Raw genomic sequence first — 45,474 nt, forward strand, 5'->3', positions numbered from 1 at the left:
CACGACGACTCTTCGAGACCCTCGACCGCGAGGGGATCGTGACGTCGAGGCCGATCGCTGGTGGCGACACGCGTGCGTACGGGCTCGCGCCGAGCAGCATCATCATCGCGCCGGTCGTCAGCGCGGGCACCGGGCAGACGCTCGTGTGCGACACGTGCGAGACCGAGACGCCGTCCGCGCGCACGACGGTGGACCAACTCGCCGGCGGGCCGTGCACCATGGCGCGGTGCCCTGGCACGCTGCTGCGGAAGGACGCTGCGCCGGAGAACTTCTACCGTGACCAGTACGACAACGGGAAGATGCGCCGTGTCGTCGCCCGCGAACACACGAGCCTGCTCGAGGACAAGCTCCGGCTGGACTACGAGACCCAGTTCAAGAACAGCGACGCGCAGCCGGACGCTCCGAACGTCCTCGTTGCGACCCCGACGCTCGAGATGGGCATCGACATCGGTGACCTGTCGACGGTCTTCCTCGCGGGACTCCCCCGGACGGTGTCGTCCTACCTGCAGCGTGTCGGACGGGCCGGACGTCTGACGGGGAACGCCCTCATCCTCGCGTTCGTCCTCGGACGAGGAGACCAACTGCCGAAGATCGGTGATCCGTCCTTGGTGATCAACGGGGCGGTCCGTCCGCCGGCGACCTACCTGACCGCGGTCGAGATCCTGCGGCGGCAGTACACCGCGTTCGTCATTGATCAACTCGCTGCCGCCGGTGCGATCCCGGAGGTCCAGTACGCGCCGAAGGTCTTGGGCGATTCCGCTGCGGGCTCGTTCCTCGACCTGGTCGTCAGGCATGCGGAAGAACACGCGGAGGAGCATCTCGCTCGCTTCACCGGCGCGTTCGGATCGTTGAACGAGGACGTGGTCAGAGGCCTGTCCGACTGGGCTCGGCCGGAGGGTGCAGCCGACCGGTCGAGCCAGCTCGCGCGGACGCTGCTCGACGCGAGCCTGCACTGGAACCAGGAAATCGAGCGGATCCGGATCCGGATCGGGACGATCGAAGAGTCGCTTCCGGAACTCAAGCGTCTAGCCGAGCTGACGAATGAGAGCGAGGACGTGTCCGCCGCCAGGGCAGCTGAAGCCTCGTTGCGCCTCGCGAGGAAACAGGCGGGGCAACGGCGGACCGAGTTCTGGGTCGCGGCCCTCGAGCGGTACGGCGTGCTCCCGAACTACACGCTGCTCGACGACCGCGTGCAGCTCGATGTCGGTCTCACGTGGATCGACCCCGAGTCCGGTGAGTTCGCCGAGGAACAACGGAGCTACGAGCGAGGGCGCAGCCGAGCGATCAGTGAGTTCGCACCGGGCGCGCACTTCTACGCGCAGGGTCTCGACGTGACGATCGACGCCGTCGATCTCGGGACCGACGGTGAGCAGGTTCGGACCATGGCGTTCTGCCCCGAGTGCGGCTTCGCCCGCGACCTCGACGAGGGTCCTGCACCGACCTGTCCACGGTGCTCGAGCACCGCCATCGCAGACGTCGACCAGCGACTTCGCGTCGTCGAGATCGAGCACGTCTCGGCCGAGGTCCGCCGTGACGAGTCGAGCATCAGCGACGTCAACGAGGAACGTGACCGCGTCCGCTTCACCGTCCAACTCGCCGCAGACCTCGACGACGCTGACGTGTCTGCACAGTGGTACGTCGACGCGGTCGGGTTCGGGTGCAAGTTCGCGCGCTCGATGACGCTGCGCTGGGTGAACCTCGGTCGTGCCGGGCTCGGCGCAAGTCGCTTCGTCGCCGGATCGGAGCACGCCGCTCCGCTGTTCCGCGTCTGCAAGGGCTGCGGAAAGCTCGACCGGGAAGGCGACACGAACAACGCATGGGAACACCGTGCGTGGTGTCGGTTCCGGAAGGACCGCGCCGAGCACACGGACACCATCGCCCTCACGCGGACGCTCACGACACAGGCCATCGTGCTGCGTGTACCGCCGTCCATGACCGTCGGCGACGCATTGTCGATGCCGAGCCTGTCCGCTGCGATCCAGCTCGGTCTGCGAGAGGTCATCGGCGGTGACCCCGACCACCTCCAGCTCGCGACCATCGTCGAGCCCGTTCCTGGCGAGGACGTGAACAACCTCGCACTGCTCATCCACGACACCGTGCCCGGTGGGACCGGCTACCTCGCCGACCTCGCGGACCCCGCGCGCATCCGCGAGGTGTTCGAAGAGGCCCTCGCAGCCCTGGAGCGGTGCGATTGTGCGACCGACCCGGTGCGAGCGGCGTGCGACAAGTGCCTGCTGCCGTTCGCCCCCGGGGGCGATGTGGGAAGCGTGTCGCGCACCAGCGCACTCCACAACCTCCAGGTGCTGCTGCAGTACCGCGACGGGAGCGCGTCGGACTGGTCAACGACCGAGGTCGACCCGGGTGTCCAAGACCCGGAGTCGCACCTCGAGCAGTGGTTCCGGAAGGTGTTCAAGGAGCGCGTGACAGCGCTCGGCGCCAGCCTCAAGGAGATCCCCGGCGAGTGGGGGTCGACGATCCAGGTCACACTCCCTGGACAACACCGGACGTGGTCGTTGCGGCCGCAACAACTCGTCGGCGGCACTCGGCCGGACTTCGTGCTCGAGGCATCGGGGGCTCATGTCCCTCCGATTGCGATCTACACGGACGGTTTCGCGTACCACGCGTCGCCGGCGAACCTGCGGCTCGCGGACGACGCGACGAAGCGCCAGGGCCTGCGCGATCTCGGCTACCGCGTCCTCGCGCTGACGTGGGACGACCTGCGCCGTCTGCGGGACGACGAAGCGGAGCCTGATTTGGGCATCTACGATTCGTCGATGTCCTTGAAGTTCGCCGGGCCGTTCCAGCTGACCCCGGCGGACGTCAAGATGCTCGACGAGAACCCGATCACGACCCTGATGGGCTGGATCCAGAGCCCTGAAGATGCGGCAGCACGGACCGAGCGCCTCGCCGATGCGCTCCCTATGCTCGCGATCCCCAGGGGCAAGATGGTCGCCGAGAGCGGGTCGATCGTCGAGCAGGCGATCGCACTCGCGCTCGCCAGCAGCGGACCGGTCACGGCTGGTCCGACGTCCTGGGCGCTCCGGTCCGCACACCTCGCGATGCTCGCGCGTCGCCCGGTCGGCGTGCAGGGAGCGACGCCGCCCGAGACAGCGCTCGTACTCGACGACGGCCCGGAAGCGTTGACCGCTCCAGGTTTCCGGGAAGCTTGGCATCGATGGCTCCGACTGTCGAACCTGCTCGGAGCCCGCTTGGTCGAGCCGGTGACCATCACGACGGCCAGCTCCAGCACTGGCATCGCCGTTGCTCCGACGGTGCCGGTACGCGAGGAGTCCCGCGCGGATCTCACGACGGAGTGGCAGGAGCTGATCGCGTTGGCCGAGCCGGGAGAGGCGTCGATCCTCCGACAGCTCGCGGAAGTCGGCGGTGTCGTTCCCGTCCTCGGCCACGAGACGAACGGCGGCATTCCCGTCCCGATCGCATGGCCAGAGGAACGCATCGCGCTCGACGCACTGTTGAGCGAAGCAGACCGGGACGAACTCCTCGGTGACGGATGGTCGCTCGTCTCGCCCTCGGACGACCCTGCTCTCCTCCGAATCCCGCGCAACCGGAAGGACTCCTGACATGCCGTTGCTCGTCATGGCGAGCATGCAGCAGAAGCTCGAGAAGGTCGTACAGCTCAAGCTGTTCGCCTTCATGGCCAAACTGCAGGCCGACGACGCCCTGCCCGGCCTGCACATCGAGCCGATGGTCAACGCTGCTGACGCGCGCGCCCGCACCGGCCGTGTCGACCAGGGGCTGCGGGCGGTGCTCTACAAGATCGAGGTGCCGTCCGGGCCGACGACCTACGTCTGCGCGGGTGTGTACGAGCACGACGAGGCCATCAAGATCGCGAAGTCGCAGGTGCTCCGGGTCAACCCGGTCAACGGCGTCACGGAGCTGATCGCCGCGCCTGCGCCAGCGGCACCTGCTCCTCAGGCGGCTCAGTGGATTCCCGAGTCGCCGACTCCGCAGAAGCCGTTCCTCGACCAGTTCGGATACACGGCTGAAGAACTGACGAGCTCGCTCGGCTTCGACTTCGAGACAGCCGAACGACTCCTCGCGTTCGACGCCGAGGACGAACTCCTGGCCTTCGCGGAGTCGTTGCCGAATCAGTGGCAGCAGAACGCAGCGCTCGGTCTCGCGGTCGGTGAGTCGATCGAGGGGATCAAGACCTCCCTTGGACTCGGCGACACGGAGCCGGACACAGCTGCTCCGGCGACGATGGACCGCCCCGCAGAGGTGACGCACAGCGGCTCTCCGGAGGGAACCGAGGCTTCGGAGCTGCTCGAATCACTCAAGCGCCCCGCGTCGCAGATGCAGTTCACGTTCGTCGAAGATAATGAGGAACTTCGCCGAGTCATCGAGGGCGGTGACTTCGGAGCATGGCGCGTGTTCCTGCATCCTGAGCAGCGCGCGTACGCGACACGCACCTACAAGGGTCCGTTTCGCCTGACCGGAGGCGCCGGTACGGGCAAGACCGTGGTCCTGCTGCACCGAGCTCGAGAACTCGCGGTGGACTCGGACGCCCGGATCGTCCTCACGACGTTCACCAGGACTCTCGCGAGCATGCTCGACCGAGACCTCCGACGTCTCGATCCCGCACTCCGTCGCGCAGCGCAGCTCGGCGAGCCCGGCGTCCTCACCGCGGGGATCGATCAGCTTGCGCACGCCGTTCGGGACTCCGCAGATCCGGCCGGCTGGGAACACGCATCGATCGACGCCATCGGGTGGGATGCCGAGCGTTCCACTTCCCTGGTCTCGAACGGCACTGGCTGGGACGAGGCAGTGTTCGACGCCAAGCCCGACCTTCCCGGTGAGCTGCGGTCGCCCGCTTTCCTGGAGAGCGAGTACCTTCAGGTCATCCTGCCCAACGGTGTGACGTCACGCTCGGACTACTTCGCCGCACGACGTCCTGGCCGCGGGGTGGCACTCGACCGGGCGAAGCGCGCGCAGGTGTGGTCGGTCGTCGAGCAGTTCCGGCGCAACGCACGCACCCACCGTCGGCTGTCCTGGGCGGAGCTCTCGTCGGTCGCGGCCGCGTACCTCGATGTCCACCCCGAGGAGCGCCCCGCAGACCATGTCCTCGTCGATGAAGCGCAGGACCTGACCCCGAGCCACTGGAGGATGCTCCGCGCGCTCGTCGGCGAGCACGGCAGCGACCTGTTCATCGCCGAGGACTCGCACCAGCGCATCTACGGGCAGCGGGTCGTGCTGTCGCGTCTCGGCATCAAGATCGTGGGCAGGTCACGGCGTCTGACCCTCAATTACCGCACGACGCAACAGAACCTGCGGTACGCCCTCGGCGTGCTCGAAGGTGGCAACTTCACCGACAGCGAAGGAAGCCCGCAGGACGAGCAGGGGTATCGGTCCGCGCGGCTCGGGCCCGAGGTGCGGGTCCGTGGACATCAGACGCCCTCGGCGCAGTACGACGCGCTGGCGCAACAGCTCGAGGACTGGACAGCTGGGTCCGGCGACGTGGAGTCGATCGCAGTGCTCGTCCGGACGAAGAGCGCGACCGAGACTGTGGTGCAACAACTCGCCACGCGGGAGGTGCCAGCTACGGAGAAGTCCGCACGCGGCAAGGTCAGGGTGATGACGATGCACAGCGCCAAGGGCCTCGAGTTCTCCCGGGTCGTCCTGTTCGACGTGTCGGAAGGGGTCGTCCCGAACAAGCTGGCGCTGCAGCACGCCGCGCCCGAGGATCTGGCCGACGCCGAGCTTCGCGAGCGCTCACTGCTCTACGTCGCCGCCAGCCGTGCTCGCGACGAGCTCGTCGTCAGTTGGCAGGGAGCACCGTCTCCGCTCCTCGCGCGGTGAGGGGCACGTCGCCGTGAAGGATGAAGCAGCGCTCACACGAATGGTGACCGCACTCGTACCGACGATGTCGCGGAGCCTGGCCGAGCAGTTCAACGTGTTCCGCGTGATGCACCACGGCACGCACGAGAAGCAGCTGTCGAACGTGTTCGCCTGGCTCCTGAGGGAGGAAGCCACGCATCATCTCGGGGACGCGTTCCAACGCATCCTGCTCACCCGCGTCAACACGGTCCTGGCTCTGGGCGAGCGTCTGCCGCTCGCTGGGTTCCGCGTGCTGCAGGAGGTCGACACCACGGTCGCGGCGGAGTCCGGCAAGGACATCGCCGACATCGTCCTGCTGCGCGACGACACGGCTGTCATGATCGAGAACTTCGAGACGTCGGATGGCCACGGACACGACTACAAGAGCTACCTTGCCTACGGCAGCGCGAACGGTCGACGGAGCGTCGTCGTGATGCTCTGTGCCCGTCGTGAACGTCAGCGCCTGTCGATGGGCTGGGAGGACGCCGTCGTCGTCACCTACGCCGAGGTACTCGACGACCTCCGGGCGCACCTCGATGCTGATCGCAGGTGGCGTAGCGCGAACCCCCGCCAGGACGTGTTCATCAACGAGCTCATCGACCAATTCGTGGAGGGACCGCAGGCCATGACGGTGCAGGAACAGTTGGAGTTCATCAAGACGATGTGCGAGACCGGCGAGTCCGCTCGGTACGGACGACGCCCAGTCGCGTCAGTCGCGGAGGACTTCGCGGCGCAGATCGCCCTGCACGCTCAGCGGCAGTTCGAGGACAGTCGTGGCACCCTCGGCTCGGTGAAACGCACCTTGCGCCAGCACGCGGAGCGTGTGATCCGTCCCCAGGTGAACGAGCTCCTCGGTGCTGGGACGATCCACTCCGTGTCGGCGAACTTCCAAGGGCAGTGGGAGTGGTGTTCGACACTCGTGACACCGGGGAATGAGCCGAACATCTTCCTGGAGTTCGGGCCGACCGCAGTGACGGAGAACGAGCGAGCCCCTGAGCCAGTGAGCGAGCCCGACTACTCGAGAGTGTTCGTCACGCGGCAGGCAGGAGTGGGGATCGACCGGATCGTGCAAACGGACTTGACCCTCGAAGAGGTCCTCGCTGGGCTCAGTCCAGATGACGACCGCCTTGTCCTCGCTGTCCTAGCGATGATCAGACGGACCGAGCGGTAGGCGGAGCGGGGGTGCGCTCTGCCTACTGAACCATTGCGGGAGATTGCGCCTCTCCTTCGCCAGGTCAGCTTGACTCGTTGGACCAGTGCGACGGGAACCAGGCACCCGGACGCACCGTGCAGACGTAAACGGGTTCTCCGTCGACCAACGTGGCCATTGTGCCGGCACTGTCGACTTTAAACCGTCCACCATTGGGACGGACGCTCCGCATGGTGTCCCGAAGGGGCTTTGTCGCGGCCTCGCCGATGTAGCTTGCGAGGGTACGACGGCTGTACAACGGAAGGATGTTGCCTTCGGTGTCGAGTTGGTAGGCTCCTCCGGTTTCCCATGCAGCGCGTGCTCGGGTGGTGGCGTCGTGCTCAACTCCTTGCACTGCGTGGACCTCGGCGCCAGTGGCGTCGTGGTCGGACGCGACGCTGCTCCCGCCGACCGAATCTGTCGAATCATCTGCGCCGTCGGCGTGCGCGCCGAGCCAAGCACTCACGATGTCCGCTGAGATCCTCCCGCGTTCCCCGACGGCGAAGCCGTTCGCTCTCGCCCAGCGGCGGAGCGCGGGGACGGGCGCGGGAAGCAGAGGCGTGAAACGTACCGCGCGCTCGGAGCTTCGCTGTCGATCGGCAGTCGGGATCGCCGCCGATAGCAGAACTTCATCCACACCCCTGACCGGGGCCACCTCGGGTACCGCCTCCTCGCCATCACTCCGTACTGGAGTCGGCGCCACACCGTCCGTGGTGGGTTGCTCGGGTGCAGCGGCGGTCCCATTGAGAGCGGTGTACGAAGAGCTGCCCTCCTGAACCGAGAGCGATTCGGCCAAATCGTCTGAGTGCATGACGGCGGGGTCAGCCTGAGCTCGAAGCAGTTCAAGGCGCTCGGTCTCTACTTGGACCTGACGAAGGCGCGCCAGGTCCGCTGCCTCTGCTGCTCGCTCCTTCATCATTCCGAGACGAGCCCAGAGGGGCTTCATCGCCTCTTCGGGGTCCAGGTAGTACTTCGAGGCACGGACGCGCCAGAACGACCAACCCATCCGCTCGAGTACGCGTTGGCGCCGTACGTCGTCGTCCCACTTGTCGGGCCCGTGGAACGAATCCCCGTCGCACTCGACCGCGAGACGCTCGCCCGGTGCGACACGCACGACGAAGTCGAGGCGGTAGCTCCCGACGCGATGCTGCGGTTGCACGTCGAGACCTCGATCCAGCATCTGCTTCAACACGTCGCGCTCGAACTTCGATTCGGTCAGCTCGTACAGACCCGCTGTTTGGTCGCGGCGCTCGTAGCTCTGGGCGTACTCGATCATCGCCCTGCGGTGGTCCTCGTGGTGGAGCGTGGCTGCGTCCATGCTGTGGAAGATCCACAACTGATCCTGCGCTCGCGATGCTGCGACGTTCGCCCATTGCGCGTAACGCACCGTTGTCGCCGCGAACGACGAATCGTGCGCGACCATCGAGACGAACATGACGTTGCGCTCGTCACCCTGGAACAGCGGTGGGTTTCCGACCCTCATCTGACGGCGTTCGAACTCCTCATCGCCGATCGCCTCTCGGATCATGTCTTGCAGGATCTGCGATTGTGGGCCGCTCATCATCGTCACAACCCCGAACGTGAGGCCCTCGTAGGACGGATCCTTGACACATTGAGCGACCTGCGCCGCGATCGCCCTTGCCTCGTCGGTGTTGACACGGCTCGAACCTCGTTGCACCGAGATCGCATCTGCCACGTGCACGACCTTCAGCGGGTCGCCGATCTGCGGCACTCGCACTTCCCGCAAGGGAAGAATCGCTCCATTGTAGTAGCGATTCGAGAATTCGATGATCTCGGGCACACAGCGGAAGTGTTCCCTGAGCGCGATCGTCGAAGGGAACGCGCGGCCCGAGATCGAGTAGAGCGAATCGTCGAGAGTGAGCAGCTTTGCTTCGGGAATGCTCTTCAGATGCTGGTCCTGCAGCGCTGCGATGCGCTCCGTAGGGGTCCCCACTCGCTCGGGGGTGGTCTGTCGGTCATCCCCGACGACGACTGTCTTCTTACCGAGCGCGAGGACCCCGAGCGACAGGAGGTCGCACTGCGATGACTCGTCCACCACGACGACGTCGAAGAGGTCGGAAAGCCGAGGGTCGAAGTTCTCCATCACGCGGTAGATGGGCATGATCCAGATCGGAACAGCGCCCATGGCCGCGGGGAGTGCCTCGCGTGCGGCTGCCTGGAAACGCGGCGCGTTCTTGCCGGTGCCCTTCCCGACACGCTTCACAGCCGAGAGCCAGGTCTCGAGCGCTCGTCGTTTGCGGTCTTGGAAGTTCTTCTTCAATTCGACGCGGGCTGACCGACTTGCGAGGTCGACGATCGATTGACGCAGCTCAGTCGCGTCAGCGTGGGACTGTCGCATCAACGACTCGGTGTCGGTCGCGGCGTGCAGCGAAGTCAACCATGTGCGAGCACGTGCCCGTTCCCACGCCAAGGCAGCCTGCTCGACGTCACCGACAACGGCCGGCGCTGCGCGCGTCTCGAGTATGGACCGCCCCCAGGCGATCGCACCAGCGCGTACGAGGCGATCGGCCAGTTCCTCTGTCCGGAGCACGCGCGAGCGGACCACGAGCAGGCGGCGTGTTTCGTCGACAGCTTTTTCCCATTTGTCAGACGCCGCAAACTCGAGGCCATCCAGGAGTTCGCCCCACAGCGGCGAGGGATGGTCTGATCCACGTTCACTCCGAATTCGAGATTCGAGCGCAGCAAGTTCGGCAGTCAGCTCTCGTTCTTCCAGCCGCGCGCCCGCTCGCTGCAGCACCTCCGCCGCGGTCGAGAAGAACTCGGAGGAGCCGCCAGCTGACCCCACATGTCCTAGGAAGTGCTCGACCCGGTCCGTGAGAAGTGGGTAGGTCTCGGACCACCATCTCCCGACAGAGTCGACGCGACCGGCCAGGTGGTCAGAATTGAACAGGAAGGAATCGTCGAGCGGCGGCACAGGGATCCGCAATGGTGCGTACGCCTGCGTCATCCTGACATGGGCCTCGCGGAGAGCAACCCGAAGTGCGATCTGAGCGCGGACGAGATCGAGTTGCGCCGAGGTCGTCACTGGGAATGAATCGACGGTGGTTTGTGCCGCGAAGTCCTTGAGCTCCTTCGACGCGAACATCGACAGCTTCTTGCCAGCGGCTAGCCGCTCGGCCCAAGCACTCACAATGGCGAATTGGGCGGCGGGATCGCCGTCGGGTACCGCCACGACGTGTCCAACCATGCGCCTCGAAACATCGCGAGCTTCGCCGATCTTCTGCTTCACGCCGGGCTGGTGTTCCGCGACCCAGAGGTGTCGCTGATCACCGCCTCGCACTGCCGCTGCGAAGGAGTCTTCCCAGTCGCCCGACAGGTCTCGGAGCGTCGCCGCAGCTCGCCGGAAGTCAGCCACCTCTCGATGAACGAGCTCAAGCGTGGAGCCATCGACCGTGTCGAGTCGGAGGCCTTGGTCCTCCAATGACGTCACCTGCGCCCGAAGGTCTTCGAGACGGTCGAATCTGCCCCGAAGCTCGGCGCCGCTTGGCAACCCGTGAACATCCGGCAAGTTCAGGACGGCTTCCCGGCTGTCCTCCGGGGAGATTCCGCGCACCAGATCGATCAGCTCGGAGAACTCTTCGGTAGTGACCGGGAAAGTAGCGTCGACCGGAATTCGATCGGTGATCACGTCGAGTTCTCGGTCGCGAGCGAGCCATGCTGCGACCTGAGGCGCCTTGCTCGACCCGTTCGGTAGCTCGTACTCGCGTTGCTCGCTCTGCAGCGCTCGAACGAGGGCTGCGTCGGTACGCGCCACTGAATCACGGAGCTCGTCGACTCTCGCCGCGACTTCAGCGATCCGTCGTTCTTCTCGGGGAACGTCGAGCGCTGACAGCGAGTCCTGCATCGACTGAGCCGCGGTTCGAAGGTCTTCCAGCGCCGCGGGAGTTGATCCGAGAACTGCGAGCGAGAGGTCCCGAAGCTCCTCCGGGATCTTCGCTCGGAGGACGGACAACGCCTGTTCCTTCTCGGCGGTCACGAGGACCCGTTTCCCCTGAGCAACGAGGTGGGAAACGAGATTGACGATCGTGTGGGACTTGCCGGTGCCCGGCGGGCCTTGGACCGTTACGCCGCGCGACGTCGCGAGCTGGGTCGCGATGCGCTCCTGCTCCGCGTTCGCCGGCAACGGCATCAACAGCCGATTCGCCGTCCCGTCGTTCGCGGTGAGCACTCGCCCTTGCTGCATCAAGGCCGCGTCCACCCGATCGCGATCTGCCACGACCGAGGCAAGGCCTTCCGGAAGGAACTGCTCACTCCGGATTTTTTGAGCGAGCTCGTCGTAGAAGCGCTCCTGACGAAGTGGCCGCTTGCGGAGGAAGAGCACCCAGCCGTCGTTGATCGCAGGGCCAGCGCCCATCGCAGCGATGTCCGCGGACTCCGTCAGCGTGGCGTCGACGCCGAGTGGCGCAGCAATCTGCTGCCGAACGGAAAGACGCTCCTGATCGTCCCAAGGGTCAGGAGGTGTGTCCCTCAGGATCGAGCGCAGGCTCACCAGCCCGTCTCGGCCGGGCAAGTCCGTGCCCTCAACGCTGTCGAGCTCGAGTTCAACGGCCTGCTCCGGGACCACGCGGATGACGGAGTCTTCCGGGCCCAGCTGGACGGATGCCGGGGTCGTAAGCATCGGAGCGACAATCTCTGTTCCCCCATCACGAGCCGACATAACCACATGACCCCACACGACCTCGTGCGTCGCCGACGATGCCTCCGCCTCGAGGTGCAGGTCGTAGAGCGCTGAATAGAGCTCACGGGCCGCGAAAGACGGCCGGTTGACCTGAGCCCAAGGAGACCACACTTCGGCAGACCAGACCTCGAAGGCGACTCGGAGGTCGTGGCTCAAGCGGTCTCGGAGGGCTGTGCGTGCTCCGCGGGCCTCGTCATCGGCCTCATCGCCTCCCAATGACGGTTCCCCTAGTTGGAGAGCCACCTGGTCCCGAACACGCTTGGCTGCACGGTCCTCATCGAGGGTGGGCGTCCCGGTCGCGGCAAGAAGGGCCGCATCGGATACAACGAGGCCCGCCAAGGTCGACGGCACTGCGACCGCAGCTGGCGCCGGAATCCTGTCGATGGACAACCAGGCGGTCCGATTCTCTCCCGGCCCCAAGATCACTGCGGGGTGCTCAGGAACACCTGACGGAAGGATGCACGTCGCGTGGCGCCTCACATCTCGTACCGGCTTCGGACCGATCTCGCGCGCAACCGCGGAGAGGTACTCGAGGAGGTCGTAGCTCTGGTCGAGAACGGACTGCTCGGCGGTTAACTCACCGTGATCGCGCAACTGCGGTTTCCCCTCTGAAGAACACTCACCTGATCATGCCAGCTCAGAACGACACGCTGACACCGCTCGAAAGGGTGACGACCGGGTACACCGTTACGTTCGCCGTCAGGTCGTTCCGCGGTCGTCGAGAGGCGTTGTGGTACTCGAATTGCTCGTCGCGACATGACGCGCCATGAGTGACATACCGTGCAGGATGCGTGTGCTCGGCACCTTCAGCGCGACGGCCGAGCGACGAATGACAGGCCCATCCAGAAGCGTGATCATCTCGACGGGGATCGTTTCCCCCGCCGCGTACACGAGCCACCCCTCCCCCAACCCGAACCTCCGGCAGTACGCCGCCATCTGGTACAGGTCAGCGTTCGGGTACTGCCCGTGCTTCTCGACCTTGTACTTCACGTCGATACATGCCCGCACCTCCCCGTCGACCAGCCACACGAGGTCCGGCGCAATCTTCACCGTCCCATCGACATCGAGCGTCGACGCGTACTGCGCCACGAGCTCTCCCCCGTACGGCCGGAACGCCTCCCGCAGCGCGGCGGTCACGAAGTCCTCGAACACCGACCACATGTCGACGAGGAACCCCGACGCGACGACCGACCCGGCGCGCTGCTCGACGGACGATCCCGAGAGCACGAGCGAGGCCAGCACCAACGCCGACGAGTACCGCTGGTTCCGCCGATCCGTCCGGACGACCGGTACCGGAGCGCCGACCGGGATCACGGACACCCCATCGAGCACCCGCACGATCCGGCGCAGCGCCCCGAGCACGTCCGCCGGCACTCCCGGCAGCCGCAACAACCGTGTCGCAGCGGTCAGGAGTACCTGGTTCTCGGCGATGTCCTCGACGTAGTCGTCGAACGACACCTCGACCGGTAGCGGCTGCCCGCCGCGCCGGGTCAGCTGGTCGCCGATCCTCCACCGTCCGCGCACGAGGGGCAGCGCGTCCTCGCGCGTGACGTACCCGCGGAGCGGGCCGCCAGCGAGTGCCCGTGAGGCCTGCCGCACGAATGCGTGGGCCAGCGCCGGCACGAGGTCCTCGTCCTCCTCGAGCCCGAAATCGTCTTCGGTCCAGATCGCACTCCCGGCCCGCGCGTACCCGAGCATCGCGAACAGGCGCCGTACCGGCGTCTTCGGTCTGAGCCACACGGTGTGCCCGGCGATCCGCACGACGCCTACCTTCCGGACACCGCTGACGCGATACTCGTCGGCGCCGAGGGTCGGCGCGACCGATGCGATGCTCGCGGCGGCCAGCCCGACGGCCACCGCTCGCGGGAGCCGGTGCACGACCGGCTGGTCCGCCTCCCGCAGCTCAATCGTCGACGGAGGCACCTTCGGCCCCCTCCGCCACGGAGGGCGTCGCCTGGCGACGCAGCATCTTCAGGCCGTACCGCGCCTCCAGGTCGACGCCTTCGCCGTAGTGGTGCTCCGCCAGGAGCGGCAGGATCTCGTACCGCCACACGTCCTGCAGGCCCGTCCCGGCCAGATCGCGCATCAGGAATGACGGGCCCACCTTCGCGTCGTGGTCCTGGATCTGCGCGTTGAGTCGCGTGAGCAGGTCCGCGCGGTCGTCCTGGAGGCCCTTGGTCACCACCCAGCGCGACAACACGCCCTGCACGGGCTCGCGTTCGGGGTGCAACTCGACGAACGCGAAGCGGCGCCGCATGGCGGCGTCGAGCATCGCGATCGAGCGATCGGCGGTGTTCATCGTGCCGATGACGAAGATGTTGCTCGGCAGGGTGAACGGCTCGTCGCTGTAGAGCAGCGAGATCTCGCTGTCGCGGTACTCGAGCAGGAAGTACAGCTCGCCGAAGACCTTCGCGATGTTGCCGCGGTTGATCTCGTCGATGACGAGGAAGTAGTTCGCCTCGGGGTTGGCGGCCGCCGCGTCGGCGAGGCGGCGGAGCGGGCCCTTCCGAAGCGTGAAGGCGAGGTTGCCGTTGTCATCGTTCGCGACAGGACGGAAGCCCTCGAAGAAGTCCTCGTACGAGTACGTCGGGTGGAACTGGACGATGGTGGTCTCGCCGTCGGTCCCCTCGGTGACGTGCTTCGACAGGGCCTGGGCGAGGAACGTCTTGCCGGTGCCGGGAGGGCCGTGGAGGATGACCTGCTTGCGGCGTTCGATGAGGCCGAGGGTGTCCTGCAGCCAGGCTTCGGGCATGTGAAGGCGGTCGGCGAGTGCGGTGGCGACGCGCGGGAATCGCGTCCGCGGAGGCGTGACCGGCTCGGGTTCCGGGACGACCGGATCCGAGATCGGTGGGAGCTTCCCGGGCGCGGTCTGCTGCCACCTGCTGAGGAGCGGTTCCTCGTAGAACTTCGCCGGGCCCTTCGCCTTCAGCTGCAGTGCGAGAGCGATCTGCTGGAAAGCGGCGTCGGGATCGTCCTCGGTCTGGCCCTCGACCTCGCCGACGAAGGCGTGAAGGATCGCCTCGCGCGCTGTGCCGGAAATGACCTCGCCGAACACACCGGGATGCACGAGGTAGAGCAGTTCGTTGCGCTGTGTGGGGAACGACGCGTCAGGCAGTGAATCGACGATGGCTCGCCACGCCCAGGGGTCCTCGAGCGCGTGCTGACGCTGCTCCGCGTCGAGGCTGACCCAGCGAGCAGCACACTGGACGACCATCGACATCGCGCGGAAGAGCGACACCGACATGGCTGTGCCCGGGTGGAAGGACCAAGCCCGGAAGGCTTCGTCGATCTCCGCGGGGATCGTGACCGGATGTTTCATGCGATCGAGGAGGAAGGCGACCCGCTCGCGCTTCTTCCGCTCACCAGGGTTCTGCAGCGGCAGGATCTGCCAGCAGATCAGTTCCGCCATCAGGAGCTTTGCATCATCCGACGAACCCTCGAACTGGCGACCGAGCTTGTTGAGGAAGTCGTCGCCAGCGACGTCTGGCTGGCTGGTGAAGCACCGCTCGACCTCCGCGACGACCGACTGTCGCCACACTGCGCGTCCAGGAGCGAACACAGAGTCGAGGTCGCGGAGCCCTCGACCGACGAACATCGCGCTGATCGATCGCACCAGCTCGGCCCGCCCGTCAGGCGGAACGATCTCGCTGCGGAGGCGCGTTTCCCGGTCCTCACGGAGCGCACGTTGGAAGGCCCGTTGTCGGTTGTTGAGCTCGTCGCGGAACTGCTCGGACGACACCGAGGCGTCCGAGACACGACGACCTTCCTCGGTCACGTGCCACTCGCCCCGGGCAGGCTTGGACATGTACCCGGCTTGAACGAGACCGGCCGATCCCCAGAAGAAGTCCGAGTTTGCCTGGGGGTTGCCCCGTTGATTGAGCTCGAGTTCCTCACCTTCGAGAGGGATCCGCTCCTGGACCGCGTCCCAGACTGCAAGGCGGTTTGCGCTCCCTCCGTGCTCGGTGAGGTACCGCAACGCTTCGCGCAGGCGGTTCGCTCTGTTGTCCCCTCGACTCATGGCAGTTGCCCTTCCTTGGTCAGCGAACTGCCGTTGACCACTGTGACGCCCCAACGGGTTCGAGTTCCTGCTCACGCATGAACTTCAGCGCTCGCTCGAGAACCTGGATCTTCTTCCGGAGTTCGACGAGCACCGGCGACTTCGGGTCGGAGAACTCGTCGAGGCGCTCGTGCTGCCGACGAACCTGACGCTCGGTCTCGACCAGGAGGTGCCACACCGAGGGATCCTGATCGAGGCGCAGCTTCCTACGCAAGATGACCGCCGCCAGCTGCCGCATGACGATGGACTCCACCGCTTCAGCCGACGTACCTGAGCTCGCCAACCCGAATGCGATACCACCGCCACCAGCTGTCACCAGGCTCCCGGCGGTGATCAATCCGCCGATCATCCCGCCTGGTCCGAACGCGGCGAGTGCGCTCGTCAGCGCCGCGGCACCGGCAAGCCCGGCACCGGCCGCGAGCGCGATGCCACCCGTGGCGACGACGATCGCGACGGCACCTGCGCCCATGACGCCGATCCTGATCCAGTTCGGTCCCTTGTCACCGGAGAGGGTCTTCTCGGCGAGCTCGATGGCGTCGAGGACTTCTCCCCCGAGTGGGCTTCCGAGGCCGAGCTCGGCGGTGAGGTCGCCCATCGCCCGCCGCTTGACCGCGTCGTTGAAGCCGATGTCGAAGGGCCGCAGGAAGTTGTCCGAAGCAAGGACGATCAGCTGGACGAGCGCGTCCTCCTTCGTCAGGTACATGCCTGGCGCTGGCGAAGCTGCCTCCGCCCCTGCATTGCTGAGATCCAAGGCGAGTCGAGCGACGAGTTCCGGGCGGGAGCGGCCCTCGTTGTCTCGACGCTGGAGCATCGCCTCGACCGCGTTGGCCTGCGTTGCTCGGAGTGCTCCGAGGAAGCGGTCACGGACGTCCCCCTTGAGATGCGCCCCGACGAGGTGCGCGAAGCGAAGCGCCAGGAGCACGACTTTCTCGTCTGCGTCGAGCGGGATGTCGACCGCGTTGGTCGTCCTCACGATCTCGGTCGACAGTGAGCCGTGCATCGCGTAGCCGATCGCTTCTGCCACTCGCGCGTCGGACAGGTACTCGACCGCGGAGTGCACTCGAGAGCTCAGCGCCGTCGTGACCCTGAGATCGAGCAGCCACGGCATCACGGACGACAATCCGCGCAGCGCCGCCACGGGGTCGAATCCGTTCCAGAAGTTGATCCACCAGTCGAGGTTCGCCGGTGGTTCCTCGAGTGACTCACGCAGCTCGATCGCGTTGACTGCACCGGCGGCGATCGGACTCCCGATGGTGATCGTCCCGACGACATGCAGCGAGGGCGGCAGCCGCCGGATGAGGTCGGCCGCGATCACCGAGCCGAGGCTGTGTCCGACGATCACCAGCTCGCCCGACGCGGGCAGGGAGTCGAGCACTCGAGTGAGGACTCGCGCCCGGGCCTGCTCGTCGCGCAGGTAGTTCCAAGCCTGCTTGAAGGGGTCCGTCTCGAAAGCGATGTCCACGGCGCCGCTGAGGACCGCCCGTCCAGGCGCATCTTCGTGCCGGCCGAGCCGGTACTCCATGGCGCTCGTCCGTCGTTCGAATGCGCGCCGGTTGACGCGAGCGTCGTCCTTGCCCAGGTCTTTCACCGTCACCGGCGGGAGCCGCACCTTGCCGTCGCCGTTCCGGAGCGCCCATGCGTACTTCGGAGCGATCCACCGATCCTCGGTGAGCTCTGGGTACCCGAGCCGGACCAGGGCCCCTGACAACGCGACTTGCCACTGGTCTTCGACGTCACCGGCGCCGACGCCGTGCAGGAACAGGAGGACAGGGCCAGCACTCACGAGCGACCTTTCGGATGGAGTTGAAGAAGCTTCGACGCCGCTCAGGTTAGTGCGCTGCTCCGCACGGGTGCGGCGTTACCACGCACCGCTCGGTGGTCCGCGTGATCTGTGCGCCAGTCCGCACGACGCCCCAGAAGAGGTGCTCGCGCCAAACCTGAGCTACGGGCAAGTATTGCGGGGTACCGGGCGCCCAGGGGAAGACGCCCGGTGCGACGAGCAAGATCCCCGTGGGAACCACCATGACGCTCGCCGGAGAATCGGCAGGTACCGAGGCCCGCCGCCAACGAGGCGTCGCAGCCGAACACCGCCGCCGCGCTGACGACGCCGAGCAGACCGCCGCCCGCTACGAGATCGCCGAACGCACCGAGAGCGAGACCGCCCGCGTCCTCGCCCCGCTCGCCGGCATCGGCTACCACCTCCTCGCCGACCGCCGCTGGCCCGGCAGCCGCACCGCCCAGGTCGACATGGTCGTCGTCGGCCGCTCCGGCGTCTTCATCGTCGACACCAAGGCATGGCGCGACGTCGCCGTCCACAACGACCGCATCACCCGCGGCCAGGAGGACGTCACCGACGACATCGCCCGCCTCGCCGACCTCGCGTACAGCACCGAGGCCGCCCTCGTGGACATCGGTCTCGCGCCTGGCGAGGTCCACGCGGTCGCCGCCCTCGCCGGCCAGAAGAAGATGCACGCCAGGGTTGCCTCCGTCGACATCGTCGGCGTACACGACCTGATCGGACACATCACGAAGCGCGGCGCACGGCTCTCCGCGAAGCGCGTCGACGAGGTCCTCGCCGCGCTCCTCGAGCACTTCCCCGTCATCGGCGAGGCACCGGCGGCACCGCAACAGCTCGTCGTCCCCGCCCCGGTACTCCCCCGTGTGCCGGCACCGACGCTCGACGACGAGACGGTCGATCACCTCCTCGATGGCGTCCTCGAAGCACCCATCGAGGACTGGATGGCCTTCCTCGACCCCGCTCAGGCCAAGCTCGTCCGCCGTAACTTCAACGGCCCGGCACGCATCCGCGGTGCTGCCGGCACCGGCAAGACCGTGGTCGGCCTGCACCGCGCCGCCTACCTCGCGCGGGCCACCGGCGGTCGCGTCCTCTTCACCACGTACATCCGCACCCTCCCCGCGGTCCTCGAGTCGCTGCTCCAACGGCTCGCGCCTGACATGGTCGGCCGCGTCGACTTCGTCAACGTCCACGCCTTCGCCAACCGTCTCCTGAAGGAGCGCGGGGTCACCTTCACGATCGACACCCTGGAGGCACAGCGCGCGTTCTCCGATGCGTGGAACGTGATCAGCGCCTCCAGTCCGTTGAAGGCGGCGCGCTTCACGCGCCGCTACTGGGAGGACGAGATCGCCTACGTCATCAAGGGCCGCGGTCTGACGCACTTCGACGAGTACGCCGACCTCGCCCGTGTGGGACGGAAGCACGCGCTGCCCGTCGAGGTCCGCCAGGCGGTCTGGGACCTGTACGAGGCGTACTCGACGAACCTCCGCGGTCGGGGCGTCTGCGACTTCGAGGACACGGTGCTCCTCGCACGCGATGCGCTGCGCGAGCTCCCACTCGACCGGTACGACGCGGTCATCGTCGACGAGGCCCAAGACTTGTCGTGCGCGATGGTCTCGCTCCTGCACGCCCTCGTCGGCGACCGTCCCGACGGCCTGACCCTGATCGGCGATGGCCAACAGACGATCTACCCCGGCGGCTACACCCTCGGCGAGGTCGGCATCAGCCTCGCGGGCCGCGGGGTCGTCCTCGACGTCAACCACCGCAACACCGCCGAGATCCTCGACTTCGCCAAGCAGATGGTGACGGACGACCAGTTCATGGACATCGAGGGCATCGACGGGGCCGGCGACGCGGTGTCTGCGGTGTCGCGCTCCGGCGAGCAGCCCGGCGTGCACCACTTCGCTGATCGTGACTCGCACGACGCGGCGTTGCTCGCGCGGGTCGAGCAGGTCCTCCGGCTCGTCGGGACGGGCCACGGCGACGTCGGGATCCTCACGGCGACGAACCCGCAGGCCGACAAGGTCCGGGCGGTGCTCGACGCGGCTGGTGTGCCTTCGGTGTCGCTCAAGTACTACGCCGGCAAGAGTTCGGACCAGATCCGCGTCGGCACGATCAAGCGCGCGAAGGGCCTCGAGTTCAAGCAGGTGCTCCTGCCCCACGTCCCGGCGAAGCTCCTCGCGGATGCGCCGGAGACCGAGTCGGTCGCAGATCGCGAACGGCGCGAGCTCGACCGACGGGAGCTGTACGTGGGGATGACGCGGGCCCGTGACGGGCTCTGGGTCGGATCGCTCGGGAAGACCCGCGCGAGCCGCTGACCGACGGCCGGGCTCCCGGTACCGTCGGAGCACGCCGCATCCCCTCGTCCAACCAACGACACCTCGGAGCACGCCATGGCCGACAAGGCAGCACGCAACCGGATCGACGCCCTGAGCCAGGCAGCCATCGGCGTCACGGAACACCGGACCGCCGTGCAGGCAGCCGCCGATGCTGCCGTCGTGGCGCTCCGCCAACGGCGAGCGTCCGTCCACGTCGACGACGTTCGAGCCGATCTCGTCCCGCTCGTTCCGTCGGATGCCGACCTCGCAGCTGACCTGGTTCGCCGGCAGATGTTGCCGCGGGTCGACGCCGAGGCGAGCTCGGTCGTGCGCGTGCTGTCTGATGACGTCCCGAAGGCTCTCGAAGACGCGCGCCGTGGAACCGGCTTCACCGCCCTGTTCTCGGGCCGTGAGCGCCGCGAAGCGGCCGCTCGAGGCGATGCGTTCCTCGACCAGACGCTCGAGTGGTTGGACCGTACCGGAGCCGTGCAGCGCCTCCAGTCCGTCGACGACCGGCACGTCCCCAGGCCGGCCGTGCCGCTGGAGGCGCTGACCGACCCACGCGGGCCGCTGGCGACGGTCGCACCCGACCTGAGCGGTGGCGCCCCACTCGCACTCGACGGCATGGAGGAGCTTCCCGCGATCGTGACCCGACTCGCTGACGCGATCACGCGCGAACGCATCACCCACGCCGACGTCGTCGAAGCGGGCCGAGCGGACCGCGAAGCGGCAGCACGGTACGAGCTCGACCGCATGGACATCGACCGGCTGCGCGACGCGACCGGCGACCGTCTGCGCCTCGGAGCGCTGCGCGACGCCGGCGTGACCACCGTCGGTGCTGTGCTGCGGAAGCCGGTGTTCCCCGGGCAGTTCGCCGGGGTCGGCGAGGCGACGGCATCGCGAATCAACGGTGCCGCCCGCGCGCTGGAAGCGGCAGCGAGAGAGGACGCGGTCGTCCGCATCGACCCCGCACGGCATGACGACCAGTCGCTCGCGCTCGTCCGTGCCCTGCTCGAGTGGGAGGTCGCGAAGGCCGTCGTCGGCCCGCGCGAACAGAACCTCGTCGACGGACTGCGACCTCTGGCCACGATGATCGAGCGCGGCGCATCGATCGCACTCGTCATCCCGGACCAGCGCGCGGCGGACCCGACCGCAGTCCGTCAGACGATCCTCGCGGCGGCCGAGGATGCCTGGCATCGTGCGCAGCGCGTGGATGAGCGTGCTCGGGCGACACCGGGCGACCCGTGGCAGGACTTCCTGCAGCGGCCCGCCGCGTTCTTCGCCCTGCTCGACGAAGCCGGACTGACGAAGCCAGCGGGCGCTGCTGCCCGCGGCGACCTGGGCGACGAGTTGATCGCACAGGTGGAGGGCTTCTCGCTCGACACCTCGCGGCTGTCCGCGTCACTCCGCGGGTACCAGCGGTTCGCGGCGGCCTTCGCGCTCGTGCAGCAGCGGGTCGTCATCGGCGACGAGATGGGCCTCGGCAAGACCATCGAGGCACTTGCGACGATCGCACACGTCGCCGGCACGACACCCGGTCGGACTCCGCACTTCCTCGTGGTCTGCCCGGCGGCCGTCATCGCGAACTGGGTCCGTGAGGCCGAGCGGCACACTGACGTCCGCGCCTTCCGGCTGCACGGTCCGGCTCGACTGCTCGGTTTGCGGCTCTGGACGGACGAGGGCGGCATCGGCGTCACGACGTACGAGACGCTCGAGTGGCTCCGCACCCGTGTGCCCGAGGAGCTGCGGTTCGCCTCCGTCATCGTCGATGAGGCGCACTACGTCAAGAACCCCGAGGCGAAGCGCACGATGAACACACGTGCGCTGCTCCGGCGAACGGATCGAGCGATCCTGATGTCGGGCACACCGCTCGAGAACCGCGTCGACGAGTTCCGGGTGCTCATCGACCACATCCGACCGGACCTCGTGGTGGACCAGTCCGACGACAGCCCGATGCTGTTCCGGAAGCAGATCGCGCCGGTGTACCTGCGCCGTCGTCAGGAGGACGTGCTCACCGAGCTCCCGGAGCTGGTCGAGGTCGAAGAGTGGACCGACCTGACGGACACCGAGGCAGCGCAGCACGCCGACGCAGTTGCCGCAGACGACTTCCACGCGATGCGTCAGCTCGCGATGCTCGGCGGCACACAGTCGAGCAAGGTCGAGTCGCTCGTGGAGATCGTCGACGAGGCGCGGGCCAACGGCCGGAAGGTGCTCGTCTTCTCGTACTACCGCTCCGTCCTCGCCGCGGCTGTCCAGGCCGTTGCTGACGGCGGCGCGGTGTTCGGTCCCCTCACCGGGAGCACGCCCGCCGCGGCACGCCAGGACCTCGTCGACGAGTTCGCCGCCGCCGAACCAGGAGCGGTGCTCGTCGCGCAGATCGAGGCTGGCGGCGTCGGTCTCAACATCCAGGCCGCATCGGTCGTCGTGATCTGCGAGCCCCAGCTCAAGCCGACCACTGAATGGCAGGCAATCGCCCGGTCGCGGCGGATGGGGCAGCTGCAGTCGGTGCAGGTCCATCGGTTGCTGTCCGAGGATGGCGTCGACGCAGCGCTCGTCCGGATGCTGGCTCGCAAGGCGCAGACCTTCGAGGACTTCGCGGCGGTCAGCGAAACGGCCTCGGCGTCGGCGCAGGCGGTAGACGTGTCGGACTCGAAGCTGATCGCGCAGGTGTTGCGAGAGGAGCGGGAGCGACTCAACGTCTCGGAGCCGGTTCCCGAGCGAGCAGACGAGGGCGCCGGCGCCGGCGCCCTATGACTCATGGCTGGCTCCGTAACGTCCCTCGTTCGTGTAACCATGTGCTTCATCACCGCGTACCCGAGCGCGGCTCAAGACGAAGGACCCCGCGATGACCGACATCGACGCCCCTGACGAGACTCTCGAAGCAGAGGTCCCAGCCGAGGAGGCGACCCGGGAGATCGCCAAGGCCGTCACCGGCCGACGCGCGCTCGCCCGTCAGTACGTGAAGTGGCTCCGGCGACGGAACCCGTCGGCGACGCCGACTGAGATCGTGCAGATGCTCGAGCGTCACTACGTCACCTCGATCACCACCGCTGGTGCGGCGATCACGGTCGGCTCGATCGCCGCTGACATCGCGATCGCGTCGATCCCGATTGCCGGCCCTGCCGTCGCCGGAGCGAAGAGCGCCGGCGCACAGGCTGCGAAGACGGGCACGAAGGTGGCCCTGAAGACTGCCGCGAAGAACGCGGCACGCACGGGTGCCAAGGGCGCCGCGGCGCGACTGCTCCCCGCCGGTGACCAGCAGCTGCAGTTCGAGATCACCGCCGTCTTCGGTCTCGCCGTCGCTGACCTGCACGGCATGGACCTCGACAAGGACCAGGCTCAGGCGCTCGTCCTCGGCTTGACCAACGAGCGGGTCAGCCAGCAGCAGATCGCAGCCATGGCGACTGACGTCGCTGAGGTGACCTCCGACGGCACCGTCTCGACCGGCCAGAAGATCGCGGCTGGTCGCGATGACTGGTCGCACTGGGCGACCACGTTGTCGGATGCACTCCCGGGCGGCGCCGCGCAGAGCCTGATGCGCACGATCCAGACCGGTGAACTCGATCCGGTCCGGGAGGGACTCACGGGCAAGCAGCGTGCCTCGATCGAGTACGGCGTCGGCGCAGTCACTGGTGGGGTCGCGCGCTTCGTCTTCGGGCGCGACGTGGTGAAGTCTGCGAAGACTGCGTTCCCCGAGCCTCCGGCAGAGTTCCCGGATCACCTCGCCCCGACCGTGAGGGCCGACGGTGACGACGAGGAGTCCGACAACCGCGCCCTCGCCGCTCTCGAGGACGCCGCTCGCTCGACCGGCACGTGGGTCAGCGGGGCTGCAGGCGCCGTCGGCTCCGGCGTGTCGAGCGCGGCGAGTGGTGCGACGCGGGTGTTCCGTCGAGTCGACCTGGACGGCGACGGCGAACCGGACGAAGCGCAGGCGCTCACTGCGGTGAAGAACGTCGGCGGCAAGGTCGCCGGGGCGGCGGACGCCGTCGGAGGCCGAGTCGCGGGACTGTTCAAGTCCAAGAAGAAGAGCGACGGAGAATGAGCGCGCTCCCCCCGGCCGCTCGGCCCGAGGACGTGCTCGCTCGAGCCGTCGGGGACGCGGTCCAGGTCCTGGATGGGCAACTTCGCCGGGCAGGCGCAGCGGACGTGCCGAACGCGCCGGGGCTCTACGCAATCTGGGCGGACGGGGCCGTGACCGAGCAGCTCGGCATCGGCTCGCAAGGCCGCGCAGCGCCGATCTACATCGGCAAGGCAGAACGGAGCCTGCGCGACCGTGACCTCCGCGCCCACTTCGGCGTCGACGGCGCGAAGGTGCGGTCCGGCTCGTCGACGCTCCGCCGCTCGTTGTCGGCGCTCCTCGCCGATGAACTCGAGCTGCGGCCCGTCCCGAGGGGCAAGACTGCGAGTGACGCGTCGAAGGGCTTCTCGCTGCATCCGGAGGACGAGGGACGCCTGTCCACGTGGATGCAGGACCGGCTCGAACTCGCGACCTGGGCGCTCCCTGTGGGGCTGGGCATACGCCTCGGGGACGTCGAATCGCGGGTCATCCGACACTGGGATCCTCCGCTCAACATCGTGCACGCACCGACTTCTCGGACGGCGCTGCGTGCGGCGCGGGCGGCGTTGCGCTTCAGAGCACACGACACGATCCCCTGAAGGCGGTCGGGGTGTTCGGCGCCAGTCGAGGCTGATCTCCGCGGCTGGTCGGGACCGAACGATCCGGACTATCGCCGCGTTCAACCCAATGGTCGATCGTCGGCGGGACCGTCGATGCGCTCGTAGGCGGCCGCGACCTGGGCGGTCACGTCGACCCCAGCCCCCTGCACCTGCCGTACGAGGATCGCGTACGAGTTCGTGTGCTCCACACGCCGTCCGAGTGCTTCCGTCTCCGCCCGGCCGACCTGGCGTGCCCACGCGAGGTCGTAGGTCGACGCGTCGAACACCAGGAACAGCGCCGCGTCGAAGTCCCACGACCGGAACGCGGAGAACGTCTGCGACCGCTTGTCGTCCGGCCGCACAAGTCGTGCCTTCACCTGTAGCCGCAACCCGTCGGCGGTCTTGAGGTCGAAGCTCTTCTCCGAGTTCGGAGCGAGCTCGCCGCCGTAGGCGCGAAGAGCCAGACTCTCCGCGAGGTCACCGAGCGGTGAGTTCCGTGTCCGGATCAACCCGCGCCGCAACAGTTCGTCGATGACCGCCACCGAGGAGGCGAGGAGCTGCCGCACCGTCAGTGCGGCCGGGTCGAATGGTGGTCGGTGCGCAGACATGCTGCGAGCCTACGAACTGACCAGGCTCGGACGGGAGGCACGCTGCGCCCTGGTACCGCGCCTCCCGTCCGTCGCTGATCACCGCACCGCGGCCGTAGCCCACAGATGCCGCGCTCTTCCCGCAACCCGGGCTCCGACCGGCCGGCACAGCACGACGGCGATCAGAGCGATGCAGACGAACTCGATGACGACGTGCAGCAGGAGCGGGATGGGGTACCAGTTCCCCGTGAGCCAGAGCACGCCGCCGACGACGAGCCCGATGCCGAGCACTCGCCACGATGCACGTCTGATCGTTCGCGCTGCGATGACACCGACCACGATCACCAGGAGCGGTACGGCAAGCGCCAGCGCCGTGACCGCCCAGGCGACGATTCCCTCGGAGGCGCCCACGAGGCCCCGGCCGGCCACACGGACGACGAGGTGCAGGAGCAGCACAACCGTGCTCAGTTGCACCTCACGACTGCCGCGACGCAGCGTGAGCAGGCCGATGCTCAACAGCACGGCACTCACGAGTGCGACGACGAGTGGGACCGATCCGACGAAGAGGCCACCGACCGTCAGCCTGCACAGGTCCTCGGCGGCGAGCACCGCGACCCCGATGCTGCCCGCGGCAAGCGCGAGCCGTGACCCGGTTTCCCTGGTCATCAGCGCTCCTCAACACTCGTCGGGGAGTGCGAGAGCCTCCGAGCCGCGTCGGCGCAGAGGTGTTTCACCTGCGGTCCGAACCGGGAGAGCATCGAGGGCCATCGGTCCTCGTCGCGCTCTGCTCGTACCTTGGCGATCTCGTCCTCGGGAACGACCGACCGGATCTCGCCAGCAACCGAGGGAAACAGCTGCTCGTAGTACTGCGCATCAGCCTTCTCGGTCTTCTCGCGTCGGATCCGCCGCGACATCTCGTCGACGGCGAAGCGCGCGCAGGTGGTGAGGTACTCCTCACGCTGCGTGGGTTCAGCGCCGTGACGATCAAGGAATGCGATCTCGGGGTCGTCCGCAGGGGCCGAGATCTTGGAGACCACTTCCTCGGGCCCGACGATGATCCAGTGATCTCCTCGTCTGCCGGCCCGCCCGGAGCCGAGAGTGTCGGACCACTCGTCGACCAGTTGGTCAACGGCCTCGCTGTGCGAGTAGACGCGGATCGAGGTCGTCGATGTGCCTGCGACGCAGTCGTAGCCACGCATCGTGTCCCAGGAGACCAGGTCGTCCCGGTACACGTCCCGGTCGTTGCACGGCACCTGGTCGACCAGGGCCCGAGCAACGTCGTCGAGCCATGAGACCGGTTCGACTCTCCCCACCGGCGTCGCACTCGCAGTGGGAGTCGGCGATCCCGTCGCTGGCGACGCACAGGCCGCTGTGGACAGGACCGCGAGCGCGGGAAGGATCAGAACCACGCTGATCCGACCGGTTCCACTCCTCCTCATCCCCACTGCACACCGGCGACACCCGACGCAGTCATCCCCTTGATCTGCTTCGTCGCGGAGACGTTGCCCCAGTGGACGCTGACGCCGCGACGGCCGGTCCCACACCCGGCTTGGGTCCAGGTGGTCTGAGCCCGCGAGTTGAAGCCCTTCGCCCACACGCACACTCCGACCTGCCCTCGGTCGCGGTACCAGCTGTAGGTCAGCGTGGTGTTCTTGCTGGCGCCGATGATGCCGCATCCCGGCACGGACAGCTGCATCGTCGGGATCGCGGCGAAGGCACGATCGTGGCACGGGTTTCCGCGGCTGATCGGGTTGCCGTCCTCGTTCACCCGCACCGCGTCAGCGGGGTTGAACGCCGGGTCGACGATCGTGCTCTGGCCGGTGGCCTCGGTCGGCGTCGCTGCCGAGGCGGGCTGCGACACCACCAGTGGTGCGGCCAGCAGGACCGGGAGGGACAGCGCGGTGACGGAGCGACGGAGGATGTGCATCGTGTTCTTTCCTTCTCTCGAGGTCAGGATGACCGGACCCGAGAAAAGTAGCAGTGGTACACAGAATGCGAACGAGTAATATACCAACTGTCTGCGATCGCAACGCAGCCCCGATCGGATCGAGTGCAAGCGGTCAGACCGCCCCCGCCACCGCCAAGTGCCCCCGCACCATCACCGCATCCGCCGCCGGCGGCCTCCCGTACGCCTCCCGGTAGTCCCGCGAGAAGTGCGACGCACTCCGGAACCCCACCGCCGCCGCAGCCCGCGCCGCAGTGTCCCCGTGCACGACCATCCGCCGCCGCGCCTCCCCCAGCCGCGTCCGCTTGAGGTACTGCGCCGGCGTCATCCCCGTCGCCTCCTTGAACCGCGCGAACAACGTCGACTCGCTCACCCGCAGCTCCCGCGCGAGCCGCACCATCGACCACCTCTCGGCCATCCGGTCGCTGAGCAGCGCCGTCGCCCCGGCGACCACCGACGGCCCGGTCCCGTCGAGCGCCGCCGTGATCCGCGGTGCCTGTTCGGTCTGCAGCAACCGCAGCACGATCTCCCGAGACACGAGCGGGAACAGCACGGGGATGTCCTCCGGCGCGTCGAGCAGCCCGACCAGCCGGGCGAACGCGTCGGCGAGCGGCTCTGTCCAGCTCCCCAACCGAGGCAACGACGACACCGCACCGGACGGCGACGAACCAGGAGCAACCGCAGCAGCAGCAGCCGGCACGGACATCGAGGCGACGACCTCCCCGACCACCACCGGGTCCAGTCGCCAGACGACCGCGACGAACCCGTCCTCCCCCGCTGCGTCCACGACCCCGGCGACGACCGGCAGGTCCACCGGCGTGATGATGAACCGCTCGCGCCCCCACACCTGGTCGTCGTCCCCGACGATCGAGCGCTTCCGCCCGCGCAGCACGACCGACAGCGACGGCTCGTAGCGCCGGTCGAACAGCCCGGTCGGCTCGTGCACCTTCGACACGGTCAGCCCGAGGGTCTCCGCGTGGTGCGCCGACCCGACACGAGCGACCGCGTTCTACCGGTCCCGCCCCGGCACTGCGGCGAGCGCCGACGCGGTCGCTGCCGCACGGTCGAGGTGCTGCGCGATCCGCTCGTCCACACCGCCACGCCACCCACGCGTCGAACACCGCGACAGCCCGCGGAGGCACCGCTGCAGGATCCGGCAAGGTCCTCGTGGATCCGGGCAAGCCGCGGCGACCGAGCGCACCGGATCATCGACCCATGACCACCACACCCACCGCCCAGACCACTCCCCGTACCGCCCTCGTCACAGGCGCCTCGAGCGGCATCGGCGAGGCCATCGCCCGCGAGCTCGCCGCCGCCGGCCTCATCGTCGCCGTCCACGGTCGGAACGAGCAGCGCACCCGCGCCGTCGCCGAGGACATCGAGCGCCAGGGCGGTCGCGCCGTCGCCCTCACCGCCGACCTGTCGCAGGGCCCCGACGTCGTGCGCGCACTCGCCGCCGAGGCCCGGGACCAGCTCGGCGGCCACGTCGACGTCCTCGTCAACGACGCGGGCGTCTACCCGGGAGGCCCGACCGAGTCCCTCGACGACGACACCGTCGATGCCCTCCTCGCCACGAACATCCGCGCACCCCACGTCCTCGTCGCGGCCCTCGCCCCCGGCATGGCGGAGCGCGGCAGCGGCCACATCGTCAACATCGGCTCGTGGATAACCCGCGTCGGCGTCCCCTTCATGGCCCTCTACCCCGCCACGAAAGCCGCCGTCGAACAGCTCACCCGCGCCTGGGCCGCCGAGTACGGCCACCGCGGCATCCGCGTCGTCACCGTCGCCCCGGGAGCGACGGCGACCCCGGGCAACGCCGACTCGGCCGACGTCCTCGCCGCGATGACGCAGGGCACCCCTGCAGGCGTCCCGGTGCAGCCGGTCGACATCGCCCGCGCCGAGCGCTGGGTGGTCTCAGACCAGGCCGCGTTCGTCACCGGCGGCACCATCGACGTCGACGGCGGGATCGCGTCGACGGGACTGGACTGACCGGACCGACGCACGCGGACAAGCGGAGTCTCTGACGGACAGGAGGCGCGGTGCCGGCCGACACCGCGCCTCCCGTCCGCGCAGCGCGCTGATATGCTGCCGGACGTACCACTTCGGGGGAAGGAACACCGTGACGGATGTCGTCATCGACGCGAGGGTGATCCGCGGCATCGCTGGCAGGATCGAACAGAGTCAGACGCAGCTGAGCAGCATCGCAGTCACCGTGCTCGGTAGTGCGGACTTCGGCGCAGCCGAGGTGCGCTCCGCGTTCGAGACCGCACTCCGCGTCCAGGCCGATACGATCGCCGTCCTCGAGAACAACACCTGCGCAGTCGCGAAGCAGGCGCACGGGGTCGTCTCTGCGTTCGAGGACTGGGACGCTTCCCGAGCTCGCGCGGCCGGCCGGTGATCGCAGATCCGACCGCTGGCGATCCACGGTCCATTCGTTCCGTCGCACTGCGTCTTCAACAGCGATCGTCGGGGATCCGCTCAGCCTCGAATGAGGTGCGCCAGCAGGCGGCGGTCATCACTGACGGCGAGTGGAAAGCGAAGAACAAGACGTCGTTCATCGCCGCAGCAGTCGAAGTCGGCGCCGGCGGCGAGCGCATCGCCAGCCATGTCGATCGAGCTGCCACAGTCCTGATCGCCTACGCGACGAGGATCGAGCAGATCCAGTCTGAAGCCCAATCGATCAAGGCGGCTCAGGACCGGAACCACGACGACCTGAGTGCGAATGCCCGGGCGGTCGAGAAGTTGCGGGAGTCGGACGCCGATGACGCCTCGGTCCGCATGCTCGGTCTTTCCGCGGTGGCAGCCGGACTGCAGGTGTCGAAAGTTGCGCTCGAACAGTCGTGGCAGGACCTCGTCGTTCGCCGCCGGGCGGCTGATGCGGAGGCCGCGTCGAAGCTCGGTGAGTCCGAGGTGATCGGCGCGTTCGCGACGAGTGCTGCCGCGATCACGGGGATGACCGACGAGCAGCTGCTCGCCTTTCTCAGCGGCTTGGGACCCGAGGAGATCGCCGCGTTCGCCGGCAACACTGCACTCGCTGACCGGCTTCGCAAGGTCCTCGATCCGAAGGCAGTAGCAGATTGGTGGTCCGGGCTCGGCGGCGACGACGGGAAAGGCTCGCGGGATGCGCACTCGGCCGTCCAGGAGGCGTTCATCGCGGCCTTCCCTGTTGTGGTCGGCAACCTCAACGGCGTCGCCTACTGGGCGCGTGACTCCGCGAACAGGATCACGCTGAAGTCTGCGCTCGCCGACGCGAAGCAGCGAGTGCAGGCACTGGAAGCGCAGCGCAACGGACCCGGATGGTCTCCTGCCCTGGAGGCGCAGCTGGCTGACGCCACGAAGTACCGCGACCAGTTGCAGAACTTCGACGCGGGTCGCAGGAAGCACTACGACCTCAACCGGGAGGGCGTCCGTCAGCTCACGTCCCTCACGCTGGGTCCTCCCCCACTCGGCGCGATAAGCATCGGCGATCTCGATACCGCAGCGAACGCCACGTACGTCGTGCCCGGGATGGGGACGACCCTGCAGGACTCCACGCGGCTCCTCCTCGCTGCGGCGAACCTCCGGAATGCGCAGTCCCTCTTCACGACCGACGACACCGCGGTCGTCGCATGGATCGGATACGAGACGCCCGGACCGATCGCGGGCGGCGACCCCTCGGTCCTGTACGACGGCAAGGCGCACAAGGGCGCTCCGCTGCTCAGCGCCGAACTGGAGGGCTACCGCGCCTCGGTTGGTCCGGACACGAAACTCAACGTCGTCGCGCACTCTTACGGAACGACGATGAGCAGCATAGCCGTCAGCCAATCGCCAGACCTCGGCGTGAACAGCTACGTTGCTCTCGGCTCTGCGGGCATCCCCATCGACGTCCCGAATGCTGCTTCGCTGCACGCTGACCACGTGTACGCGGGCACCGGCGACGAATGGGTCGCTCCGGGTGGGCGCATCGGAAGTGGTCGGAACGACCCTGACTCGTTCGGCTTCGGCGCCGAGCACCTCGATGTGGGTCCTGGCAGCGGGAACGAGGGCGTCAACGCTCATGATCCGCTGCGGCACGATGACGACGAGAACCGAGACAAATGGGGATACTTCGATGAAGGCACGAAGTCACTCCTGAGCACGGCGGAGGCCACAACTCGATGAACGCTCTCCAGAGACACGGAGCGACGGCACTCGTCGTCGCCGCTGCGCTTCTCACGGGCGGCTGCGCGGGCCAGCCAGGAACTCCACAGACCACACCGACAATCACTCGATCGGAATCGCGCATGACCCCGGACGAAGTTCGCAGCGAGAGCCTGACGATCGTCGAGAAGCTCCGCGCACTGGATGAAGCGGCCCTACCGGAGCTGCGGCAGCCGACCGCGACCGAGTGCGGACCACGCTCCGACGAAGGAGTGCAGTTCAGCTGGTCGGTCGAAGGCAAGTCACCCTCCGACCCGCAGGCCTACATCGACCGCGCCGAGGCCGTGCTCAAGGAGAACGGCTACTCCACGCACCGGACCACGACCTCGCTGAACGACGGCCGACCCCTGCACTACCTCGGCGCCGACGGCGACGGACGCCCGAAGATCGGGTTGGGCTCCAGCGCCCTGAACACCGTCCTCCAGCTCTCGTCGGACTGCGCCGACGGCAATGCCAGCGACTTCGGGTGAGCCCTGCACCGGCGCACTCGTCCTGACGGGCGACCCACGCTCAGCCGTGGCGGACGAACCGCGGCCCCTCGTACCCGTCCCGCGACACGTGCGCCGTGAAGTCAGCGAGCGACCGCACCCAGTGCCCCCGCTCCCCGTACAGCGCCTGGTACACGACGACCGGCTCCTCGGTCTCGACGTCCTTCGCCACCAGGACCACCTCGTACTCCCCGCCCTTGAAGTGCCGGTACCGTCCGGGCATCACGTCGCTGCTCACCCGCACGATCGTAGGGCTCCTCGCGGGCGCCGCCAGCCGTCGAGGGGTGACCACCCGTCGGACGGGAGGCACGCTGCAGTCCGCCACCGCGCCTCCCGTCCGCCACACGGTCACGTCCGATCCGACAGACCAGCACCGCCGGTCCTGCTTGACTGGACACACCAGGGGAACAACGGCGGGCGCTGCGCGCCGCAGCTCGACAGCACGAGGGGGAACGACATGGCCACGCTCAGCACCCGCGAGCGAGACCGGCGCGGCGGACGCATCGTGCTCGCCGTCCTCGCGCTCATCACCGCGGCCGTCTCGGTCTGGTTGCACTTCCACACGGGCACGATCCGCCCGTCGGCGTTCTGGGTGCCGACGCTCGTCGGGCTGGCGTACGGAAGCGTCGTGTGGCCGATCGGTCAACGCCGCAGCTCCGGGTGGTGGCCCGATCTCGTGTGGGTCGGATTCCTCGGCGTCTTCTTCGTCCTGATCGCGACCAAGACGTTCTCCGCGCCGGCATGGTTCCTCGCCGTCCTCTTCGGGGCGCTGCTCACCGAGGCCGTCCACCCAGCGAAGCGTGCCGCACCGTCCGCGGTCGCGAAGCTCCCCCTCGACCAGGTCCGCCCCTGGTCCGGCTCCGGCGTCACCGCGGCGGTGACCGAGCGCCCCTTCGGGCAGCCGCACGCGAAGCCAGCCGTCCTCGTGACCACACAGGACGGCAGCACCGTCTTCCTCGTGATGGACCTCGCAGCGTTCTTCGACGGCGAGACCGGCATCGCGGAGTCCGCGAACGGGGAACAGCTGACGTTCCTCTCGCGCAAGGGTGTGGCGCCGAGGTCGTCCGTGCTCGACGATGCGACGCCGGGGCTGGCAGACGGGACGCTGTTCCTCTTCACCGGCCGACAGGACGCCCGGCCGTCCGCCGTGTTCAGCACCGAGGACGCGCTCGCCTTCGAGCAGTGGGTCCGGACGATCCCGGAGGACTGAGGGGGCGAGCGGAGGACCCGTTCGGTACGGTGGCCCTCGGAGGGGGAACGATGAGCGACAGCATCAACACGTGGGGTGGCACGGAGGCGAAGGCGGACGGCGAGCCGCTGTTCGTCGTCCAGCGGCCGAGGTTCCCCCAGCAGATCCTCATCGTGCTCGGCGGAGCCGCAGTCGTCTTCGGGCTGCTCGGAACCGTGATCGAGCAGTTGGTCGTCCCGGGCGCGGACAGCACCGCGTTCGTGCTGATCGGCCTGGTGGGTGCCTTGTTCCTCCTGATCGGTCTCGCACTGGCAGCCGGACGCGTGACCGTGTTCGACCGGCACTACCTCGTGAAGTCCGGCTTCGGGAAGGCCCGTCGTCGCGAGGTCGACGACATCCACGTGCTCCGGTACGGGACGCAGTCGGCCGGCGGTGGGCCGACCTTCGTCAGCCTGACCGCGTGGAACGACCGCAAGAAGAAGCAGTTCACGGTCTTCACGAACTTCCGCGGGTACGACGAGTTCACGGCGTGGTTGGCGGAGCGGCGACCCGAGCAGTGGACGGAGTGCGAGCGGCTCGGGCTACCGGAGTGAGCAGCGGCTTCGGTCGTTCCTGCACAGCCGGCAAGCGGCGCACCTCCCCCACATCGTCGTCGTCCGCGACCGCGATCACGCCTCGGCACGACAGGCTCGAGTGGTGGAGCAGTGGGAAGCCGACGACGCACGCCGTCGCCACATGGCCCGCTTCGGCCGGCGTGACACGGCACCCGAGCTCGCACTGCGCCGGGAGCTGCACCGCCGCGGCCGTCGATTCTTCATCGACCGGCAGGTCAGCCGCCGGTGCCGCGTCCGCCCCGACCTCGTGTTCCCTCGTGCTCGAATCGCGGTCTTCGTGGACGGCTGCTTCTGGCACCTCTGCGAGGAAAACGTGCAGCTCCCGAAGGCGAACGCCGAGCTGTGGCGCCGGAAGCTGCTGGCGAACCGGGAGCGCGACGCCCGGAACCAGGCGATCCTGACGGCCGAGGGCTGGCGGGTCCTCCGCTCGTGGGAGCACGACGATCCCGCAGCGGTCGCAGATCGCGTCGAGGACGAGCTCGACCGCTGGGCCGCCATCGTCGGCCGCCCCGCAGAGCGGGGACGACCGTGAGCGAAGGACGAATCGACGGACGGGAGGCGCGGTGCCAGCCGGCACCGCGCCTCCCGTCCGTCATCCGGTCGCGACCGCGACCCGCACTCACCAGGTGAGCACGAACCGCCCCCGCGTCCCGCCGACCTCGAGCCGCTCGTGCGCCTCCGCAGCGCGCGACGCGGGCAGCACCTCGGCGACCCGCGGCACGAGCACCCCGTCCTCCACCGCCTGCCGCAGCTCCTCGAGCAGGTCGAACGACGTGTACTCCGAGAAGACCATGATCCGCTCGAACCGGATCCCGCGAGCACCGTTGCCCTCCCAGCCCCGCACGTCCGCGAAGAACCCGCCGTCGCGCACCGCGTCGACGACCTCGTCCCGCTGCACCGCGGCATCGGCGAGCGCGTCGACGCCGTCCGGCACGATGCCGCGCACGGCTGCGGCGAACCCGTCCCCGCGGCGCACCATGTGGTCCGGCCCGAGGGACCGCACGAGGTCCTCGTCCTTCGGCGCTGCGTCGGCGATGACCGTGATGCCCCGCTGCTTCGCGAGCTGCACGACGTAGTTCCCGAGCAGCCCCGCGGATCCGGTCACGGCGAGTGTGTCGCCCTGCGAGAGCTCCGCGCGCGCGAGGATCTGCAGCGCGGTCAGGCCGTTCATCGGGACGGTCGCGGCTTCCTCGATCGACAGTCCCGCCGGGATCCGCGTGAAGGACCCGACCGGCGCGACGAGGTGCTCCACGTAGGCGCCGCCGTGCTCTGAGAGCGGCAGGGCCATCGCCATCACCTGGTCCCCGACCTGCCAGCCCTCGACGTCGTCGCCGACCTCGTCGATGACGCCGGCGGCGTCCATCCCCGGCACGTACGGCGGCGAGGACTCCGAGGAGTCACGCTGCCCTGCGCGCACGCCGGTGTCGGTCGGGTTCACGGCGAACGCCTGCACCCGGATGCGGACGGTGCCGGAGCCGGCGTGGGGCTCCGGGACCTCGTGGACGGCGAGGGCTCCGGGCCCTCCGAACGTTTCGACTCCGACGACCTGCATGTCATCCGGTCTACCCGCCCCCGGGTCCGTGGACTCAGCGGACGTTGCAGGAGCGACAACCCCGCGGGTACGGTCAGCCGCTCGTGTCGACCAGGCAGGGCGATCCGAGTTCGACGCGGTCAGCGCTGTACAGGTCGACGGAGACCCCCTGGTCACGGTCGAGCATCACGACTCCCCCGCCCACGAACTGGGTGCCGACCGCGAAGCCCTCGGCCTGCAGGAACCGGACCGCCGGTGCGACGGCAGCCTTCGTCTGCTCGGGCGTCCCAGCCGGGTCGTCGGCGCCGGGACCACGCCAGGAGTAGTGGACCAGGACGCCGTCGTCGGAGTTGTCGAGCCGACACGGCCGGACGTCGACGCTGACCTGGTCGTCGGTCGGTGCCTCGTGTCCGAGCGCGTCGACGACCCGTCCTCCGAGCTCGACGAGTCCGGCTTCCGCCTGCTCGGGCGTCCGGCTGGTCTCGAGTGCGGTCGGCGGTGCTGCCCGTCGTGCTGCGTCAGCCTGCGCCTCGCCCACGGACAGCAGTGCGAAGGGCACCATCGTCAGCATCGCGACCGCGCCGAGCGCCCCGCAGACGGCGATGCCGGCAGCGGCCCCGGTCCGCCCTCGCTTCGCGGCGATCACCAGGGAGACGATCGCGGCCGCTGGGACGAGCACCGCGATGAGTCCACCGGTGACGAACGCCGCGGCGAGGCCCTGCACGGTGGCCCGCTGCTCGACCGTCGGCGCCGCCGTCGTCGCGATCGCGTACACGATGACGAGGCTCCCGACCACGAACGCCAGGATGCTCCCCGCGATCCACGCACCGCTCGCCGCCCGTCGCGACGGGTGGTCCGAGCGCCCGGTCCCGGCTGGCTCCTCGGTGCCGGCCGGCTGTCCCGCGTCGTTCATGCGTCCCCCTCGCTCGTCAAGCGCCCCGCCTCCACGCTACCGAGGGATCGGCGCTCCGGCCGGGCTCCCAGACTGCACCGCCAAGCTCGAGCACAGGGGGGTCCACATGCACGAACACCGCCGCCACTGGCCGTGGCCCGTCGTCCTGCTTGCCGGCTTACTGATCGGCGCCGCCGAGCCGTTCGGCATCATCGGTGAGGCCTGGATCGCCGACCCGACCGTCGACGAGCCGATCGTGACCCCGACCGACTGGTGGCCGCCGGACTCGTCGTTCCTCGGCCTGCTCGCCGTGCTCGGTGTCCCCCTCGGAGCAGTCCTCGGCGTCCTGGTCGCGGCGACGCTGTTCGCGCTCGCCCGGGTCGTCGACGATGCGCTCGGTGTCCTGCCCGCGGCCGTGGTCTGCGGTGTGCTCGCGGCGGGTGTGGCCGGGTTCCTGGGCCTGCCCCTCGCCGCCGTGGTGCAGCCACCACCGGTGACGATGCCCCTCGTCCTCACCGCCGCAGGTTTCGCCGGCTTCCTCCTGACCGCGGGGGCGCTGGGGACCCTCCGCCGACCCGTCGCGAACGACTGACACCCCGAGCCGATCGCCACCGCTCAGTGCCACGTCCGCATCGCCACGACCACCGCGACCGGCAACGACACCGCGAGCACGATCCCCACGACGATCGCCAGTGCCCGCGCCACCCGGATCCCCTGCTGCCCCACCCAGATCAGCAGCAGGATCGCCGCCAGGTAGAGCGGCGGCACGAACAGCAGCGGCACGAAGCCGAGCCCGGTCCACTCGACGAGGGCGCCCGCGAGCAGCTCGTACACGGTGCAGCCGGCGGCCACCACGAGTGCGACCCACACGCTGACGGGTGCTCGACGTCCCGGCGCCGCGGCCGTCACGCGCTCACGCATCGTCGTCGTACCCGTCGCCGGGCCCTCCGGCCAGGCAGGTCGTCTCGATCATCACGTCACCCGAGGTCCGGGTCACGCCCGCGTTCCCCTCCGCGAGCCAGTCGTCACCGACCACCCGGATGTCCCACCCGAGCGGATCGGCGTCACGGAGCCCGGCGTCGAGGAAGACCTCGCGGACCGGAGCCAGACGCGCTTCGGCCTGGTCCTGGGGCAGGAGGTCGGCCTTGCGATCCGCCTCGGTCTGCGGCTCCTCGTCCGCGTCCGCATCGGCAGGGAACGACCACCGCCACGTGTACTCCGTGCCCTGCTCGAGGTTCGACAGCGAGCACCCGCGTGGGAACTGCACGACGTCACCGGTCTCCGGGTCACCGCCCATCGCCCGCACTGCGCGCTCCCCCACGGCCGCGAGGTCCCGCTCGGCCTGCGCCGGCGTCCGACTCGTCTCGGTCGCGGTCGGCGGCTGCGCCCGCTGCTCCTCCTCCGCCGCCCAGCTCTGCGCGACCCGCGTCGTCGGGTACCCGAGCGTCACGGCCGCGAGGACCACGAACACCGCACACCCGATCGGCCCGACCAGCGTCACCGACCGGTCGCGCCGACGCTGCACCAGCAGCAGGACCAGTCCGGTCAGCGGCACACCGGCGCACACGACCGTGACGACGATGCTCCCCCCGGTCTGCCCCGAGAGCGTGTGGGTGGAGTTCCCCGCGCCGTTGTACCCGGCGAGCGCGACGAGCAGCCACGCGATCCACCCCGCGGGCAGCAGCAGCCCGCTCGCCACGATCCACCAGATGCCGTTCCGCCGCCTCGGCGGCGACCACGCGACGTCGTCGACCATCGATCCCCCGTTCCCCACGACCACACCGTACCGACCGGCCGGGAGGCACGTGACCAGCCCGCCCCGCGTCTCCCGTCCGCACGCACCGGCCGGGAGGCCCGCTACCGGCCCGCCCCGTGCCTCCCGTCCGTCTCCCGGTCGCCTGTCGAACAGCACCCGCCGGGTGCGGACGAGCGGTCCGGAACGGCGCCCGGCCGATCCGCCTACGCTCGAACGAATGCCCGCCCCGCACCACCCTGCCGACCAGCCGTCGTCGTCCGACGGGTTCATCCGCGTCCGCGGCGCCCGTGAACACAACCTGCAGGACGTCGACGTCGACATCCCCCGCGACCGGATCGTCGCCTTCACCGGTGTCTCCGGCTCGGGCAAGTCGAGCCTGGCGTTCGGCACGGTCTTCGCCGAGGCACAGCGTCGCTTCCTCGAGTCCGTCGCGCCGTACGCCCGACGACTCATCGCGCAGGGCTCGACACCGCACGTCGACGAGATCACGGGTCTGCCCCCGGCGGTCGCCCTGCAGCAGCGCCGCGGCGCCCCGAGCACCCGCTCGACCGTCGGCACCCTGACGACGCTGAGCAACTCGGTCCGCATGCTCTACTCGCGCGCCGGCACCTACCCCGAGGGCGCCGAGCAGCTGTACTCCGACTCGTTCTCGCCGAACACCGTCGCCGGGGCGTGCCCGCGCTGTCACGGCCTCGGTACCGCGCACGAGGTGACGGAGGCCTCGGCGGTGCACGACCCGTCGCTGTCCATCCGCGAGGGCGCGATCACCGCCTGGCCCGGTGCGTGGCAGGGCAAGAACCTCCGCGACGTGACGGCGGTGCTCGGCTACGACATCGAGCGTCCGTGGCGGGAGCTCCCGCAGGAGGACCGCGACTGGCTGCTCTTCACCGAGGAGCAGCCCGTCGTCGAGGTCCACCCGAAGCGCGACCGGGTGGCGAAGCCGTACAAGGGACGGTTCTGGAGCGCCCGGCAGTACACGCTGCACACCCTCGCCGACTCCCAGAGCGAGACGCAGCGGAACAAGGCCCTGCGCTTCGTCGAGTCCGGACCGTGCCAGCTCTGCCACGGCTCCGGGCTGACCCGGGCAGCCCTCGCGGTGACGTTCGGCGGCCTGTCGATCGCCGCGTTCAACGCACTGCCGCTCGCACAGGTGGCCGAGGTCCTGCGCCCCGCAGCCGAGTTGAAGGACCCGTCGCCCGCGCAGAGCCGTGTGACGTCCGGGGAGCGGTCCGAGGTCGCGAAGTCGATCGCCACGGACCTGCTCGGTCGGGTCGAGGTGCTCGTCGGACTCGGCCTCGGGTACCTCGGGCTCGACCGGGCGACGCCGACGCTCTCCCCCGGTGAGACGCAGCGCCTGCGGATCGCGACGCAGCTCCGGTCGGGGCTGTTCGGCGTGGTCTACGTGCTGGACGAACCGAGCGCGGGGCTGCACCCGGCGGACGCGGAGTCCCTCGTGCAGGTCCTCGACGACCTCCGCGCCAGCGGCAACAGCGTCTTCGTGGTGGAGCACGACATGGACATCGTCCGGCGTGCAGACTGGATCGTGGACGTCGGCCCCGGGGCCGGTCCGGGCGGCGGGCGGGTGCTGTACAGCGGCCCGCCGGCGGGCCTGGCCGACGTCCCCGAGAGCGTCACCCGGCGCTACCTGCAGCCCCGGACCTCGCCCGTCGAGCACGAGCTGCGCGAACCCGTGGGCACGCTCGAGCTCCGTGACCTCACCCTGCACAACCTGCGCGGCCAGGACGGGAAGGGGCTCGACGTCGACCTGCCCCTCGGGGTGTTGACCGCGGTGACCGGGGTCTCCGGCTCGGGCAAGTCCTCGCTCGTCGGTGGCGTGCTGCCGTCGGTCGCCACGCAGCACCCGCTCGTGTCACGGGTCGTCGAGGTCGACCAGAAGCCGATCGGCCGCACACCCCGCTCGAACCTCGCGACCTACACGGGCATGTTCGATGCCGTCCGGCAGGCCTTCGCCGCGACCGAGGACGCCCGGGAACGTGGCTGGACCGCCGGGAGGTTCTCGTTCAACGTCGAGGGCGGCCGCTGCGAGGTCTGCCAGGGCGAGGGCTCGGTCTCCGTCGAGCTCCTGTTCCTTCCGGGCAGCTGGGCGCCGTGCCCGGAGTGCCACGGTGCCCGGTACAACGCCGAGACGCTCGAGGTCCGCCGGGCCGGCTCGACCGTCGCGGACGTCCTCGGCATGACCGTCGACGAGGCATCGGACGCCCTCGCCGACCTGCCCGCCGCCGCCCGCGCGCTGGATGCCCTGCGCAGCGTCGGCCTCGGCTACCTCCGACTCGGGCAGCCCGCGCCGGAGCTGTCCGGCGGCGAGGCCCAGCGCATCAAGCTCGCCACCGAACTCCAACGCGCACGGACCGGTCACACGCTCTACCTGCTCGACGAGCCGACCACGGGCCTGCACCCGGCGGACGTCGAACTCCTCACCGCGCAGCTCCAGCGGCTCACCGACGCAGGGAACACCGTCGTCGTGGTCGAGCACGTGATGACGGTCGTCGCGCAGGCGGACCACGTCGTCGACATGGGTCCGGCCGGTGGTGACGAGGGCGGCCAGGTCGTGGCATCCGGGACACCGCGCGAGGTCGCGGCGTCCGCCACGAGCCGCACGGCGCCGTACCTGCGGGCAGCGCTCGGGAGCTGACGAACGGGGGCGCCCCGCCGGGAGACGATCCACGGAACGGCAGATGACGATCCTGGTTCACGGAACCCGGCGCTGAACGCGGCATCCTCCGATCGGAGGATGCACCTCCGCCCGCCCCTCCGATCCGCCGGAGCCCACGCACCCGTCAGGCTGGACGCATGTCCACCACACCGGCCGTCACGGTCGAGCACCTCACGAAGCAGTACCCCGGCGGCAAGACCGCCGTCGACGACGTCTCCTTCACGATCGACGCCGGCGAGACCTTCGCCCTGCTCGGCCCGAACGGTGCCGGCAAGTCCACCACGGTCGAGATCCTCGAGGGCTTCCGCTCCCGCACCGGCGGCGAGGTCCGGGTCCTCGGCCACGACCCCGCACATGCCAGTCGGAGCCACAACGCCCGCGTCGGCATCGTCCTGCAGACCAGCGGCGAGTCCCCGAACGTCACCGTCGCCGAGCAGCTGCAGCACTTCCGGCACCTGTACCCGCGCAGCCGCCCCGCGGACGAACTCCTCGCCGCCACCGGACTCGAGGCCCAGCGCAACAGCCGCATCAGTCGCCTGTCCGGAGGGCAGCGCCGCCGTGTCGACGTCGCCCTCGGGATCATCGGCCGACCCGAGGTCCTGTTCCTCGACGAGCCGACCACCGGCTTCGACCCCGAGGCCCGCCGGCAGTTCTGGCAGCTGATCCGCAGTGTCCGCGACGAGGGCACCACCGTCCTGCTGACCACCCACTACCTCGACGAGGCCGCGCACCTCGCGGACCGCGCGGCCGTGCTCGCCGGCGGACGACTGCTCGACGTCGCACCCATCGACGCGATCGGTGGACAGGACGCACGCACACCGATCGTCCGGTGGCAGGACGACACCGGCGCGCGGCACGAGCGCCGGACGACCGACCCCACCGCACTGGTCCGGAGCGCCACGACCCCGATGCACGCGCTCGAGGTCGTCCGCCCCTCGCTCGAGGACGTCTACCTCACCATGATCTCGGAGCACGCAGCATGAACCCCGTAGTCAACATGAACCCCGCAGTCAGCATCCGCCTCGGCGCCCACCGCATCGCGTACGAGCTCCGGTCGTACTTCCGCGCACCGGACTCGGTCTTCTTCACCTTCCTCTTCCCGATCGTCATGCTCGCGCTGTTCTCCGTCGCCTTCAGCAGCGCCGACGACATCCAGGCGGGGCCGGGCGTCAGCGTCGACTACGCCACCTACTACCTGCCCGGACTCGTCGCCACCGGCTTCCTGCTCTCCGGCACGCAGGCACTCGGCGTCGACATCGCCGGCGAGCGCAGCGACGGCACGCTCAAGCGCCTGGGCGGCACCCCGCTGCCGGTCGTGAGCTACTTCGTCGGCAAGATCGGCATGGTCCTCGTGACCTCGATCGTGCAGACCGCGCTGCTCCTCGTCGTCGCGGGCGTCGTCTTCGGCGTCGACCTGCCGACCGACGGCGGTGCGTGGGCGCGGTTCGCCGGCATCATGCTCCTGGGTGTCGCGACGGCGAGCGTCCTCGGCATCGCGATCTCGGCGCTCCCCCGCGAGGGCCGCCGCGCCACCGCCACCGTCGTCCCGATCGTCCTGGTCCTGCAGTTCATCTCCGGTGTGTACCTCCCCTTCACCCAGCTGCCCGACTGGCTGCAGACCGTCGCGAGCGTGTTCCCGCTGCGCTGGATGGCATCGGGGATGCGCTCGGTCTTCCTGCCGGACGCGTTCGCGTCCGCCGAGCCGGGAGGCGCGTGGCACCTCAGACTCGGAGTCCTCGTCCTGGCAGCATGGCTGGTCGTCGGCACCGTCGCCTGCCTCCTGACGTTCCGGTGGAACCGGCGGGACTCCTGATCGTGCCTGTGGAGAACGCCCGCACCGGCCGCACTCGATGGGATGCTGTCGGCATGGACCGGATCACCAGGCACCGCAACTGGGGACTGCACGTCGCGGTGGCAGTCGCCGTCGCGCTCGTGTCGGTGATCGCAGCGACCGACTGGTCGCCCTGGCCGTCACGCTGGCCTGCCTTCGTCGCCCTCGGGTTGCTCACCCTGGCGTACGTGACGTACGGCTGGCGTGGGTACGACGAGCCCCGCGCCGCAGCAGCCTTCGTGCCGTTGCTCGTGGTCGTCGCCCTCGCGCTGCCCGCGGTCGTACCGAGCACCGCGTTCATCCAGTCCGTCCTGTTCCCCGTGGCATGGTGCCAGGTCGAGCGCGTCCGTACCGCCGTCTGGGTCTCGGTCGCCATCGGCATCGCGTCGGGCGTCGGCCTGCAGATAGCATCCGGCCTGGACGCCCTCGCCGGCACGATCATCATCGAAGCGATCAGCGTCCTCGGCGCTTGCGCGCTCGGGCTCTGGATCTCCCGGATCGCCAGGCTGTCCGACGAGCGCCGCAGGCTCATCGAGCAGCTCGAGGCGACGCAGCAGTCCCTCGCCGAGGCGAACCGCGCTGCCGGGGTCACGAGCGAACGGGAACGCCTGGCCCGCGAGATCCACGACACCGTGGCGCAGGACCTCGCCGGCATCGTCATGCTCACCGAGCGGGCACGCGCCGACCTCGCTGCCGACCGGTCCGACCGGCTCGACGAGCGCCTCGCCGTGCTCGAGGAGTCCGCCCGGACCGCGCTCGAGGAATCGCGGACCCTGGTCGCGGCCGGCGCCGCGGGGGTCGCCAGCGACGGCCTGGGTGCTGCGCTGCACCGGCTCGGCGAACGCTTCACCCGCGAGACAGGCATCCCGGTCGCGGTCGACGCGCCGGACTGCCCGCTCGACCGCGACGCGCAGGTGGTCCTGCTCCGCGTCGGTCAGGAGGCACTGGCGAACGTCCGCGCACACGCTCGGGCCACCTCGGCGCGCGTCGCACTGCACGTGGACGGCCGGTGCGTCGTCCTGCGTGTCGAGGACGACGGCGTCGGCTTCGACGCCGCTGCACCGACCGTCGGACACGGCCTGCGTGGGCTGCGCGACCGACTCGCCCTGGCGGGCGGGACCTGCGTCGTGACGTCGACACCGGGGACCGGCACCGCGATCGAAGCGTCGGTCCCGGCCGGAGCCGAACCGAGCCTCCCGGCCGCACCGGAGCAGTCCTCCGTCCCCGGAGCGACGCGGTGATCCGGGTCGTGGTGGCGGACGACCACCCGATCGTCCGCGCGGGCATCGTCGCCCTGCTGCAGGACGCCGACGACGTCGAGGTCGTCGGGCAGGCCAGCGATGGTGACGGAGCCGTCGCGACCGTCCTGGCGGAGCGTCCCGACGTCGTGCTGATGGATCTCCGGATGCCCGGATGCACCGGAGACGCGGCAACGGCACGCATCCTCGCGCGTGAGCCGGGCATCCGTGTGCTCATCCTGACCACGTACGAGTCCGACGACCAGATCCTGGCGGCGATCGAGGCCGGCGCCTCGGGCTACCTGCTCAAGGCGGCTCCCGAGTCCGAGATCCTCGCGGGCCTCCGTGCGACCGCCCGAGGCGAGACCGCGCTCGCGCCCTCCGCAGCTGCAGCGCTCGTGCGCCGGACCACCGCCAGGGCCCCGGTCGGGCCGGCGCTGAGCCCGCGCGAGCTCGAGGTGCTCCAGCTCGTGGCGCAGGGGAACTCGAACCCCGCCATCGGGCGCGCCCTCTTCGTCAGCGAGACCACGGTGAAGACGCACCTCGGGCACGTGTTCGAGAAGCTCGGCGTGAACGACCGCACCCGAGCGGTCACCCGCGCCATGGAGCTCGGACTGCTGCCCTGAGGAGCGGCAGGCGCCTGCGCTCAGGCCGGGTCCGGCCGTTCGACCGTCAGGAACCGGACGACGTCCCGCGCGAACGCCGCCGGCGAGGACGGCCGCATGGTGACCGTGTCCCCGTCGATCTCCCGGTCGAAGACGCCGATGCCCGGCACCACGATCGACAGCACTGCGAACTGCCGGCGCTCGCCCCACCCACGGACGGTGTGCCAGTCGCGGACGGGCCAGGCAGCCTGCATCCACCCGACCTCGCTCGGGCACGGACCGTCACGATCGTCCAGGGCGGCGAGCGGGACCGTCGCCGGCTCCTCGTCCTCGATCACCCAGCTCGGATCGACGCCGAACCACGCGAGGAGCTCCCGGCTGAGTTGCCCGTGCGGGATCACGTCCATCGCGCTGTGCCCGTCGCCGTCCTCGACGACGAGTGCCGAACCCTTCTCGAGCCACGCGCGCCAACGCCTCGTCACGACGTCGCGCGTCCGGGACTCGATGACGAGCAGGTCCTCCGGGCCGTGCGCCGGACGCAGCAGCGCGGCACCGGCGGACGTCAGCGCACCGAAGCGTCCTGTGAGACCGGCAGCGCGAGCAGCCGTGCCCACCTCCGACCGTCGGACCCGTCCGGGGACGACCCCGCGGTCCTCCACCCACACGAGGTGCTCGAACAACCCGTCCGGCCCACGGACCGTGAGCAGCGCCGCCGCACGATCACGCCCCTCCGACGCAGCGCTGCCGCTCGTGGAGCCCGCGCCGCCGACGCGGTCTGCCGGCGGGATCGCTGCTGATCGCTCCACCGAGGCGGTCGACCATCGCGACCGCAGCACGTCGTCGACGACCTGCACCGCCAGCGGCCACTCGTCGATCGGCCCGCGGGACGCGATGCGCACTGCTGTCGACCCGACACCGCCGTAGCGGACGTCGAGGATCGTTCCCGTGCTCCGCAGGACGGTCAACCGCTCCGGAGCGCCTTCGATGAGCAGCGCCTCGTGGTCATCCGCTGCCACGGCTGCGAACCCCACAGCAGGGTCGGCACCACGCGCATGAACGTAGCGCAGGGTGATGGTCGACCCGGCACGTGCGAGCTCGACCACACCCGGCCGTGCGATCGCCGTCCAGTCGTCCGGAACCTCGAGCACGAGGTTGCCCACGATCGCCAGACGGTCCCACCGCACGTCCGGCCACGGCAGTGTCGGCTCCCCGCGGATCATCATGATCACCAGTCCCCCACACGATCATCCTGGCCGACACGACACGAGAAGCCGGCAAACACGCGACAGCATCAGCCTCGATGCGGGTCGGCCCGTTAACGCAGGAAACCCCTGACCGATCACGGTCAGGGGTTTCCTGGTGTTGCTGAAGTTGAGTCCGGCGGCGTCCTACTCTC

The 45,474-nt window shown here is 69.1% G+C and carries 35 protein-coding genes (1 of these 35 only partly in view); 20 read left to right on the forward strand and 15 right to left on the reverse strand.

What is annotated here, in order from left to right:
* The 3 genes in view from ACIP6W_RS11630 to ACIP6W_RS11640 are tightly spaced (at most 13 nt apart) and all read left to right on the forward strand, a layout consistent with a single transcriptional unit that may run on beyond the window.
* Positions 1–3,581, forward strand: the 3' portion of a protein-coding gene (locus ACIP6W_RS11630) for a DEAD/DEAH box helicase (RefSeq protein WP_400429570.1). 2,818 nt of this gene lie to the left of the window's left edge; only the last 3,581 of its 6,399 coding nucleotides appear in the window; its start codon lies off the left edge, out of view; its stop codon occupies positions 3,579–3,581.
* A 1-nt stretch (position 3,582) separates the two neighbouring features.
* On the forward strand, positions 3,583–5,817 hold the full coding sequence (locus tag ACIP6W_RS11635) for a 3'-5' exonuclease (RefSeq protein WP_400429572.1): 2,235 nt from the start codon (positions 3,583–3,585) through the stop codon (positions 5,815–5,817).
* 13 nt (positions 5,818–5,830) lie between these two features.
* A complete protein-coding gene (locus tag ACIP6W_RS11640; protein ID WP_400429575.1) occupies positions 5,831–7,006 on the forward strand; it encodes a PD-(D/E)XK nuclease family protein in 1,176 nt (391 codons plus the stop codon).
* Between the two features lie 64 nt (positions 7,007–7,070).
* On the opposite strand, the gene ACIP6W_RS11645 is transcribed toward ACIP6W_RS11640, so the two are convergent.
* From ACIP6W_RS11645 to ACIP6W_RS11660, 4 genes are all read right to left on the reverse strand, one after another.
* Positions 7,071–11,879, reverse strand: coding sequence for an AAA domain-containing protein (locus tag ACIP6W_RS11645; protein ID WP_400429578.1), 4,809 nt, complete (start codon positions 11,877–11,879; stop codon positions 7,071–7,073).
* A gap of 543 nt (positions 11,880–12,422) precedes the next feature.
* The gene (locus ACIP6W_RS11650) at positions 12,423–13,646 is read right to left on the reverse strand and encodes an McrC family protein (RefSeq protein ID WP_400429580.1); all 1,224 of its coding nucleotides are present in this window, start codon (positions 13,644–13,646) and stop codon (positions 12,423–12,425) included.
* A complete protein-coding gene (locus tag ACIP6W_RS11655; RefSeq protein ID WP_400429583.1) occupies positions 13,627–15,741 on the reverse strand; it encodes an AAA family ATPase in 2,115 nt (704 codons plus the stop codon). Before ACIP6W_RS11655 ends, ACIP6W_RS11650 begins: the two co-directional genes overlap by 20 nt.
* 19 nt (positions 15,742–15,760) lie before the next feature.
* Positions 15,761–17,563 carry a hypothetical protein gene (locus tag ACIP6W_RS11660; protein WP_400429585.1) on the reverse strand — a complete coding sequence of 601 codons (1,803 nt, stop codon included), beginning with the start codon at positions 17,561–17,563 and terminating at the stop codon, positions 15,761–15,763.
* Between the two features lie 227 nt (positions 17,564–17,790).
* On the opposite strand from ACIP6W_RS11660, the gene ACIP6W_RS11665 reads away from it, so the two are divergent.
* The 4 genes from ACIP6W_RS11665 (at position 17,791) to ACIP6W_RS11680 (ending at position 24,549) form a co-directional block, all read left to right on the forward strand.
* Positions 17,791–19,893: a 3'-5' exonuclease gene (locus ACIP6W_RS11665; protein ID WP_400429587.1), complete on the forward strand. Its 2,103-nt coding sequence runs from the start codon at positions 17,791–17,793 to the stop codon at positions 19,891–19,893.
* A gap of 75 nt (positions 19,894–19,968) precedes the next feature.
* Positions 19,969–22,647 carry a DEAD/DEAH box helicase gene (locus ACIP6W_RS11670; RefSeq protein ID WP_400429589.1) on the forward strand — a complete coding sequence of 893 codons (2,679 nt, stop codon included), beginning with the start codon at positions 19,969–19,971 and terminating at the stop codon, positions 22,645–22,647.
* A gap of 91 nt (positions 22,648–22,738) precedes the next feature.
* The gene (locus ACIP6W_RS11675; protein ID WP_400429591.1) at positions 22,739–23,935 is read left to right on the forward strand and encodes a hypothetical protein; all 1,197 of its coding nucleotides are present in this window, start codon (positions 22,739–22,741) and stop codon (positions 23,933–23,935) included.
* Positions 23,932–24,549, forward strand: coding sequence for a GIY-YIG nuclease family protein (locus ACIP6W_RS11680; RefSeq protein WP_400429594.1), 618 nt, complete (start codon positions 23,932–23,934; stop codon positions 24,547–24,549). The genes ACIP6W_RS11675 and ACIP6W_RS11680 overlap by 4 nt, the downstream gene beginning before the upstream one ends.
* Before the next feature lie 80 nt (positions 24,550–24,629).
* On the opposite strand, the gene ACIP6W_RS11685 is transcribed toward ACIP6W_RS11680, so the two are convergent.
* The 5 genes from ACIP6W_RS11685 to ACIP6W_RS11705 all read right to left on the reverse strand — a co-directional run bounded on the left by ACIP6W_RS11685 (position 24,630) and on the right by ACIP6W_RS11705 (position 28,036).
* On the reverse strand, positions 24,630–25,157 hold the full coding sequence (locus ACIP6W_RS11685; protein ID WP_144411271.1) for a DUF6998 domain-containing protein: 528 nt from the start codon (positions 25,155–25,157) through the stop codon (positions 24,630–24,632).
* 78 nt (positions 25,158–25,235) lie between these two features.
* Positions 25,236–25,745 (reverse strand): hypothetical protein, encoded by a 510-nt coding sequence (locus ACIP6W_RS11690; protein WP_144411270.1) that lies wholly within the window; start codon positions 25,743–25,745, stop codon positions 25,236–25,238.
* 56 nt (positions 25,746–25,801) lie between these two features.
* Positions 25,802–26,545, reverse strand: coding sequence for a hypothetical protein (locus ACIP6W_RS11695; protein ID WP_311205213.1), 744 nt, complete (start codon positions 26,543–26,545; stop codon positions 25,802–25,804).
* A 26-nt stretch (positions 26,546–26,571) separates the two neighbouring features.
* Positions 26,572–27,063: a hypothetical protein gene (locus ACIP6W_RS11700; protein WP_400429597.1), complete on the reverse strand. Its 492-nt coding sequence runs from the start codon at positions 27,061–27,063 to the stop codon at positions 26,572–26,574.
* Positions 27,064–27,196: 133 nt separating this feature from the next.
* Positions 27,197–28,036 carry an AraC family transcriptional regulator N-terminal domain-containing protein gene (locus ACIP6W_RS11705; protein WP_400429600.1) on the reverse strand — a complete coding sequence of 280 codons (840 nt, stop codon included), beginning with the start codon at positions 28,034–28,036 and terminating at the stop codon, positions 27,197–27,199.
* A 260-nt stretch (positions 28,037–28,296) separates the two neighbouring features.
* Between ACIP6W_RS11705 and ACIP6W_RS11710 the strand changes: the two genes are divergently transcribed.
* From ACIP6W_RS11710 to ACIP6W_RS11725, 4 genes are all read left to right on the forward strand, one after another.
* Entirely contained in the window at positions 28,297–29,070 is a 774-nt protein-coding gene (locus ACIP6W_RS11710) for an SDR family NAD(P)-dependent oxidoreductase (RefSeq protein WP_400429602.1), read from the forward strand.
* Positions 29,071–29,200: 130 nt separating this feature from the next.
* Positions 29,201–29,479: a hypothetical protein gene (locus ACIP6W_RS11715; RefSeq protein WP_066653505.1), complete on the forward strand. Its 279-nt coding sequence runs from the start codon at positions 29,201–29,203 to the stop codon at positions 29,477–29,479.
* A gap of 95 nt (positions 29,480–29,574) precedes the next feature.
* Positions 29,575–31,221, forward strand: a complete 1,647-nt coding sequence (locus ACIP6W_RS11720) for an alpha/beta hydrolase (protein ID WP_251154873.1) — start codon at positions 29,575–29,577, stop codon at positions 31,219–31,221.
* Between the two features lie 122 nt (positions 31,222–31,343).
* Complete coding sequence (locus ACIP6W_RS11725; RefSeq protein ID WP_144411268.1) at positions 31,344–31,730, forward strand: hypothetical protein; 387 nt, start codon at positions 31,344–31,346, stop codon at positions 31,728–31,730.
* A 40-nt stretch (positions 31,731–31,770) separates the two neighbouring features.
* Here ACIP6W_RS11725 and ACIP6W_RS11730 read toward each other — a convergent pair whose 3' ends face one another.
* Positions 31,771–31,986 (reverse strand): DUF1653 domain-containing protein, encoded by a 216-nt coding sequence (locus ACIP6W_RS11730; protein WP_400429606.1) that lies wholly within the window; start codon positions 31,984–31,986, stop codon positions 31,771–31,773.
* 219 nt (positions 31,987–32,205) lie between these two features.
* Here ACIP6W_RS11730 and ACIP6W_RS11735 point away from each other — a divergent pair, with 219 nt between their 5' ends.
* The 3 genes from ACIP6W_RS11735 to vsr all read left to right on the forward strand — a co-directional run bounded on the left by ACIP6W_RS11735 (position 32,206) and on the right by vsr (position 34,083).
* Positions 32,206–32,958, forward strand: a complete 753-nt coding sequence (locus ACIP6W_RS11735) for a hypothetical protein (RefSeq protein ID WP_400429609.1) — start codon at positions 32,206–32,208, stop codon at positions 32,956–32,958.
* A 50-nt stretch (positions 32,959–33,008) separates the two neighbouring features.
* Positions 33,009–33,530, forward strand: a complete 522-nt coding sequence (locus ACIP6W_RS11740; protein ID WP_400429612.1) for a hypothetical protein — start codon at positions 33,009–33,011, stop codon at positions 33,528–33,530.
* Between the two features lie 103 nt (positions 33,531–33,633).
* Complete coding sequence (vsr, locus tag ACIP6W_RS11745) at positions 33,634–34,083, forward strand: DNA mismatch endonuclease Vsr (RefSeq protein WP_400429615.1); 450 nt, start codon at positions 33,634–33,636, stop codon at positions 34,081–34,083.
* An 87-nt stretch (positions 34,084–34,170) separates the two neighbouring features.
* Here vsr and ACIP6W_RS11750 read toward each other — a convergent pair whose 3' ends face one another.
* Both ACIP6W_RS11750 and ACIP6W_RS11755 read right to left on the reverse strand, forming a co-directional pair.
* Entirely contained in the window at positions 34,171–35,103 is a 933-nt protein-coding gene (locus ACIP6W_RS11750; protein ID WP_400429618.1) for an NADP-dependent oxidoreductase, read from the reverse strand.
* Between the two features lie 73 nt (positions 35,104–35,176).
* Positions 35,177–35,995, reverse strand: a complete 819-nt coding sequence (locus ACIP6W_RS11755) for a hypothetical protein (protein WP_400429621.1) — start codon at positions 35,993–35,995, stop codon at positions 35,177–35,179.
* A 106-nt stretch (positions 35,996–36,101) separates the two neighbouring features.
* Here ACIP6W_RS11755 and ACIP6W_RS11760 point away from each other — a divergent pair, with 106 nt between their 5' ends.
* On the forward strand, positions 36,102–36,566 hold the full coding sequence (locus tag ACIP6W_RS11760) for a hypothetical protein (RefSeq protein ID WP_400429623.1): 465 nt from the start codon (positions 36,102–36,104) through the stop codon (positions 36,564–36,566).
* Between the two features lie 23 nt (positions 36,567–36,589).
* Here the strand turns inward: ACIP6W_RS11760 and ACIP6W_RS11765 are convergent, their stop codons facing one another.
* Together ACIP6W_RS11765 and ACIP6W_RS11770 are read right to left on the reverse strand one after the other, a co-directional pair.
* A complete protein-coding gene (locus ACIP6W_RS11765) occupies positions 36,590–36,895 on the reverse strand; it encodes a hypothetical protein (protein WP_400429625.1) in 306 nt (101 codons plus the stop codon).
* Positions 36,888–37,748 (reverse strand): hypothetical protein, encoded by an 861-nt coding sequence (locus tag ACIP6W_RS11770; protein WP_400429627.1) that lies wholly within the window; start codon positions 37,746–37,748, stop codon positions 36,888–36,890. The genes ACIP6W_RS11765 and ACIP6W_RS11770 overlap by 8 nt, the downstream gene beginning before the upstream one ends.
* A gap of 199 nt (positions 37,749–37,947) precedes the next feature.
* Here ACIP6W_RS11770 and ACIP6W_RS11775 point away from each other — a divergent pair, with 199 nt between their 5' ends.
* The 5 genes from ACIP6W_RS11775 (at position 37,948) to ACIP6W_RS11795 (ending at position 44,099) form a co-directional block, all read left to right on the forward strand.
* Entirely contained in the window at positions 37,948–40,383 is a 2,436-nt protein-coding gene (locus tag ACIP6W_RS11775; protein WP_251160191.1) for an excinuclease ABC subunit UvrA, read from the forward strand.
* Between the two features lie 158 nt (positions 40,384–40,541).
* Entirely contained in the window at positions 40,542–41,387 is an 846-nt protein-coding gene (locus ACIP6W_RS11780) for an ABC transporter ATP-binding protein (protein ID WP_400429630.1), read from the forward strand.
* A complete protein-coding gene (locus tag ACIP6W_RS11785) occupies positions 41,384–42,217 on the forward strand; it encodes an ABC transporter permease (RefSeq protein ID WP_400429633.1) in 834 nt (277 codons plus the stop codon). The genes ACIP6W_RS11780 and ACIP6W_RS11785 overlap by 4 nt, the downstream gene beginning before the upstream one ends.
* Positions 42,218–42,270: 53 nt before the next feature.
* Positions 42,271–43,476, forward strand: coding sequence for a sensor histidine kinase (locus ACIP6W_RS11790; RefSeq protein WP_400429636.1), 1,206 nt, complete (start codon positions 42,271–42,273; stop codon positions 43,474–43,476).
* On the forward strand, positions 43,473–44,099 hold the full coding sequence (locus tag ACIP6W_RS11795; protein WP_209683293.1) for a response regulator transcription factor: 627 nt from the start codon (positions 43,473–43,475) through the stop codon (positions 44,097–44,099). Before ACIP6W_RS11790 ends, ACIP6W_RS11795 begins: the two co-directional genes overlap by 4 nt.
* A 20-nt stretch (positions 44,100–44,119) precedes the next feature.
* Here the strand turns inward: ACIP6W_RS11795 and ACIP6W_RS11800 are convergent, their stop codons facing one another.
* On the reverse strand, positions 44,120–45,307 hold the full coding sequence (locus ACIP6W_RS11800) for a hypothetical protein (RefSeq protein WP_400429639.1): 1,188 nt from the start codon (positions 45,305–45,307) through the stop codon (positions 44,120–44,122).
* Positions 45,308–45,474 lie beyond the last annotated feature (167 nt).

This window comes from Curtobacterium sp. NPDC088465 (genome assembly GCF_044753165.1).
Taxonomy (GTDB): domain Bacteria; phylum Actinomycetota; class Actinomycetes; order Actinomycetales; family Microbacteriaceae; genus Curtobacterium.

Coding starts and splice junctions, on each gene's coding strand:
- ACIP6W_RS11710 (WP_400429602.1), top strand. CDS start 28,297: ATGACCACCACACCCACCGCCCAGACCACTCCCCGTACCGCCCTCGTC.
- ACIP6W_RS11685 (WP_144411271.1), bottom strand. CDS start 25,157: ATGTCTGCGCACCGACCACCATTCGACCCGGCCGCACTGACGGTGCGG.
- ACIP6W_RS11785 (WP_400429633.1), top strand. CDS start 41,384: ATGAACCCCGTAGTCAACATGAACCCCGCAGTCAGCATCCGCCTCGGC.
- ACIP6W_RS11750 (WP_400429618.1), bottom strand. CDS start 35,103: ATGCAGGTCGTCGGAGTCGAAACGTTCGGAGGGCCCGGAGCCCTCGCC.
- ACIP6W_RS11755 (WP_400429621.1), bottom strand. CDS start 35,995: ATGAACGACGCGGGACAGCCGGCCGGCACCGAGGAGCCAGCCGGGACC.
- ACIP6W_RS11655 (WP_400429583.1), bottom strand. CDS start 15,741: ATGAGTCGAGGGGACAACAGAGCGAACCGCCTGCGCGAAGCGTTGCGG.
- ACIP6W_RS11760 (WP_400429623.1), top strand. CDS start 36,102: ATGCACGAACACCGCCGCCACTGGCCGTGGCCCGTCGTCCTGCTTGCC.
- ACIP6W_RS11680 (WP_400429594.1), top strand. CDS start 23,932: ATGAGCGCGCTCCCCCCGGCCGCTCGGCCCGAGGACGTGCTCGCTCGA.
- ACIP6W_RS11700 (WP_400429597.1), bottom strand. CDS start 27,063: ATGCACATCCTCCGTCGCTCCGTCACCGCGCTGTCCCTCCCGGTCCTG.
- ACIP6W_RS11780 (WP_400429630.1), top strand. CDS start 40,542: ATGTCCACCACACCGGCCGTCACGGTCGAGCACCTCACGAAGCAGTAC.
- ACIP6W_RS11740 (WP_400429612.1), top strand. CDS start 33,009: ATGAGCGACAGCATCAACACGTGGGGTGGCACGGAGGCGAAGGCGGAC.
- ACIP6W_RS11675 (WP_400429591.1), top strand. CDS start 22,739: ATGACCGACATCGACGCCCCTGACGAGACTCTCGAAGCAGAGGTCCCA.
- ACIP6W_RS11790 (WP_400429636.1), top strand. CDS start 42,271: ATGGACCGGATCACCAGGCACCGCAACTGGGGACTGCACGTCGCGGTG.
- ACIP6W_RS11670 (WP_400429589.1), top strand. CDS start 19,969: ATGGCCGACAAGGCAGCACGCAACCGGATCGACGCCCTGAGCCAGGCA.
- ACIP6W_RS11775 (WP_251160191.1), top strand. CDS start 37,948: ATGCCCGCCCCGCACCACCCTGCCGACCAGCCGTCGTCGTCCGACGGG.
- ACIP6W_RS11725 (WP_144411268.1), top strand. CDS start 31,344: ATGACCCCGGACGAAGTTCGCAGCGAGAGCCTGACGATCGTCGAGAAG.
- ACIP6W_RS11735 (WP_400429609.1), top strand. CDS start 32,206: ATGGCCACGCTCAGCACCCGCGAGCGAGACCGGCGCGGCGGACGCATC.
- ACIP6W_RS11765 (WP_400429625.1), bottom strand. CDS start 36,895: ATGCGTGAGCGCGTGACGGCCGCGGCGCCGGGACGTCGAGCACCCGTC.
- ACIP6W_RS11635 (WP_400429572.1), top strand. CDS start 3,583: ATGCCGTTGCTCGTCATGGCGAGCATGCAGCAGAAGCTCGAGAAGGTC.